Annotated in this window: 57 protein-coding genes, 7 tRNA genes, 2 riboswitches and 1 other annotated feature (2 of these 67 cut by a window edge); of the genes, 13 read left to right on the top strand and 51 right to left on the bottom strand. The window is 39.3% G+C overall.

The genetic code is table 11. The annotated features are described in order from the left end of the window. Nucleotides 1-811 carry the 5' portion of a M42 family metallopeptidase gene (locus ABVF21_RS12120; protein ID WP_303530627.1) on the bottom strand. Its footprint begins 242 nt before the window's first position, so the window shows 811 of its 1,053 coding nt (coding positions 1-811); it begins with the start codon at nucleotides 809-811; its stop codon lies beyond the left edge, outside the window. A 113-nt stretch (nucleotides 812-924) separates the two neighbouring features. On the opposite strand from ABVF21_RS12120, the gene ABVF21_RS12115 reads away from it, so the two are divergent. Continuing rightward, nucleotides 925-1,830: a hypothetical protein gene (locus ABVF21_RS12115; RefSeq protein ID WP_303530626.1), complete on the top strand. Its 906-nt coding sequence runs from the start codon at nucleotides 925-927 to the stop codon at nucleotides 1,828-1,830. An 8-nt stretch (nucleotides 1,831-1,838) separates the two neighbouring features. On the opposite strand, the gene ABVF21_RS12110 is transcribed toward ABVF21_RS12115, so the two are convergent. The 16 genes from ABVF21_RS12110 to ABVF21_RS12035 all read right to left on the bottom strand — a co-directional run bounded on the left by ABVF21_RS12110 (nucleotide 1,839) and on the right by ABVF21_RS12035 (nucleotide 18,192). Continuing rightward, the gene (locus ABVF21_RS12110) at nucleotides 1,839-2,546 is read right to left on the bottom strand and encodes an HAD family hydrolase (protein WP_303530625.1); all 708 of its coding nucleotides are present in this window, start codon (nucleotides 2,544-2,546) and stop codon (nucleotides 1,839-1,841) included. Nucleotides 2,547-2,767: 221 nt separating this feature from the next. After that, nucleotides 2,768-2,941: a hypothetical protein gene (locus tag ABVF21_RS12105; RefSeq protein ID WP_194222167.1), complete on the bottom strand. Its 174-nt coding sequence runs from the start codon at nucleotides 2,939-2,941 to the stop codon at nucleotides 2,768-2,770. Between the two features lie 54 nt (nucleotides 2,942-2,995). Beyond that, nucleotides 2,996-4,381, bottom strand: a complete 1,386-nt coding sequence (nhaC, locus tag ABVF21_RS12100; RefSeq protein WP_303530624.1) for a Na+/H+ antiporter NhaC — start codon at nucleotides 4,379-4,381, stop codon at nucleotides 2,996-2,998. An 86-nt stretch (nucleotides 4,382-4,467) separates the two neighbouring features. Further along, nucleotides 4,468-4,667 (bottom strand) — a binding site (T-box leader). A gap of 112 nt (nucleotides 4,668-4,779) precedes the next feature. Further along, a complete protein-coding gene (locus ABVF21_RS12095; RefSeq protein WP_303530622.1) occupies nucleotides 4,780-5,799 on the bottom strand; it encodes a ThiF family adenylyltransferase in 1,020 nt (339 codons plus the stop codon). Then, nucleotides 5,800-6,396 (bottom strand): molybdenum cofactor guanylyltransferase, encoded by a 597-nt coding sequence (gene mobA, locus ABVF21_RS12090; RefSeq protein ID WP_371018281.1) that lies wholly within the window; start codon nucleotides 6,394-6,396, stop codon nucleotides 5,800-5,802. After that, nucleotides 6,393-7,163, bottom strand: coding sequence for a DUF92 domain-containing protein (locus ABVF21_RS12085; protein ID WP_303530620.1), 771 nt, complete (start codon nucleotides 7,161-7,163; stop codon nucleotides 6,393-6,395). The genes mobA and ABVF21_RS12085 overlap by 4 nt, the downstream gene beginning before the upstream one ends. Continuing rightward, entirely contained in the window at nucleotides 7,160-7,726 is a 567-nt protein-coding gene (locus ABVF21_RS12080; protein ID WP_194222172.1) for a 5-formyltetrahydrofolate cyclo-ligase, read from the bottom strand. Before ABVF21_RS12080 ends, ABVF21_RS12085 begins: the two co-directional genes overlap by 4 nt. Nucleotides 7,727-7,804: 78 nt before the next feature. After that, nucleotides 7,805-7,954, bottom strand: a complete 150-nt coding sequence (gene rpmG / locus ABVF21_RS12075) for a 50S ribosomal protein L33 (RefSeq protein WP_048308894.1) — start codon at nucleotides 7,952-7,954, stop codon at nucleotides 7,805-7,807. 76 nt (nucleotides 7,955-8,030) lie between these two features. After that, nucleotides 8,031-10,013: a glycoside hydrolase family 15 protein gene (locus ABVF21_RS12070; protein WP_371018255.1), complete on the bottom strand. Its 1,983-nt coding sequence runs from the start codon at nucleotides 10,011-10,013 to the stop codon at nucleotides 8,031-8,033. A 118-nt stretch (nucleotides 10,014-10,131) separates the two neighbouring features. After that, nucleotides 10,132-10,791: a phosphate signaling complex protein PhoU gene (gene phoU / locus ABVF21_RS12065; protein ID WP_194222174.1), complete on the bottom strand. Its 660-nt coding sequence runs from the start codon at nucleotides 10,789-10,791 to the stop codon at nucleotides 10,132-10,134. A gap of 21 nt (nucleotides 10,792-10,812) precedes the next feature. After that, nucleotides 10,813-11,622, bottom strand: a complete 810-nt coding sequence (gene pstB, locus ABVF21_RS12060; protein ID WP_194222175.1) for a phosphate ABC transporter ATP-binding protein PstB — start codon at nucleotides 11,620-11,622, stop codon at nucleotides 10,813-10,815. A gap of 54 nt (nucleotides 11,623-11,676) precedes the next feature. Beyond that, the gene (pstA, locus tag ABVF21_RS12055; RefSeq protein ID WP_303530613.1) at nucleotides 11,677-12,555 is read right to left on the bottom strand and encodes a phosphate ABC transporter permease PstA; all 879 of its coding nucleotides are present in this window, start codon (nucleotides 12,553-12,555) and stop codon (nucleotides 11,677-11,679) included. Further along, nucleotides 12,555-13,487 carry a phosphate ABC transporter permease subunit PstC gene (gene pstC / locus ABVF21_RS12050; RefSeq protein ID WP_303530611.1) on the bottom strand — a complete coding sequence of 311 codons (933 nt, stop codon included), beginning with the start codon at nucleotides 13,485-13,487 and terminating at the stop codon, nucleotides 12,555-12,557. Before pstC ends, pstA begins: the two co-directional genes overlap by 1 nt. Nucleotides 13,488-13,566: 79 nt before the next feature. Next, the gene (locus tag ABVF21_RS12045; protein ID WP_303530610.1) at nucleotides 13,567-14,529 is read right to left on the bottom strand and encodes a PstS family phosphate ABC transporter substrate-binding protein; all 963 of its coding nucleotides are present in this window, start codon (nucleotides 14,527-14,529) and stop codon (nucleotides 13,567-13,569) included. Between the two features lie 284 nt (nucleotides 14,530-14,813). Further along, on the bottom strand, nucleotides 14,814-16,835 hold the full coding sequence (locus ABVF21_RS12040; protein WP_371018254.1) for a peptidoglycan D,D-transpeptidase FtsI family protein: 2,022 nt from the start codon (nucleotides 16,833-16,835) through the stop codon (nucleotides 14,814-14,816). A gap of 112 nt (nucleotides 16,836-16,947) precedes the next feature. Further along, complete coding sequence (locus ABVF21_RS12035) at nucleotides 16,948-18,192, bottom strand: MFS transporter (RefSeq protein WP_303530608.1); 1,245 nt, start codon at nucleotides 18,190-18,192, stop codon at nucleotides 16,948-16,950. Nucleotides 18,193-18,293: 101 nt separating this feature from the next. Here ABVF21_RS12035 and ABVF21_RS12030 point away from each other — a divergent pair, with 101 nt between their 5' ends. Further along, complete coding sequence (locus tag ABVF21_RS12030) at nucleotides 18,294-18,584, top strand: hypothetical protein (protein ID WP_371018253.1); 291 nt, start codon at nucleotides 18,294-18,296, stop codon at nucleotides 18,582-18,584. 48 nt (nucleotides 18,585-18,632) lie between these two features. On the opposite strand, the gene ABVF21_RS12025 is transcribed toward ABVF21_RS12030, so the two are convergent. The 10 genes from ABVF21_RS12025 to ABVF21_RS11980 all read right to left on the bottom strand — a co-directional run bounded on the left by ABVF21_RS12025 (nucleotide 18,633) and on the right by ABVF21_RS11980 (nucleotide 22,664). After that, nucleotides 18,633-19,244: a superoxide dismutase gene (locus ABVF21_RS12025; RefSeq protein WP_194222182.1), complete on the bottom strand. Its 612-nt coding sequence runs from the start codon at nucleotides 19,242-19,244 to the stop codon at nucleotides 18,633-18,635. A gap of 270 nt (nucleotides 19,245-19,514) precedes the next feature. Continuing rightward, nucleotides 19,515-19,590 (bottom strand) — tRNA-Phe (locus tag ABVF21_RS12020). A gap of 150 nt (nucleotides 19,591-19,740) precedes the next feature. Then, nucleotides 19,741-19,817 (bottom strand) — tRNA-Met (locus ABVF21_RS12015). A 56-nt stretch (nucleotides 19,818-19,873) separates the two neighbouring features. Continuing rightward, nucleotides 19,874-19,966: transfer RNA gene (locus tag ABVF21_RS12010), tRNA-Ser, on the bottom strand. A gap of 10 nt (nucleotides 19,967-19,976) precedes the next feature. After that, nucleotides 19,977-20,053, bottom strand: a tRNA-Ile gene (locus ABVF21_RS12005). Between the two features lie 12 nt (nucleotides 20,054-20,065). Then, nucleotides 20,066-20,141: transfer RNA gene (locus ABVF21_RS12000), tRNA-His, on the bottom strand. A gap of 21 nt (nucleotides 20,142-20,162) precedes the next feature. Beyond that, a tRNA-Met gene (locus tag ABVF21_RS11995) sits at nucleotides 20,163-20,239 on the bottom strand. 3 nt (nucleotides 20,240-20,242) lie between these two features. Then, a tRNA-Asn gene (locus tag ABVF21_RS11990) sits at nucleotides 20,243-20,317 on the bottom strand. 134 nt (nucleotides 20,318-20,451) lie between these two features. Further along, complete coding sequence (locus ABVF21_RS11985) at nucleotides 20,452-20,934, bottom strand: DUF456 domain-containing protein (RefSeq protein ID WP_371018252.1); 483 nt, start codon at nucleotides 20,932-20,934, stop codon at nucleotides 20,452-20,454. 101 nt (nucleotides 20,935-21,035) lie between these two features. Then, the gene (locus ABVF21_RS11980) at nucleotides 21,036-22,664 is read right to left on the bottom strand and encodes a Na/Pi cotransporter family protein (RefSeq protein WP_303530605.1); all 1,629 of its coding nucleotides are present in this window, start codon (nucleotides 22,662-22,664) and stop codon (nucleotides 21,036-21,038) included. A gap of 237 nt (nucleotides 22,665-22,901) precedes the next feature. Between ABVF21_RS11980 and ABVF21_RS11975 the strand changes: the two genes are divergently transcribed. The 5 genes from ABVF21_RS11975 to metH all read left to right on the top strand — a co-directional run bounded on the left by ABVF21_RS11975 (nucleotide 22,902) and on the right by metH (nucleotide 31,572). Then, a complete protein-coding gene (locus ABVF21_RS11975) occupies nucleotides 22,902-23,711 on the top strand; it encodes a DUF1189 domain-containing protein (protein ID WP_371018251.1) in 810 nt (269 codons plus the stop codon). A gap of 85 nt (nucleotides 23,712-23,796) precedes the next feature. Next, a riboswitch (SAM riboswitch) is annotated at nucleotides 23,797-23,907 on the top strand. A 74-nt stretch (nucleotides 23,908-23,981) separates the two neighbouring features. Then, entirely contained in the window at nucleotides 23,982-25,112 is a 1,131-nt protein-coding gene (locus ABVF21_RS11970; RefSeq protein WP_371018250.1) for a methionine biosynthesis PLP-dependent protein, read from the top strand. Further along, entirely contained in the window at nucleotides 25,099-26,292 is a 1,194-nt protein-coding gene (metC, locus tag ABVF21_RS11965) for a cystathionine beta-lyase (RefSeq protein WP_371018249.1), read from the top strand. The genes ABVF21_RS11970 and metC overlap by 14 nt, the downstream gene beginning before the upstream one ends. Beyond that, on the top strand, nucleotides 26,289-28,145 hold the full coding sequence (locus ABVF21_RS11960) for a bifunctional homocysteine S-methyltransferase/methylenetetrahydrofolate reductase (RefSeq protein ID WP_303530597.1): 1,857 nt from the start codon (nucleotides 26,289-26,291) through the stop codon (nucleotides 28,143-28,145). The genes metC and ABVF21_RS11960 overlap by 4 nt, the downstream gene beginning before the upstream one ends. Before the next feature lie 40 nt (nucleotides 28,146-28,185). Next, entirely contained in the window at nucleotides 28,186-31,572 is a 3,387-nt protein-coding gene (gene metH, locus ABVF21_RS11955) for a methionine synthase (protein WP_371018280.1), read from the top strand. A gap of 122 nt (nucleotides 31,573-31,694) precedes the next feature. Here metH and ABVF21_RS11950 read toward each other — a convergent pair whose 3' ends face one another. The 10 genes from ABVF21_RS11950 to ABVF21_RS11905 form a co-directional block, all read right to left on the bottom strand. Further along, nucleotides 31,695-32,258: an NAD(P)-dependent oxidoreductase gene (locus ABVF21_RS11950; protein ID WP_303530595.1), complete on the bottom strand. Its 564-nt coding sequence runs from the start codon at nucleotides 32,256-32,258 to the stop codon at nucleotides 31,695-31,697. Then, a complete protein-coding gene (locus ABVF21_RS11945; RefSeq protein ID WP_371018248.1) occupies nucleotides 32,255-33,001 on the bottom strand; it encodes a sirohydrochlorin chelatase in 747 nt (248 codons plus the stop codon). Before ABVF21_RS11945 ends, ABVF21_RS11950 begins: the two co-directional genes overlap by 4 nt. A gap of 13 nt (nucleotides 33,002-33,014) precedes the next feature. After that, complete coding sequence (gene cobA, locus ABVF21_RS11940; protein ID WP_371018247.1) at nucleotides 33,015-33,800, bottom strand: uroporphyrinogen-III C-methyltransferase; 786 nt, start codon at nucleotides 33,798-33,800, stop codon at nucleotides 33,015-33,017. Between the two features lie 56 nt (nucleotides 33,801-33,856). Beyond that, the gene (cysC, locus tag ABVF21_RS11935) at nucleotides 33,857-34,465 is read right to left on the bottom strand and encodes an adenylyl-sulfate kinase (RefSeq protein WP_306558356.1); all 609 of its coding nucleotides are present in this window, start codon (nucleotides 34,463-34,465) and stop codon (nucleotides 33,857-33,859) included. Nucleotides 34,466-34,479: 14 nt separating this feature from the next. Beyond that, nucleotides 34,480-35,628 (bottom strand): sulfate adenylyltransferase, encoded by a 1,149-nt coding sequence (gene sat / locus ABVF21_RS11930; RefSeq protein ID WP_303530592.1) that lies wholly within the window; start codon nucleotides 35,626-35,628, stop codon nucleotides 34,480-34,482. Nucleotides 35,629-35,652: 24 nt separating this feature from the next. Next, nucleotides 35,653-36,717, bottom strand: a complete 1,065-nt coding sequence (locus ABVF21_RS11925; protein ID WP_371018246.1) for an inorganic phosphate transporter — start codon at nucleotides 36,715-36,717, stop codon at nucleotides 35,653-35,655. Nucleotides 36,718-36,722: 5 nt separating this feature from the next. Further along, nucleotides 36,723-37,445 carry a phosphoadenylyl-sulfate reductase gene (locus ABVF21_RS11920; protein WP_303530588.1) on the bottom strand — a complete coding sequence of 241 codons (723 nt, stop codon included), beginning with the start codon at nucleotides 37,443-37,445 and terminating at the stop codon, nucleotides 36,723-36,725. A gap of 111 nt (nucleotides 37,446-37,556) precedes the next feature. Continuing rightward, nucleotides 37,557-37,700, bottom strand: coding sequence for a YezD family protein (locus ABVF21_RS11915; RefSeq protein WP_194222197.1), 144 nt, complete (start codon nucleotides 37,698-37,700; stop codon nucleotides 37,557-37,559). A 96-nt stretch (nucleotides 37,701-37,796) separates the two neighbouring features. Further along, nucleotides 37,797-37,902, bottom strand: a riboswitch (SAM riboswitch). Between the two features lie 115 nt (nucleotides 37,903-38,017). After that, nucleotides 38,018-38,674, bottom strand: coding sequence for an NfeD family protein (locus ABVF21_RS11910; RefSeq protein WP_303530586.1), 657 nt, complete (start codon nucleotides 38,672-38,674; stop codon nucleotides 38,018-38,020). A gap of 69 nt (nucleotides 38,675-38,743) precedes the next feature. After that, nucleotides 38,744-39,619, bottom strand: a complete 876-nt coding sequence (locus ABVF21_RS11905; protein WP_371018244.1) for a DUF1002 domain-containing protein — start codon at nucleotides 39,617-39,619, stop codon at nucleotides 38,744-38,746. Nucleotides 39,620-39,801: 182 nt separating this feature from the next. Between ABVF21_RS11905 and ABVF21_RS11900 the strand changes: the two genes are divergently transcribed. Together ABVF21_RS11900 and ispG are read left to right on the top strand one after the other, a co-directional pair. Then, nucleotides 39,802-40,137 carry a hypothetical protein gene (locus ABVF21_RS11900; RefSeq protein ID WP_303530582.1) on the top strand — a complete coding sequence of 112 codons (336 nt, stop codon included), beginning with the start codon at nucleotides 39,802-39,804 and terminating at the stop codon, nucleotides 40,135-40,137. A gap of 139 nt (nucleotides 40,138-40,276) precedes the next feature. Beyond that, complete coding sequence (gene ispG, locus ABVF21_RS11895) at nucleotides 40,277-41,395, top strand: flavodoxin-dependent (E)-4-hydroxy-3-methylbut-2-enyl-diphosphate synthase (RefSeq protein ID WP_194219537.1); 1,119 nt, start codon at nucleotides 40,277-40,279, stop codon at nucleotides 41,393-41,395. A 71-nt stretch (nucleotides 41,396-41,466) separates the two neighbouring features. Here the strand turns inward: ispG and ABVF21_RS11890 are convergent, their stop codons facing one another. Continuing rightward, a complete protein-coding gene (locus ABVF21_RS11890; protein ID WP_226614328.1) occupies nucleotides 41,467-41,874 on the bottom strand; it encodes a hypothetical protein in 408 nt (135 codons plus the stop codon). Nucleotides 41,875-42,033: 159 nt separating this feature from the next. Between ABVF21_RS11890 and ABVF21_RS11885 the strand changes: the two genes are divergently transcribed. Continuing rightward, nucleotides 42,034-42,612 carry a hypothetical protein gene (locus ABVF21_RS11885; protein WP_303530578.1) on the top strand — a complete coding sequence of 193 codons (579 nt, stop codon included), beginning with the start codon at nucleotides 42,034-42,036 and terminating at the stop codon, nucleotides 42,610-42,612. 16 nt (nucleotides 42,613-42,628) lie between these two features. On the opposite strand, the gene ABVF21_RS11880 is transcribed toward ABVF21_RS11885, so the two are convergent. From ABVF21_RS11880 to ABVF21_RS11860, 5 genes are all read right to left on the bottom strand, one after another. Next, complete coding sequence (locus ABVF21_RS11880) at nucleotides 42,629-43,048, bottom strand: Fur family transcriptional regulator (protein ID WP_303530577.1); 420 nt, start codon at nucleotides 43,046-43,048, stop codon at nucleotides 42,629-42,631. A gap of 17 nt (nucleotides 43,049-43,065) precedes the next feature. Then, entirely contained in the window at nucleotides 43,066-43,905 is an 840-nt protein-coding gene (locus tag ABVF21_RS11875) for a metal ABC transporter permease (protein WP_371018243.1), read from the bottom strand. 3 nt (nucleotides 43,906-43,908) lie between these two features. Beyond that, complete coding sequence (locus ABVF21_RS11870; protein ID WP_194219533.1) at nucleotides 43,909-44,685, bottom strand: metal ABC transporter ATP-binding protein; 777 nt, start codon at nucleotides 44,683-44,685, stop codon at nucleotides 43,909-43,911. Nucleotides 44,686-44,922: 237 nt separating this feature from the next. Beyond that, nucleotides 44,923-45,723, bottom strand: a complete 801-nt coding sequence (locus ABVF21_RS11865) for a lytic transglycosylase domain-containing protein (RefSeq protein WP_303530574.1) — start codon at nucleotides 45,721-45,723, stop codon at nucleotides 44,923-44,925. Between the two features lie 79 nt (nucleotides 45,724-45,802). Then, nucleotides 45,803-46,669, bottom strand: coding sequence for a YitT family protein (locus ABVF21_RS11860; RefSeq protein WP_371018242.1), 867 nt, complete (start codon nucleotides 46,667-46,669; stop codon nucleotides 45,803-45,805). 204 nt (nucleotides 46,670-46,873) lie between these two features. Between ABVF21_RS11860 and ABVF21_RS11855 the strand changes: the two genes are divergently transcribed. Continuing rightward, nucleotides 46,874-47,134, top strand: a complete 261-nt coding sequence (locus tag ABVF21_RS11855) for a DUF2624 family protein (protein WP_194219531.1) — start codon at nucleotides 46,874-46,876, stop codon at nucleotides 47,132-47,134. A gap of 26 nt (nucleotides 47,135-47,160) precedes the next feature. Here ABVF21_RS11855 and ABVF21_RS11850 read toward each other — a convergent pair whose 3' ends face one another. Both ABVF21_RS11850 and ABVF21_RS11845 read right to left on the bottom strand, forming a co-directional pair. Then, a complete protein-coding gene (locus tag ABVF21_RS11850; protein WP_371018241.1) occupies nucleotides 47,161-48,054 on the bottom strand; it encodes a deoxyribonuclease IV in 894 nt (297 codons plus the stop codon). A gap of 152 nt (nucleotides 48,055-48,206) precedes the next feature. Next, the gene (locus ABVF21_RS11845; RefSeq protein WP_194219529.1) at nucleotides 48,207-49,484 is read right to left on the bottom strand and encodes a DEAD/DEAH box helicase; all 1,278 of its coding nucleotides are present in this window, start codon (nucleotides 49,482-49,484) and stop codon (nucleotides 48,207-48,209) included. A 367-nt stretch (nucleotides 49,485-49,851) separates the two neighbouring features. On the opposite strand from ABVF21_RS11845, the gene vrrA reads away from it, so the two are divergent. Together vrrA and ABVF21_RS11835 are read left to right on the top strand one after the other, a co-directional pair. Beyond that, nucleotides 49,852-50,460, top strand: coding sequence for a VrrA/YqfQ family protein (gene vrrA, locus ABVF21_RS11840; RefSeq protein WP_303530571.1), 609 nt, complete (start codon nucleotides 49,852-49,854; stop codon nucleotides 50,458-50,460). Between the two features lie 93 nt (nucleotides 50,461-50,553). Beyond that, entirely contained in the window at nucleotides 50,554-51,498 is a 945-nt protein-coding gene (locus ABVF21_RS11835; RefSeq protein ID WP_303530570.1) for a 4-hydroxy-3-methylbut-2-enyl diphosphate reductase, read from the top strand. Nucleotides 51,499-51,533: 35 nt separating this feature from the next. Here the strand turns inward: ABVF21_RS11835 and ABVF21_RS11830 are convergent, their stop codons facing one another. From ABVF21_RS11830 to rpoD, 6 genes are all read right to left on the bottom strand, one after another. Beyond that, on the bottom strand, nucleotides 51,534-52,655 hold the full coding sequence (locus ABVF21_RS11830; protein ID WP_303530568.1) for a Nif3-like dinuclear metal center hexameric protein: 1,122 nt from the start codon (nucleotides 52,653-52,655) through the stop codon (nucleotides 51,534-51,536). After that, on the bottom strand, nucleotides 52,652-53,362 hold the full coding sequence (locus tag ABVF21_RS11825; RefSeq protein ID WP_371018279.1) for a tRNA (adenine(22)-N(1))-methyltransferase: 711 nt from the start codon (nucleotides 53,360-53,362) through the stop codon (nucleotides 52,652-52,654). The genes ABVF21_RS11830 and ABVF21_RS11825 overlap by 4 nt, the downstream gene beginning before the upstream one ends. A gap of 141 nt (nucleotides 53,363-53,503) precedes the next feature. Next, on the bottom strand, nucleotides 53,504-53,866 hold the full coding sequence (cccA, locus tag ABVF21_RS11820; RefSeq protein WP_194219525.1) for a cytochrome c550: 363 nt from the start codon (nucleotides 53,864-53,866) through the stop codon (nucleotides 53,504-53,506). 215 nt (nucleotides 53,867-54,081) lie between these two features. Then, nucleotides 54,082-55,737 carry an AMP-binding protein gene (locus tag ABVF21_RS11815; RefSeq protein ID WP_371018239.1) on the bottom strand — a complete coding sequence of 552 codons (1,656 nt, stop codon included), beginning with the start codon at nucleotides 55,735-55,737 and terminating at the stop codon, nucleotides 54,082-54,084. Between the two features lie 225 nt (nucleotides 55,738-55,962). Beyond that, the gene (locus ABVF21_RS11810) at nucleotides 55,963-57,102 is read right to left on the bottom strand and encodes an acyl-CoA dehydrogenase family protein (protein WP_303530565.1); all 1,140 of its coding nucleotides are present in this window, start codon (nucleotides 57,100-57,102) and stop codon (nucleotides 55,963-55,965) included. Between the two features lie 367 nt (nucleotides 57,103-57,469). After that, nucleotides 57,470-57,671: the final stretch of an RNA polymerase sigma factor RpoD gene (rpoD, locus tag ABVF21_RS11805; RefSeq protein ID WP_194219522.1), read on the bottom strand. The gene runs 914 nt beyond the window's last position; 202 of the gene's 1,116 nt are visible here — the last part of the coding sequence; its start codon lies beyond the right edge, outside the window — the gene reads right to left on this strand; it ends in the stop codon at nucleotides 57,470-57,472.

Here is a 57,671-nt window from a genome sequence, read left to right as displayed (position 1 = left end):
AATGATATGGACCGCTTGAATCTTTGGCACAGATCGAAACCGTATATTCATCAGAAGTTTGTCCATCTCCAAGTGCTCCCATATCCACAGCTATGTATTCGATGGTTTGATCAGGGATATTGGAATTACCACCATAACCAATTTCTTCATTATTCGAAATTAGAAAATGCGTCGTATGTGGAAGCCTGATGTTGTTTTCTTTTAGTTTCTTAATGTTTGCAAGAAGAAGAGCTACACTAGCTTTATCATCCAAATGGCGTGATTTGATAAATCCAGAATCGGTAATTTGGACACGAGGGTCAAAAGAAATAAAGTCACCAACACTCACTCCCAATTTCATGACATCTTCAGGATTAGAGACACGCTCATCAAGACGCACTTCCATGTTCTGTTCGTCTCGTTTGACCTCCCCGTTGTTTTTATAAACATGAACAGAGGTTTGGTGTAAAAGAATCGTTCCAGTAAAACGCTTGCCATCTCCGGTGATAATCTCACAGTACTCACCTTCAATTGCATTAAATCGAAAACCACCAATTAAAGATAAGCGCAGGCGACCATCACTCTTAATTTCTTTCACCATCGCTCCCAATGTATCAACATGAGCTGTTAACATCCGTTGACGCGACGAATCTGACCCTTCAATAGTAGCAATGAGTCCACCCTTATTATTTCGTTTAGTCTCTACTCCAAGCTCTTGCATTCTCCCCTCAACCCAACTAATGACTTCATCAGTGTAACCAGATGGGCTTGGAATACTAACTAATTCTTTCGTAGTTTGTAGAAGTTCTTCTGCATGAAATAAATCACTCATTGATTTCATCCTCTCAAATTGAATTAATTGGAAAAGCAAACGAATCCTTCTTCATATTTCAGTTAACTATCACATACATATGATGACAAGCTTACTCATTTGGAGGTATCGGGATGATCAAAAGAATTCACTACGTTATCATGCTAGGTATGATTGGTTTTTTTGCGCTCATCCTTGTTAACACTAGTAGTAATCCTGTTAGGGAATCATTTACGTATTTCCCACCTGATCCAGACGTCACATTTGATTCAGCAAGTACATCTCTTACTATTCTAACGCAGGACGATGAAGATGAATACACATTGGATTGGAAGACAGAATCAAGTCTTTCTGAAGTGGCTTACCTTCGTCAAGATTTATCATTTCTCTATGAAGAAGGTCGCCTGATTGATTCAATGTCAATTTGGAAAGAAAATACGGCTACACTTCGTCAAAAAAAAGAATCTACAAGTGAAGATAGCGGACATTATGAAGCGATTACCTACCATTATGGAGAAATCCATTACCCTAATGATGTCATTAAAAGTGCCCAGCAATTGAGTTATGACCAACTTTACGTCATTGACTCTCCGATGACACCACTTGAATCTTTTAAAGAGGCTTCAAGTGAAGAAGAAAAAGAGTGGCAATACATTCTCGATCATGCCATGGATCAACAAGCCCAGTTGGTTTTCAAAGCTATGGTAACAGAATATAATCTTCATCCTGAAGACTATTATATTTTCCCGCTAACCTCGTTAGATCAATATCAACAGCGAACGCTCCCAGGACTATCTCAGAAACAGACTGCTGATACGATCGGAGGTATTTGGGAAGGTCTATACAAAAACTATTTCCTTGGCATAATTCCTCCAAATGGCCCGACAGAATCACCTATTGGCAGTACAATTCCAATCATATTGCTTCATAAACATTCACCATATTTACTCATCCTATTCCAAACGAAAAGTGGAAAGAACATTGAGCTTATTCAATACCTTAACGAGCCTATATTAGAGCCACAAGATACTGAAGAATAAAGAAAGTATTAATTGATTAATACTTTCTTCAGTTCCTCATAAGTCAATATTTCTGGAATATCTTTCCGAATTGAGTGGTCAACAGCTTCATTCCTGGAATTAAAATATATTGCATCAAAGCCTGCTTCTATAGCAGGCTTAATGTCATGATCCCATGTATCCCCTATGTAAAGATAATGCCCCATACTTCCAAGAACATATTGAAATATGTCAACGTCTGGCTTTTCAATCCCTACAGTTTCTGAAATGTAAATATTCTCACGAGGGATCCATTGAAGCAATTGAAGAGCTTTAATTTTTGCTAGCTGTGTTTCCTGCCCACCATTTGTAATAATGCCTAGCTCTATTCCACTATCCCTCAAAGTAGATAGAATAGAGGAAACCCCGTCATATAATTCAGCGAAGGAGGCAACTTTAGATTGATATTCTCTTTGGAACTCTAACGCTTCCTCCTCAGAGCAAGTTAAGTTAAAATAGTCATTCGTTTTACAAAATCGCTTCACCTGGTACCGTTCTCTTGACCATCTACCTTCTTCATAGGCATTCCAATATTGATCGCAATTAGATTTGAATACATTAAACCACTGCTCAACTGAAACAGATGTACTTTTATTTAGCAACATTTTTTCTGCACAATACAAAATGGTTTTTTTAAAGGCCTTTTCATGATCATAAAGAGTGTTATCTAAATCAAAGTAGATGTGTGTCCACTTCATATAAAGCTCCCCCAGTCTCCGGTTAATCAAACGATTCCTGATTGTCTTCCCCCCTATTCTAACCTTTTCAATTTTTAGAAGAAAGCTTTGTTAACTTATATTGTTGATTCTCGACTTTTGCCTCATTCGAGTGGTCATCACAGAACATAAATGAGCCAAAATCAACTGCGCGCATTAACATACCCTAGAACAAAGAAAAACCTCCACCGGTGAGGTAGAGGTTAAGATAGAAAAGAGCTAAAAAGTTTGTTACGTAAACCTGGAAATTTCAACGAATTTCCGACGACAAAGCGCCTTATCACCGCGACGCCTAGCAGCCCATTTAATAATCGGTATCGGTATTCATACAACACGACTACTAAAGATAATAGAACAAGAACCTTCGTTATTTTCATCATTCTCCTCCTGAAACTGTACTATATCTCTACTGTTTGCAGGTAATGACGTTTTTATCCATGATTCACAGAGGTGTCTTCACCTAATTTCTTATTATTCCAATAGCCCAAAATCACAGTAAATAATGGTGATAGCCATAGAAAGACTGCAAACGGAAGATAGCTTAACACCGATACCCCTAACGTTTCTGCAAAAAAGGCTCCCGATACTCCCCATGGAATTAATGGATTAATGAGCGTCCCAGCGTCTTCTAATGTACGGGAAAGATATTTCCGATCCACGCCTGCTTTATCATAAAACGGCTCAAACGTTTGACCAGGAAGAAGAATTGACAAATACTGCTCACCTGTTAACAAATTCACTCCAATTGCAGATGTGGCTGTTGCAGAAATTAAATGACCTCGCTTATTTAGAAGCTTTGTTAATCCACTCATGAGGGATTGAATGATTCCCATCACTTGCAGAACGCCACCAAGTGCTAATGCTAAAATAATCAGTGAGACGCTCCACATCATTGATTGAAGGCCACCTCTATTTACGATTCCATTTACAAGTTCACTTGATGTATCACTCGCAAAACCATTCTGCATTGTTCCAAGAATTGAACCAGCTGAATACACGCCTTGCGTTAACATTGATACGATAATTCCCGCAAGAAGCCCAGCAAACAAAGTGACTAGGACAGGTACTCTTCTTACAGCAAGAACGAGCACGATAACAGGAGGAATTAATGTCCAGAACGATATATTAAACTCACTTTGCAAAACCGACATAGCTTTGTTCAAATCCTCCGGGTTAACGGAAGTAGATAAATTTTTACTCATCATAAAAAAGAAGATCACTGCTACGACAATGGCTGGAATCGTAGTCTGTGTCATATGTCGAATATGAGTGAACAGATCTACTTTTGCAACAGCAGGAGCAAAGTTGGTCGTATCAGAGAGAGGAGACATTTTGTCTCCGAAGCATGCACCTGAAATAACAGCTCCAGCCGCCAAAGCCGGGTTAACACCCATTGCTGCTCCTATTCCCATCATCGCTACGCCAATGGTACCGATTGTAGTAAATGAACTGCCTGTAAAGCTTGAAACGATAATGGTCACGATCAATGCACTGATGAGAAACCACTCAGGCTGGATGAACTGAAGCCCTCCATATAACAATGTTGGCACCGTACCACTCTGCATCCATACGGCGATCATCATTCCTACTACAAAAAGAATGAGAATTGGCTTTAAGCCCGTAGTTATACTCTGCAGTAAAGCCTTCTCTATTTCTTCCCACTTCATACCAAGAATTAATCCCAAAATCCCCATTCCTACTACGCCACCAAGAAGAGGAATATGTGGTTCTACCTTTAAGCCAATAATACTAAACAACATCCAGCTCATTAATAGCGCAATCACAACAAGCGCTATTGGAAATGATATTTTTTTCATTTTCTCTCTCTCCCTTGATCTATGTTCTCTCACCGATTAGTTTTGCTCTATCTGTATTTTTCCATTAAAAAAAGCCCTTCAATAATTGAAGGGACGAAATTTTTTTCGCGATACCACCCTTATTGACAGTAATAACTGCCCACTTATATCCTCAATATCGGGAGGATCACCCGTACCTAGCTCCTCAAATGTAATTTCACTCCTAGACGCCCTAGTTTTCACCAACCACCAGGTCTCTTCGACTGCTTATCTAGAGAAGCTACTTTTTCTGAATCTTCGCTTTTGTACTTTTATGCTTTTGTGCGTTTAAGTAACATCGTTATTCTATAATTGAATATGAGCTATGTCAAGGATAAGAGTTAAGATGTCAAAAAGCACCAGCCTAAGGCTGATGCTTTTTACATGCCAATATATCTTGAATAGAGTGCTTTTGCTCTTCCACTATCTTCTGTTCCTTGAATAAGTACCCGCCCATCTGGAAATAACACTAGTCTTTCCCCTTCCTCAAGTTGCGCTTTAAGTAAGAAAGGAGTTTTCTTTACTGTTGTTGTTTTTTCTAGCTTTGATGCCCATTCTTTTAAATCAAAATGACTTTCAAGGTGTATCTGAATCGTTTCTCTTCCACATAGAGAGGTGATATCCTGCTTAGCTCCCGCTTTTAATGATGGATATTCGTTTGTTTGGCATGTTGGACAACCCTCTTTAGGCGAAGAAAATTTCATCGCATAACTATGATTATGCCAAATATCCATTGTCATTAGGCTGCGATGAAGCTTCTCATGGTCCCCCGCTATATATTTCATAATCTCCGTCACTTGATACGATGCTATAATATCAACGATAGGAGAAATAACCCCGATCGTGTCACACGTTTCACCAGTCGTTCCTTCGCCCCCCTGAATAAAGCAACGAAGGCAAGGCGTTTCACCAGGAACAAACAATGCTGTCATTCCCCTTGAACTTACCGCCCCACCATATACAAAAGGAATATTCATTTTAAAACAAGCATCATTTAAAAGAAAACGTGTGGAAAAGTTATCGGTCCCGTCCATAACAAAGTCCACTTCTTTCATAAGGTCACTTACGTTACTTGCATTAACATCCGCTATGATCGCTTCGATTTCAACTAAGGAATTCATTTTTTCTAGTTTCTTTTTGGCTGCAATTGTTTTTGGTAACGCTGCAGAAACATCCTCTTCGTCAAATAGCATTTGTCTTTGAAGATTGCTCTTCTCAACATAATCACGATCGACAATTCTTACATGACCGAAGCCCGCTCGCACAAGATGATTGGCAATCGCTGTCCCTAGTGCACCCATTCCTACAATAAGAGCCCTTGATTGACTGAAATTCTTTTGGCCTTCTTCGCCTATAGGAGAAAACAGCATTTGTCTTGAATACCTTTTAAAGTCATCCATTTAATCTCTCTCCTTTTGAACAATTTTATATTCTTCTTTTGTATTTACATTTAAAAACTGCTTTCTCAGTTCTTCAACTGTTATATATTGGGCATTAATTAATTCAAAAAGATCATTCATTTTTCTTTTTCCTGATAAAAGAAGCTCTTCGATAATGGATTTACAGGAAGAATGATAGATAGCACAGAGTGGCTGACTTCTTCCTGAGCTCACCGGTATGACGGCCATTGCTTCTGGATGTTTGATCATTTCTTCAATTAGTGTAGAAAATAGACCATCTGTTACGAACGGCATATCACAAGCGACCGTTAGATAAAGATCACCATTCGTTTGAGTCATCCCAGAATAAAGACCTGCTAGCGGTCCCATCCCTACAAATTTTTCCTCATCTCTTATCACTCTTATCTCTTCTGATGTGCTCATGCTAAACTGCTCTAATAAATCTCTATTTGTTACGATAATGGATTCATTTACAACAGGGTGAAGTTGATTCAGTACCACTTCATAAAAAGGCTTGCCGTGATAAGTGGCAAATGCTTTTGGGGATCCAAACCTTCTGGACTCCCCTCCTGCTAGCAATGTACCTATTATTTTCATAACCACCATGCCCCTCCCACAAGAGCGCCAATCATAGACGAGGCGAAATTGACCACGTCATTATTAAATCCTTTTATACCGCTGATTTTGACTGTCTTATTTCCACAATGCATATGGCGTTCGGTTTTTGAACCACATTTCTGACATTTTAATTCTTCTTGCAAGGTTGCTCCAATCAGCGTATCGCTTAAACAGCCGACAAATCCTGCGACCGTAACAATAACTAACCCTAGATAAGATAAGTCAAAAACAAGTGAACCAACTCCTCCAATTAAACCAGCTCCGAGCAAAGACGCCAATATACCTGGCATACTAATAGCTCCAGAAGTGCCTGCCGGAACGAATTTCATCGTTATTATATGAAGGGGGCGTCGCTTTGAGAGAACGCCAAGTTCAGATGCCCAGGTATCAGAATTAGAAGTGGCAATCGCACTTAGAAAAATAAACAGCCATACATCCCCAGGGAATAAAAGCATCATTATTCCAGCGAAAGCAGCAACCCCACCATTTGCAAGAACTTGATACTGATCTCTCGAAGCGCCCTTTTCAACAATTTGTTCCACGCCATCTTTTAACTGCGCTTTATACTTACTCCATATAGTAGAAGTTAAAAAAAAGATACCAAGAAGCAAGAGCCCTTTCCAGCCAAAACCTAGTGCGATCGCGCACCCAACACCTGTGGCGGCTATTGCTCCATTTCTCGAAAGTGCATGAACTTTATATCCTAAAACACCTGTTATAGCACTTAAAAAAGCGTAAATGATCATTTTACGTTAACAAGCTGTTCATTAGTAATGATGGCTTCCACAGGTACGTCAAAAGATTCGGTTGGCACCTTTTCAACGACTTGAAATTGATAGGCAAGGGATACGGTTGAGTTTGAATAGTGTTGCAAATATCGATCATAGAAACCGCCACCAAATCCAATCCTAAAGCCATTAAGATCAAAAATGAGACCAGGAACAAGCAAAAGATTTATTTCTTCTGGGGGACATACTACTGTTTTATCGGGGCGAGGTTCTTCCAACCCAAAATAAACGCTTTCTAGCTGATCCCACTCTGTTAAGTAGCGAAAAGTCATCTGCTTCGTCTTCGGATTACACTTCGGGACTGCTACTCTCTTTCCATCAGTCCAAGCTTTTTCTATAATTTTCTTCGTATTTATTTCACCTTTCATTGCCACGGTTAATCCGATCGTTTCAGCCTTTTTGAATGGTTCATATGTATAAAGACGTTCACGTATTTGTTCATCAAGCAATATTTTCTCATCAGCACTAATTTCTTTTAATTTCACTTTCATGTTTGTTCGCCATTCATGTTTTGATTGCATCATCATTCCTCCTACTTTTCTCTTCTATTAGTTTACGAGAAAATGTGCAAATAAAAAAGCAGTAGGATATCCTACTGCTTACTTTGTTTCGCGATGTAACGTCTGCTTTTTAAGTCTTGGGCTGTATTTTTTAAGTTCAAGACGATCAGGGTTAGTACGTTTGTTCTTCGTCGTGATGTAGTTACGATCGCCTGTTTCAGTGCAAGCCAATGTAATTTGTACGCGCATGAATATCCCTCCAAATCCTATCAAACTGTTCATTTAACAACATACTTCATTATGATAACAAACATATCTCATTCAATCAAGTTGTTTTTGTTGAAGAAAGTGACTCATATTTCTCAAGATAATCCTTCACCACATCTACGTACGTTGCATGCGACCAGGTTAAGGGTGCTACAGATAGTGGTTTACCCGTGTAAGGATGAACCTGTTCAGGTAGTATACCACTTGTGAGGGCTTGCTTAAATACCCAATCAATATGATTCTTCGCATCGCGAAGTTGTTCAATCGTTTGAGCACTAGAAATTTTCCATTTAGCGATCCATAGAGTACAAATAACCCACGGATTGCCTGGTACTTCTTCTACATTTTGTGATTGTTGAAAATAATAATCACTAACATAACGTGCTACCCCGCCTATACTTGTTTTGACAGACAGGCGTTTTTCAATTTCTTCCATTGTACGAACAACCCTTGGATCATCTGCAGGGAATACTCCAAAAGCAAATAGACCAAACAAACTGCTTTCTATTGTATAATCCTTCGTTATCTCTCCAGACTCGCCATTGCGGTACAACCCCCGGATAAAGCAGGAACGGGTCTTATCATATAAATGTGTCTCAATTCCTTTTTTGATCCGCTGTGCCCCTTCAAAATAGCTATCAGCGCGGTCATCTTCACCAAATAGCCTTGCAAACGAATGAGCTGCCATCAAACCTCCATAGCAAGCGGAAGCTGTAAAGCTAAAAATTCCAAATCGCTCTTCCCAAAGATCGTAAGAAGGAAGTGGCAAATCTAGCGCTTCATCCATAAATTGCAACAAGAACTTAGCTCCTGGCCGTACTAAGAACTTATAGAGCGATTGAGCAAATTCAATATCTCCTGTCGATTGATAATGCTCCCAAAAAGCCCAGAGAACAAGAGCAGTTTCATCTTCTTGTATTGGAAGCTGAGATTGCTTTAAGCGATCCACATAGGGATGCCAGCTCGATCCTACAGAGCCATCAGGATTGTATTTGTGATGTAAATACCCTTCTTTTGAAAGAAGCTCTGCACAGCAGCGATAGAAGTTCGCCACCATTCCATGGTAACCTGCTTTTGACATCGCTGAAGCAATGAGAGCGCCATCTCTTGGCCACATATAACTATAATGGTCTCGATTGTAATGCAAAATGTCTGAATCATTCGCCGCAATAATCGTTCCATTTTGGTTGGTTTGCGTTCGAACAATTAATAAGCTTCTTTTATAAAGTGAAAGAATGTCCGCCCCTAAGTCTGTCTTAGGTAACACCGACTTATTCACCCATCGGTTCCAATACATCCGAATTTTTTCTACAGTCAATTGTGTTCCAATCTCACTTACATACTCATGAATACTACTAACTTCTTCCTTCGTTCTTCCAACTGTCATCCAATAATAGGCTACTTTCTCACTGTTAGGTTCCAACTTCGTTTCCAAAGAAAATGTGCTATCTACTGATCCCTGCGCGATGGGGTTCACATGTAAGTGGCCGTCTTCAGCATCGCGCCACGTACCTTCTGCAGCCTGGAATCGTTTCACACCAGAAGTATACTGTTTAATCCCTGCCCCATCTATTTCACCATTAAAAAGAAAATATCGATATCGTTTGTAATGAATCATCGACTTAGTATCCGGACAATAATAAGCTGTATCGCCTACTTCAGTTTCATAAATATTCAGATCTTGGTGAAAAAAAATCCTAACGTCACGTCTTTGACCTTCAAGGTTATGAATGGTAATCTTACGAATCATCAGCATCTCACGCTGATGGACTCCCTCTTCAAACACAAGCTTAAGTCCGAGATGAGGATGGACAGCTGTACTATATGTTACCAGTGTGTCTTGATCATAATTAGGCTGAATCTCCCATTCAGATGAATGTAACCATGAAAATTTCCCATCTACCCAAACCCCTATACGATTTGCATGACCTTGAACGTGATTTTGCTGCCCAACATACGGATAATAAATATCTCGTATTTGAAGAAACTGATCCATATTTATAAGCAGTTGTCCATTTCCTATTACTAAGTGTCTTGGCATTTTTGCTACCTCCTATCCATCTCCTACACTAGTTTATTGCACGAGTGGACAGGTCATTACATAAGCTTTCTAATTATATAAAAAAAACCACACTCTCATTTAGAGTATGGTTCGATCACTATGCATTAAGGTCGTATCGTTTCCCCTTCACAACATAAATCACGCTTTCGGAAATGTTCGTACAGTGATCACCAATACGTTCAACATAGCGGCATATAAATGAAAGCTGTTGAATTTGACTAACACTTTCAGGATGTTCGGTCATTAACTCAAGTAGCTCCTTTACAAGACGACCATACATGTTGTCAATTTCATCATCTGCATCAGCAACAGCCATAGCCTTATTCACATCTTCGTCATAGAAAGACGCAAGAACTTCTCTCAACATGTTATTTGCTTTCTCAGCTAGTGCTGGAATTTCTTCGATTGGCTTTACGAATGGCTTGTCGCCAATCCGGATAATCGACTTTGCAATGTTGACCGCAAGATCTCCAACACGCTCAACATCTGTTGTAATTTTAAGTGCTGAGATGAGTCTTCTCAAATCTGTTGCAAGCGGCTGCTCTTTGGCAATTAACCAGATCGCTCTTTCATTAATTTCTTCCTCAAGTCTGTTTATTTTATGATCATTTTCAATGATCTCAAGAGCTTTGTTAACATCCTGAGCTTTTAATGCTGTAATCGCATCATCAACTGCTATTTGTGCTAGTGATCCGAGTTCAAGTAGTTGTGACTTTATCTCATCTAACTGTTCCTGGAAATTCTCTCTTACTACCATGGTTGCTCACCCCCGAATTTATTAACCGAAACGGCCTGTAATATAATCTTCTGTACGCTTGTCAGTTGGATTAGAAAACAGCTGATTCGTATCAGAAAACTCAACAACTTCACCGTTTAAGAAAAAGGCGGTTTTATCAGAGATACGAGCTGCTTGTTGCATATTGTGTGTCACAATAATAATACTGAAATCCTTCTTCAATTCCTGAACAAGCTCTTCTACTTTAAGGGTAGAAATTGGGTCAAGAGCAGAAGTTGGTTCATCCATTAGAATCACGTCAGGCTCAATAGCAAGACAACGCGCAATGCAAAGACGCTGCTGCTGCCCACCGGATAAACCGTAGGCATTCTCGTTAAGACGATCTTTAACTTCTTCCCAAAGCGCCGCCCCTTTTAAGCTTTTTTCTACGATTTCATCTAAAACCTTTTTATTTTTAATTCCATGAATTTTAGGCCCATAAACAACATTTTCATAGATTGACTTTGGAAATGGATTCGGTTTCTGAAAAACCATACCTACCTTTGTGCGCAAGTCTTCTACTTTATATTTGTTTTCAAAAATATTTTTCCCTCGATAATTAATATCACCAGACATTTTAACAATCGGCACCATTTCTACCATTCTGTTAAGTGCTTTAATAAAGGTTGATTTCCCACATCCAGATGGCCCGATGATGGCTGTTACCTGATTTTCTGGAATTTCAAATTTGATATCTTTAAGTGCTTGATCTTTACCGTACCAAAGATTAAAATTTTGAATGCTATAAACTGATTTCTCCTCTTTATTCTGTTTTTCTGAACGAGGAGCTTTCACAACTTTTTTTTCATCCATGATTGTTTTCAATTTCAAAATCCCCTTTTCACATTGATGAGAGTTTTATTCAATCTACAGTCTCTTTGAGAATTTATTTCGTATTAATACAGCAATTGAATTCATAATGAGCAACATTGCGAGAAGTACAATAATACCAGCTGCTGCTACATCGTGGAATTCGGTTTGTGGACGACTTGTCCAGTTGAAAATTTGAATAGGCATTACTGTAAATCCAGACAGTAAATTCTCGGGTAAATAGGCTACAAACGTTAGTGCACCAATCATTAGAAGTGGAGCTGTTTCCCCAATTGCTCGAGAAAGGGCAAGAATTCCTCCTGTAAGGATTCCAGGAATAGCAGCAGGAAGTACTACTTTCTTGATGGTTTGCCATTTTGTAGCACCCATTGCATAAGAAGCTTCACGTAATTCTTTTGGAACAGAGCGAACGGCTTCTTGAGCTGCTACTACAATAATTGGTAGAATAAGCAAGCTCATCGTCAGTCCACCTGCAAGAACACTACGCCCCATTTCTAACATACGAACAAATACAGTTAGTCCGAGCAAACCAAAAACGATTGAAGGTACGCCTGCCAAATTGGATATATTGATTTGAATAAAAGTTGTAAACTTATTTTTCTTTGCGTACTCTTCGAGATATATCGCAGTTCCTACACCAAGAATGAGTGAAACTGGAGCAATCACAGTCATTAACCAAAGTGAACCAAAGAAGGCTGCTTTGATCCCTGCTTTCTCAGGGAAACGAGATGCGAAATTTTGAAAGAACTGAAGGTCGAGATAACCAATTCCTTGAGTGAATATCCGATATAACAAGATAACAAGTACAACAAGGGCAAACATCGTTGCACCAAAAAAGATTCCTTTAAGAATTTTATTTTGTGTTAATCTGGTTTGCATTCTACTTTTAACTTTTGCCTGATCTACTAATTGCATTAGTATTCCTCCCTGAATCTACGAGAAATATATTGCGCGATAAGGTTCATGATAAGCGTGAATAGGAAGAGCGTCATACCGACAGCATAAATGCTGTAATAGATTGTCGTTCCAAATCCGGCATCACCAAGACTTACCTGGACAATATAAGATGTCATCGTTTGGATCGATTCCGTAACATCTAATGTAAGCTTAGGTGTCGCACCACCCGCTACTGTGACAATCATCGTTTCACCAATTGCTCGAGAAATCGCAAGCACAAAGGATGCGATAATTCCTGATAAAGCTGCTGGCAACACAACTTTCACAGCTACTTCAAAACGAGTTGCCCCAACACCAAGCGCACCTTCTCTAATTGCATTCGGAACAGAACTCATCGCATCCTCAGAAAGCGATGCAATCATAGGGATAATCATGATTCCAATAACTATACCAGGACTTAACGCATTAAAGATCGGTAAGCTCGGAATAATGTTCTGTAGTACAGGTGTGACAAAGGTTAAAGCAAAAAAACCATACACAATTGTTGGAATACCTGCTAATACTTCTAGAATCGGTTTGATAAATCTTCTTACACGATCACTTGCATATTCACTCAAATAAATGGCTGCTGCAAGACCAAACGGGATAGCAACCAGCATGGCAATTCCAGTAATCATAAGTGTTCCTGAAATAAGTGGCCAAATACCGTAATCAGGATCACTTTCAAAGAATGGATACCAATCTTTGTTTGTAAAAAACTCAACAATAGACACATGGTTAAAAAAGGTGATTGTTTCGACAATCAGTGTAAACACAATTCCGAGCGTTGTTAATACAGAAATAATTGCACATAAAAGCAATAAGCCCGGTACAAGTTTCTCCATAAACTTTGCTCGTGTTTGATTTTTCTCTTTTTTGTCTTTAATCATTTGACGAACTGAGCTTTGCATTTATTACTCCCCCTCACAAAGAGCAAAACAGGATTAAGTGAGGAGTATGAACTCCTCACCAATCTGCTTTAATTTATTCTTATTTACCAGCGATTTCGTTTAGCTTATCCATATCTTCTGTATACTTTTCTTCTGGAAGAGCTACGTAACCTACTGCTTCAGCCATATCTCCAGCGTTCTCAAGTGCATATTTAGTGAAATCATAAACAGCTGGATTGTCAGTTACTGCAGAATGCTTCACATAAGTGAATAGTGGACGGGAAAGTGGTTCATAAGATCCGTCTTGAATTGTCTCTGCATTCGGCTCTATTGCTTCGCCCTCACCGTTAACAATTGGAATAACATTTAATCTATCTTTATTTTCAAGATAGTAAGCATATCCGAAGAATGCCATACCGTTTTTAGAACCAGTTACACCATTCACAAGTACATTATCGTCTTCAGAAAGTGTTGCTTCTTTTACCATTTGCTCATCTTCTAGAACAACTTCATTAAAGTAATCATACGTACCAGAGTCCGTACCCGGGCTAAATAATTCGATTTTTTCTTCAGGCCATTCAGAGTTAACGTCACTCCACATTGTTGCTTTGCCAGTCCAGATCATATTAAGCTCGTCGATTGTAAGTTGATCTATCCAGTCATTTTCAGAGTTAACAACGATAGAAAGACCGTCTTTTGCGATTTCAAATTCAGTGAATTCAATACCAGCTTCTTCAAGCGCCGAAACTTCTTCTTCTTTAATCGGACGAGAAGCGTTACTCATGTCTGTTTCTCCAGCTGCAAACTTTTCGAATCCACCACCAGATCCCGAAACACCTACACTTACTTTTACGTCAGGTTGTGCAGAAGCATATTCTTCAGCGACAGCTTCCATGATTGGAAATACTGTAGAAGATCCGTCCATTAGTACGTCTCCAGAAACTTCACCATCGCTGTTTGTGCTACCAGAGTTTTCTGTATTACCAGAGTTGTTTCCGCAAGCTGATGCGAAAACCATTACTAGCGACATAACTACCATGAGCATAATACCTTTGAACTTCATGTAATTTCCCCCTAAATGGATGTTTGTACTTGTGACCAACCAGGTTGTTTGTGTACTGGTCTCTCAATCACAATTCTTAGAATACAGGCTAGATATTAATGTCATATAAACCGTATGTAAAGAGATTGTAAATGCGTGTCGGAAAACGTTTAAATAAGTCTTTTTGGGGCATACCTTACTTTTGCTATGCATTCAGCCTATCACTTCACCTCAATCTGACAAATATTATTCATTCATTTGTCCTTAAACAAAAAAACCGCTTTTCAGCGGTTTTTCATGAAATGCTATTCTGTTTCTTTTTGGTTAGCCTCAATAGGTTTCTTCGCTTCATCTTTTAAATCAAAATAAGCATCTAGAACGCGTCCACCTATTTTTTTATTAACATATCCTGAAGAAGAGTCATTCACTTCTGGAACTACTACAGAAAAGGCTACTTCGGGATTATCATAGGGCGCATAGCCAACAAGGGTTAAATTATATCCATCTCCGATTTGCGCTGTTCCAGTCTTTCCAGCAGCTTGATAATCATCACTTTGGAAGTAAGGATAATGTGTACCTGCAGTTCCATTTGCCGTATTCATAACCATCCACATCCCTTTTTGGACATGTGTCACTTCTTCTTCACTCATTTTAATTTTGTTTAACACCTCTGGAGTATTTTGAAAAAGAATGGTATTTGAAAGACCATCTTTTTCAGAAGGTTCATGAACCTCTTTTAAAATGTGTGGCTCAATACGATAGCCACCATTTGCGATGGTAGAAGTATACTGAGCCATTTGCATTGGTGTATACGTATCATACTGTCCAATTGCAAAATCGAGGATTTTTCCGAATTCATTCACACCTCCGTTTAATCCTGCACTTTCACCAGGGAGATCAACCCCGGTTTTAACACCTAGACCAAACTGAGAGAATGACTCTTTTAGCTCATCGTAAGCTGACGGGTCATAACTACTGCTTTCGTAAGGAGCATAGTCATAGCCAGCCATCTTCATCGCGATTTTCCACATATATACGTTTGAAGATCTTTGTAGAGCAACTAAGTCTGAAATAGGTCCCATAGCATTAGCCGTATAAGAAGATTTTTTACCTTCGTCCTTAAAGTATAAAACTTCATCCACAAGTGTCGTATTCGGGTTAATAGCATCATACTGATAACCGGTTAACACTGTTGCTCCTTTAACAGTCGATCCCATTGCGTAGGAGTCACCGATCACTCCAAACGTCCGGTCTTTAAACTCTCCGTTGCTATATTCCTTACCAGCAAGAGAAAGGACTTCACCTGTTTTGGGATCCATCATGACTACATAGCCTCGTGTTGCCCCATATTGTCTTGCATCACGAAGCTCTTCATCCAAAATTTTCTCGACTTCCTTTTGAAGATCGATGTCTAGTGAGAGGACCAAATCGTTTCCTCTTTGACCTTCAATTACTTTTGGTTCACCAATTGGCTCTCCCGATTTGTCGGTCACGTAGGTTTGCTTTTCTTTTTGACCTTTTAAGTACTCTTCGTACTCTTTCTCGAGATAGCTAATACCTACTTTGTCATTTCTTTCATAATCTCTCAAACCATAATAATCTAACTCATCTTTAGGGATAGGTCCGACCCTTCCGAAAATCGTTTGCAGAGTATTTCCATAAGGATATTCTCGAGTGGCGTCTGCTTGAATTTCTATTCCAGGTAGCGAACCAAGGTTTTCACTTACTTTAGCAATTTCATCTTCAGTTAAACCTACCTTAATTGTTTGAGAGGATAAGGCATAACCAGTATCCATCGCCCTTTTGATAGCAGCTACCTCAAGTTCTTTTGGATCGTTCTTAATCTCTGCTAAATCCTCATCATTAATCCGTTCAATTTGGAGTTGGTAAGCTTCACTCGACTCAAGTGCTTCCCACTCTTTTTCCGTTAGCTTCGCCTTCGCTTTTTCCGGATTCGTCACAATCCAATAATCTTTAAGATCTCGGTCAATGACATCATCTGTATCTTTTTCAATATACCCTGCTAATTTCTGAGCTAATTCAAGTCTCTCAGCTTGCTTAGTATTCTGCGTTCGGATATATGTAAGTGCAAATTCCGGGTTATTATCAACCAGAACTCGCCCATAACGATCATACATTTTTCCACGAGGTGCTGTTGATTCTGCTGTAACATTCTCAGTTTGCTCAGAAACACGTTCGTATTCTTCACCGTTTACAATCTGTATAACGCCCAGTCGAAGAATTAATGTAGAAAACAGAAGGAATACAGATAAAAATAATATATTGAGCCTTAAAGGCACATGATTTTTCTTTTTTTTCGTTTTCACGATTGACTCCCTTCCTTTAAACAAATATAGACACCTGTTCCAGACAGGTGTCTCTGCTCTCTCTTCTACTTACTATACTTAGTGATATAAAAAAAGTAAAGAGTCTAATGAGCTATTGTACGGTGTCAGGAGAAGGGTTTGAGGGATGGGGAGCTTGAAGTTTTCTTACAAACAGGTAAATAAACGAATGGCCAGCACCAACAATTAATAACAAAATCGGAATGCTCGTTACATCATCGAATAACGCTACTGTTAATAAGAATAAAAGAACGGAAACAATTCGTCCTAAGTTTAAGTACACCTCTCGAACGACAATGTACTCAATCCGCATTTCTGCTGCATTCCAAGCCTTACCGATCACATCGTAAGTGAGCGAAATGTAGGGGACAAGTAAAAGTGGATAAGCAAGAGAAATACAAACACCATACATTAACAACCGGGCAAACGTTAGGTCGGATACAAGCAAGAAAACCGAAGCGTAAAGAATAAGCCCGCCATATAAAATAGCCTTCTTACGATATCGCGGTTTAATCAATCTCGTCGCCAAATAATAAGCTAAAAATGACACACCTGAATTAACAAGTCCAAATGTACCAATTGCAAGCTCACTTTCCGTCGTAATAAAAACAAGGACAACGATAATGAAAATAAAAGTACCTTCTCTTATACCTTGAAAAAAATGCGCGTGTAAAATGTTAAGCCAATCTGCATTCGCTTTTCTTTCTTGAAGAACACGTTTAAATGAAAAGGTCCCTTTGGCAGACCGACGTTCGAGAAAGAAACTTAAGATTACAGCTGCGAAAAATAAAGCAAGTGAGACGGCAAATATTACTTTGTATCCCGTGAATGCTTCTAGACTTGAAATAATAACACCAGCAAATATTGGCCCAATCATCCCTGCGAAAGATGTAAGTAAACCAAGGAATCCATTAAAAAAATCCCTTGTGTCCGGTTCTGTAATTTCGAATGTTAGCACATTAAATGCAAGCCAATAAAAGCCAAACCCTATTCCAAGTAAAGCGCCCAGTAAGATAAGCAAATGACTAGCGTTCTGACCAAGAAAAAGCACTGTTATATAGAAAAGAGCGAGAAAAATCACTCCAATCCGCAGTACAATAACTCTATCCATTTTCTTAGCCCATCTACCAGCGAGAATAAAGGTAAGCGGCTGACTTATAACCGCAGCAAGGTTGTATATACCTATATCCGCAAACTCACCAGACTGCTTCCACAAGTAAACATTTACGAACGTATTTGAGAGCGCAATACTCAGCGCGTATAAACCACCGATTGTAAGTAATAACAACAAATCTTTTGTTACCTCTATCTCACCAATCATATGTTTTATAACTTTCATAACAAACTCCCCTTTTTTCATCCACCCTTATTTTGACTTAAATTCTGTTCGTTATGCGGATGAAACAAAAAGGATAAACTGTTTTTGAAAGGGGACTAGGTATGTATTACTTTCTATATCGGACAGACTACATTACTAAAGACAGTCGAATCCAACTACTTCAAAGAGTTCAACATCATATAAAAGTTGATGAACACTCGTTCTTTATTAATAGGATGAGGCACTATCTTCAAATCCAATATCGAAATGACCTCATCTCATTGACAATCACAGATCATCAAGTTCTGATTTGTACACCTCATGATTTTGAAACTGGCTGTGATTTTACAGATTTTTTAATAAATTTCACACTACACCATTTAGGAACAATTTATACCTTAATCGAACCATAATAGAAAAACCCCCAACATAAATGTTGGGGGTTTTGAAAGCTTGGTAAATTATTTAGCTGCTTCGTAACGCTTTGCAACTTCATCCCAGTTAACTACATTCCAGAATGCAGCGATATAATCAGGACGTTTGTTTTGATACTTAAGATAATAAGCATGCTCCCAAACATCTAGCCCAAGAATTGGTGTAACACCTTCCATTACTGGAGTATCTTGGTTTGGAGTGCTTGTTACTTCAAGTTCTCCACCTTTTACTACTAGCCAAGCCCAGCCTGATCCAAAACGACCAGCTGCAGCATTAGCAAATTCTTCTTTAAAGCTTTCAAAGCTACCAAATTTCTTTTTAAGTGCTTCGCTTAGATCACCTGATGGTTCGCCGCCACCGTTAGGGCTTAGCAATTGCCAGAAAAGTGAGTGGTTAGCGTGTCCGCCACCATTGTTTCGAACAGCAGTTCGAATGCCTTCAGGAAGTGCGTCAAGGTTGCCAAGAAGATCTTCAAGGCTCTTAGATGCATGCTCCTCATGACCTTCTAGTGCACCATTTAACTTTGTTACATATGCGTTATGGTGCTTGTCGTGGTGGATCTTCATTGTTTCTTCATCGATGTGTGGTTCTAGTGCATTGTAGTCGTAAGGTAGTTCTGGTAGTTCAAATTTAGCCATTGTGAATCTCCTCCTTAAATATAGTATGTAACTTGCTGTTAGGGTAGCGTTAGCCACCACTTGAACATGATGTCGTCACATGTTTACACTAGCAGAATTGTCATGCGTTTTCAAATAATAAACCTTTGAATTTCCGCAACACAGATAAAGTTTCCCCTCAGTATATAGAATTAAACATCTTAACGAATAAAATCGAGAATTAACACCGTAATAACATGCATAAAACATAAAAAAACTCGTCATTAATTGACGAGTGGGATCTTTATTGAGTGGTGGCTCCGGACGGAATCGAACCGCCGACACGAGGATTTTCAGTCCTCTGCTCTACCGACTGAGCTACAGAGCCAAATCATGTTATCAGTATTAACTTTAATTAGTATGTAGTTTGCATTTACATTAAAAGTAATTTGGCCTTGCTATGAGCTTAGGTTGCCCCTGGAGCACTCCAATTAAATTCTAACAAAGAAGTATGTTCGACGTAGTAAGAATTTTATTTTGGTTGCGGGGGCAGGATTTGAACCTGCGACCTTTGGGTTATGAGCCCAACGAGCTACCGAACTGCTCCACCCCGCGATAATGTAAAAGAAATTAATTTGCATCCATTTTTTAGAAAGCTAACTTTTAAAGAATGGAGGAGGAAGAGGGATTCGAACCCCCGCGGGCGACTAAGCCCCTGTCGGTTTTCAAGACCGATCCCTTCAGCCAGACTTGGGTATTCCTCCGATATGCATTTGGTGGACCCTGCAGGACTCGAACCTGCGACCGGACGGTTATGAGCCGTCAGCTCTAACCAGCTGAGCTAAGGGTCCTTATGTAATAAGTGGGGCGGCTGATGGGAATTGAACCCACGAATGCCGGAATCACAATCCGGTGCGTTAACCACTTCGCCACAACCGCCATGTTTTATCGTTAAAATTATGGTAGCGGCGGAGGGGATCGAACCCCCGACCTCACGGGTATGAACCGTACGCTCTAGCCAGCTGAGCTACACCGCCATATGGCTCCACAGGTAGGATTCGAACCTACGACCGATCGGTTAACAGCCGATAGCTCTACCACTGAGCTACTGTGGAATATTTCTTAACGACAAGAACTAATATATCATATGGATTAAGAAAGCGTCAATAAGTTTTTCAAATTTAATTGAATTAATCTTAATTTCAATTATGAAAATACTATATCACGCTTTCATTTTGTCATCAAGAACTTATAGGACATACACTAGGAACACAACAACCATGACCATTTGGAGTAAACCTTTCATAACAGCTCCACCAAGAAAACCAAGCAATGAACCTACACCTACTTGAACAGATTCTTTAAAAGCTTTTCGATGAATAATTAATTCAGCTAAGATAGCACCGATAAATGGTCCAAGGATGATTCCTGCAAATGGAATAACAAACGGGCCAACAAGTAAACCAATTGTACTCCCCCATATCGCCGCCTTTGACCCTCCATACTTCTTCACGCCAAATAAGTTACTAGCATAGTCCGCAATAAATAATAACATCGTCAGCAGAACTTCAACAATCCAAAAGGAAATAGTCATTGAACCAAACTCAAAAAACCCCCCATACAGGATAAACCCAACATAAATAAATAGTACGGCTGGAATAATCGGATAAATCAATCCCACAAATGCAATGATGAATGACGCAATGATCAGGCACCATAATAGAATATCCACGCTTTTAACCTCCCTTCAACTTGACTCTATTTTAGCGGAGATGTCACTTTTCTTCTATATAATGATAAAAAGAAGCAGAGGCATCCCTCTGCTTCCCAAATTTATTCTTCTCCAATGACGGCTTCTGCAATATTCACCGCATGGTCACCAATACGCTCAAGGTTACTGATGATATCAACAAAAACAATTCCAGCACTTCCAGTACATTCACCCTCATTTAGACGAAGGATATGCTGTTTACGAAGCGTTCTTTCCATTTTGTCGATCTTATCTTCCAATTGCACAACATCCTGGGCCTTTGCTACGTCCCATTTATCGAGTGAATCAAAGGCTTCTTGTAGTGCAGAAAGGGTTAAATTAAACATTTCATCAAGATCTTTCATTGCAACGTCAGTCATTTTAACTTTATTACTAATCTGATAATCAACCAATTCAACAATATTTTCCATATGATCCCCAATACGCTCAATATCCCGAACAGAGTCCATTAACATACCATGTCGTGTTGACTCATCACCGGACAAAGAAGTGGCTGATAGCTGAATAAGGTAGTCTGTAATTTTAGTATCTAGGTTGTTAATAGCTTCCTCATACTGAGCGGTTTTTTCTGCGCTTTTCTGACTTTTAGAAGTCAGATAGTTAGAAGCCTCTTGAACACCTTTATAAGCAAAACCGCTCATACGAATAACTTCTTCTTTCGCTTGTCCAAGTGCCACTGAAGTAGATTGTTCAATGAACACAGGATCTAAATGTTTAGGTTTATATTCAATTGTTGAATCATCACCAGGAATAATTTTCGTAACTATAACGGCTAGTAAAGCAATGAAAGGAAACTGAATTATTGTATTAGACACATTGAAAATTCCATGCGCAAATGCGATTGTCATTTCTGAATTAAGATTTAATACACCTTGAAGATAGGAAATAAAAGGGGTGTATAGGGACAAAATAATTAAAAAGATCGTTGTTCCAATTAAGTTAAAAATCACATGGGTAAGGGCTGCTCTTCTAGCTGCTACTGATGCACCAATTGATGCTAGAACAGCAGTTACAGTTGTACCAATGTTATCTCCAAATAATACTGGCATAGCTGCTTGAAGATTCATTGCATCTTGGGAAAACAAACTTTGAAGTACCCCAATGGTAGCGCTAGAACTCTGAACGATTACAGTAAATACAGTACCAATTACTACCCCTAATATTGGATTGTCACTCATACTAAGTGTGAGATCATGGAAAGCCTGAAGACTTCTTAAAGGTTTCATACCATTACTCATAAGTTCTAAGCCATAGAACAATCCACCAAAACCAAATATTATCTGCCCAAGATAAGTAATCTTTTTGTTTTTAACAAAGAAGATTAATGCTGCACCGAGGAAAATTATTGGTAAGGCGTAATCTTTAATAGGTATACCAATAATGAATGCAGTTACTGTAGTTCCTATATTAGCACCCATTATAACTCCGATAGCTTGCCTTAGGGTCATAAATCCTGCATTTACCAATCCCACTGTAAGAACTGTAGTACCTGAGCTAGTTTGTAATAAGATAGTAACTACAATCCCCGCAAGCACACCCATAAACGGGTTAGTGGTAAAACGATCGAGAATATCTCTTAATCGATCACCTGCTGATCGTTGAAGGCCATCTCCCATATACTTTAGTCCAAACAGGAAAATACCAAGACCTCCCACAAACTGAAAGATCATCTCCTGAACGTTGAGTTCCATCATTTCAACCCCTTGCACTTATGTTTTATTTTTTTCGACAATACTCAACAAAGTCCCTTGTCTATTATCTACATCGCTCCCTCCTTTGTAAAGAGTTAATCTAGAATTGTAAATATATTATGCCGAAAACAAACATGTTTCAATAAAGTTTCATTAAGAATACTGTTCCCACCTCTCTATATAAGATAAACTGATTGGGTGGAGAAATACTCCACATTTAGAAAGGAGATTATTAATTTGAACGTTTTTAAACAACTTTACTACAGCTTATTTTCCCCAAATATGATGGCCCGGTTCCGTTTTCAAAAGCTAGGTAAGCCAATATTGTACGTATTTTTACTTATGTTCCTTTCTTCTGTGCCAGTTGGAATTATGACGGCTTTATCCTTTACAAACGCTTATGAGGATCTCAAAACACATATATCAGATTTACCAGAATTCACTTTAGAGGATGGATCTTTAACAAGTGAGCAGTCTGAACCGCTTATTCGACAAAATGATGGAAATACTTTTATTTTTGATGCGACAGACCAGACAAATCCTGATGATGTTGATCAATATGATTCCGTTATCGCTTTCCTAAAAGATCGTATAATCGTTGTAGATAGCGGCGCTAGACAAGAGTTTAATTACAGTAACTTTAGTTCGATGACGTTCACGAAGCAAGATGTTAATGAGTTAAGTAATAACCTAGACAACTTGCTCCCTATCTTTATTCCGTTACTGATATTCGTTATCTATTTGTTTCAAACCGGCCTTAAGTTTATAGGAGTTACCGTACTAGCTACAATTGGACTACTATTGAGAAGTATTACCGGAAGAAAAGCTTCTTATAAACAACTTTGGGTCTTATCTGTTTATTCAGTAACAATTCCAACGCTCTTCTTTGCGATTATGGCCCTCATTAAAACAGCAGTCCCTTTAGGATTCCTACTCTATTGGATGGTGGCCATCATGCTACTTTATCTTACGATTAAAGAAATCCCGTTACCAAAAAAACGGGTAACGAACGAGCGAGCAAATGATCCAACAGAAGAAAAATTTTGATAATTTACTCAAATCCCTTGCTTTTCACTTTAAAGTGATGTAGATTATGAAAAAAGCGACACAATAAAATTCCATATATTTTCAATTCTTATCAAGAGAAGCAGAGGGACTGGCCCTATGAAGCTTCAGCAACCACCGGATAATTTCCGGTAAGGTGCTAACTCCAGCAAGTTGATTTCAACTTGGAAGATAAGAAGAAGAGCAACCAAAGTCTTCTTCTTATAGAGGGCTTTTTTTTATTGCCCTTATTCAATGAAAAGGAGATTGATTATGTCGAATAAACAGTTAGAAACACTACTTGTCCAATTAGGTAATCATTCAGATACTAAAACCGGTGCGGTAAATCCTCCAGTGTACTTCTCCACATCGTATAGCCATGAAGGCATCGGTCAATCCACCGGATTCGATTATTCAAGAACCAAAAACCCGACACGATCCATTTTAGAATCCGCTATATCAGAACTCGAACATGGGGATCAGGGATTTGCTTTTAGTTCCGGAATGGCTGCGATTCAAGCAATCCTTGCCATATTCAAAAGCGGCGACCATATTCTCGTCTCAGATGATTTGTATGGTGGGACTTATCGATTATTTGCCCATGCTGAAAAACATTATGGTATCTCCTTCACATATTTTGATACACAAAGCAATGTACAACTTTCATCACTCCTAACTCACCGTACAAAAGCCATTTTTGTTGAGAATCCATCTAATCCATTAATGAAATTAACAGATCTTGAAAAAGTTGCACGGATAGCAGAAAACAGGGACCTATTATTTATTGTAGACAATACTTTGTTCACCCCTCTTCTACAAAACCCACTACTGCTTGGGGCGGATATCGTCGTGCATAGTGCCACTAAGTATTTAGGCGGTCATAATGATATTCTCGCAGGGCTTGTGGTTGCAAAAGGTGAGAATATTTGCGCTGAAATCCAACAATACCAAAACGGTGCAGGCGCTGTGCTTTCTCCTTTTGATTCCTGGTTATTAATGAGAGGCATGAAAACCTTGCCACTCAGAATGAAGCAGCATGAAGAGAATGCCAGAAAGGTAACTGAATTTTTAACGAATCATGAAGCAATAACAGACGTTTTTTATCCAGATAAAGGTGGGATTCTTTCTTTCAGATTGCGGTCCGAAGAATGGGTAGATCTCTTTCTTAGAAAATTAACACTTGTCACATTTGCTGAAAGTCTTGGAGGGGTAGAAAGCTTTATCACATATCCTTCAACGCAAACTCATGCTGAAATACCAGAAGACATCAGACTTGAAAAAGGGGTGTGCAATCGACTGCTACGTTTCTCTGTTGGGATTGAAAACATTGATGACTTAATACAGGACCTGAATCAAGCATTGTCCATTTTTAAAGAGGAGGTTGTACAAATTGACAAATACTGATTATACATTTCAAACAAAACTTCTTCATAACGATCACAAATTTAATAAAGCTACGGGAGCTGTTAGCGTCCCTATCCAACAGGCTTCTACATTTCATCAGGTGGATTTTGACCAACCAGGAAAATACGATTACAGTCGTTCAGGCAACCCCACTCGCGAAGCGCTTGAAGAAACAATTGCCAATCTTGAAGGTGGGGTTAAGGGATTTGCGTTTGCTTCTGGGATGGCCGCTATCGCCACCTCTTTTATGCTTCTTTCACAAAACGATCACGTTCTTATATCTGAAGACGTCTACGGTGGGACGTATCGCATGATTCACGACGTTCTCGGTAGATTTGGAATTAAACATACTTTTGTAGACATGACAGATTTAAATGAAGTGGCGAGAGGTATTCAATCCAATACTAAAGTAATCTATATCGAAACGCCTTCTAATCCTTTGCTGAAGGTAACTGACATTCAAGCCGTTGTTAAATTAGCTAAAGCGAATAATTGTTTAACATTTGTCGATAACACCTTTATGACACCTGCTCTACAACGTCCGTTAGACTTCGGAGCCGATATCGTATTGCATAGTGCTACGAAATTCATTTCAGGACATAGCGATGTCGTCGCTGGTCTTGCTGCCGTAAAAAGTGAGGAATTAGCGGAACAGCTTGCATTCCTGCAAAACTCGTTTGGATCGATCTTAAGCGCTCACGATTCCTGGTTAGTTCTCCGTGGCTTAAAAACATTGCATTGTCGACTAGATCAATCGTCTAGATCTGCGTTTCGTCTTGCGCATGCTCTTACTAAAGAAAAGATGGTAGAAGAAGTCTTTTATCCAGGGCTTTCTTATCACCCTGGTCACTCCACTCATATTTATCAAGCCGCTGGTCCTGGTGCAGTTTTGTCCTTTCGGTTACCTGATGAAAATGCCGTGCGTCTATTCACAAAGCATGTTCAAATTCCTGTTTTCGCGGTAAGTCTTGGTGCCGTAGAATCAATTCTCTCCTATCCAGCTAGAATGTCACATGCTTCTATGCCTCCTATAGAACGCAGAAAACGAGGCATCACAGATGGATTATTGCGATTGTCTGTGGGACTTGAAAATCCTGATGATTTATTAAAAGATTTCAAAAATGGATTTGCAGCTATTAGAAAGCAATACTCCGCTTCTGAAGCGAGTGGTCAACTATGAGTTTCCTTAATAAATTAAAAAACAATATTCTAATCGGTGATGGCGCGATGGGAACACTTCTCTATTCATATGGGGTAGATCAATGTTTTGAAGAGTTAAATCTATCGCAACCAGAGCAAGTCTTAAACATACACCGCGCATATATAGAAGCAGGTTCAGACGTGATACAAACGAACACCTATGGAGCAAACTACAGTAAATTAGCGAGATATGGTCTTGAAGATCATGTAAAAGAAATGAACACTGAAGCTGTTAAATTAGCTCGACAAGCAGCAAACAAAGCGACTTATGTATTTGGAACTATCGGTGGCATACGAGGAATCAATACTCAAAAGACTTCTCTTGATGAAATTAAACGTAGCTTTAGAGAACAGTTATACTGTCTTCTACTGGAGGGTGTTGACGGGATCTTACTCGAAACTTATTACGATCTTGAAGAGATTTCATCAGTCCTTGCGATTGCTCGAAAACAAACGAACCTCCCCATAATAGCTCAAGTTTCTATGCATGAACCCGGGGTTTTACAAAACGGGACCTCCCTTCCATCTGCTCTTAAACATTTAGAAGAGTCTGGAGCAGATGTGACAGGTGTTAATTGTAGACTAGGGCCATATCACATGATTCAAGCTTTTGAAGAGGTCCCCCTTTCAACTAGTTATCTCTCTGCTTATCCAAATGCAAGTTTACCCGACTATGAGGAGGGACGATTGGTTTATCCCACTGCCCCTGATTATTTTAAACAAAGTGCTGAATCTCTCCACAAACAAGGTGTTCGATTAATTGGAGGATGTTGTGGTACAACACCCGAACATATCGCTGCTGCTTCAAAAGCTTTAAAGGGAACAAAACCTATTACTCATAAAAAAATAGAAGTAATAGCTAAAGAAATGACACAAACCGAAAACAACATAGAACGTTTGCCCCACTTGCATGAAATTGCTCAAAAGCAACGTTCTGTTATCGTAGAGCTTGATCCGCCTAAGAAACTAAATACAAAGAAGTATCTCCAGGGTACGAAGGCTTTACAAGAAGTCGGAGTAGATGCTATTACACTAGCCGATAATTCCCTTGCCTCACCTCGTATTTGCAATACAGCTATGGCATCAACTATTCAGTCACAATTTAATGTTCGCCCTCTCGTGCACATAGCTTGTAGAGACCGAAATATTATCGGATTACAATCGCATATAATGGGGCTTCATACACTGGGAATTAATCAAGTACTCGCTGTTACTGGAGACCCTACAAAAATAGGAGATTTTCCAGGTGCAACTTCTGTATATGACGTCTCATCTTTCGATCTTATACGGTTAATCAAACAATTCAACAGCGGGTTGTCTTACTCCGGTAAATCACTTGGGATGAAGACTTCCTTTTCGATCGCAGCAGCTTTTAACCCTAATGTTCGCCATCTTGACCGAGCTGTCGCAAGACTTGAGAAAAAACAACAGTATGGAGCGGATTATTTTATTAGTCAGCCTATCTATAGCGAAGAACAATTAATAGAAGTACATGAAGCTACAAAACATTTAACTTGCCCAATTTACATCGGAATCATGCCGTTAACAAGCTATCGAAATGCCGAATTCCTGCATAATGAAGTACCAGGAATAAAATTATCTGATTCAATACGTAAGCGAATGTCCACAGCCACCGATGCCAGTGAGTCACAAAATGAAGGACTCGCCATCGCAAAGTCCTTAATTGATACAGCATTCGATTTATTCAATGGCATTTATTTAATAACACCGTTCTTGCGCTACGAATTAACAGTAGAATTAACTCGTTACATTAAAGAAAAAACTCGTATTGAAGAAGAAAGGAAGATTCATAGTGGTCTACCCCTCATTTGAAGATCTACTTAAGAAGAGAATTCTTGTTCTTGATGGAGCCATGGGAACAATGATTCAACAGGCTAATCTTAAGCCCGCTGATTTTGGTGGTGAAGATTACGAAGGCTGTAACGAATACTTATCTTTAACAAGACCAGATCTTATCTCCTCAATTCATGATGATTACTTAGCTTGTGGTGCTGATATTATTGAAACGAACACTTTCGGAGCGACCGATCTCGTTCTCGACGAATATAATCTTGGCCATCTTGCTGAAAAGCTTAACTACACATCTGCCATTCTAGCAAAAGAAGCAGTTTCAAAAGTGACGACATTTGATAAGCCCCGTTTTGTAGCTGGTTCAATGGGGCCAACAACAAAAACATTATCTGTTACAGGTGGCACTACATTTGAAGCTCTATGCCGATCCTATCAATTACAAGCAAAAGGATTACTAGAAGGTGGCGTAGATCTCCTCCTTGTTGAAACAAGTCAGGATATGCTAAATGTTAAAGCTGCTTTTATTGGAATTTCAAAATCTTTTAAAGAAAGCAAACGTTCTGTTCCCCTTATCATTTCTGGTACTATCGAACCGATGGGAACAACTCTCGCAGGTCAAAGCATTGAAGCTTTTTATTTATCACTCGAACACATGAACCCAGCTGTTGTTGGTCTAAATTGTGCAACAGGACCAGAATTTATGAGAGATCACCTTCGCTCTCTATCAGACCTTGCCACAACTTCTGTGAGTTGCTATCCAAATGCGGGTCTTCCAGATGAAGAGGGGCAATATCATGAAACGCCAGAAAGTTTGGCATCAAAAATTAGAGGATTTGCGGAAAAAGGCTGGCTAAATGTAGTTGGCGGTTGTTGTGGAACGACACCTGCTCATATCAAAGCGATATCAGATTCTGTGAAAAATGTTCAGCCTAGAAAAGCACCTCACTCCCACCCGCACGCAATTTCAGGGATTGAGCCATTTATCTATGATGAAAATACAAGACCTGTTCTTGTCGGAGAGCGGACAAATGTGATTGGTTCGCGGAAATTCAAACGTCTTATAGCTGAGGAGAAATTTGAAGAGGCTTCTGAAATAGCTCGCTCACAAGTAAAAAAAGGAGCGCAGGTTATCGATATTTGCCTAGCAAATCCTGATAGTGACGAACTTGCAGATATTGAGAATTTCATGAAATATGTTGTAAATAAAGTAAAAACTCCTCTTATCATTGACTCAACAGATGACGCGGTGATTGAAAAAGCCCTTTCTTATTCACAAGGAAAAGCGATCATCAACTCAATTAACCTCGAGGATGGAGAAGAACGATTTGAAGCTGTCACTCCTCTTATTCATAAATATGGCGCCGCCGTTGTAGTTGGCACTATTGATGAGATAGGGATGGCGATAACAGCTGAACGTAAGCTTGAAGTTGCTAAACGCTCACATGAGCTACTCATTTCTAAATACGGTCTCAAATCTTCGGATATCATTTTTGATCCGCTTGTTTTTCCGATCGGAACAGGCGATGAACAATACATCGGCTCAGCTTCTGAAACAATTGAAGGGATAAAGCTTATTAAAGAAGCCCTCCCGGACTGTCAGACTATACTCGGAATTAGCAATGTATCATTCGGGCTTCCTCCTGTAGGGAGAGAAGTACTAAACGCTGCCTATTTATACCACTGTACAAAAGCAGGATTAGATTACGCAATTGTAAACACTGAGAAATTAGAACGATACGCTTCCATTTCTGATAAAGAAGTTCGGCTTGCAGATGAACTTCTTTTCGAAACAAACGACATGACTCTTGCTGATTTTACAGCTTATTATCGTGGTAAAAAGAAAGAAAGCAAAGTACAAACGTCGAACCTCACGCTTCAAGAACGACTTAGTTTATATGTAGTAGAAGGAACAAAAGAAGGTTTGCTGCAAGATTTAGAAAAAGCCCTTAATGAATACAGTTCTCCACTTCAAATTATCAATGGACCTCTAATGAATGGGATGGCAGAGGTGGGTAAATTATTTAATGATAACCAATTAATTGTTGCTGAGGTACTCCAAAGTGCAGAGGTGATGAAAGCTTCCGTCGCTTTCCTCGAACCTCACATGGAAAAAGAAGATGCCTCCCATACTAAAGGGAAAGTATTATTAGCAACCGTTAAAGGCGATGTTCATGATATTGGTAAGAACCTAGTTGAAATAATATTAAGTAATAATGGTTTTGAGGTGGTTGACCTTGGAATCAAGGTTACCCCTACCGATCTTATTCATCAGATTCAGGAGCAACAGCCAGATTTTGTTGGACTTTCAGGACTATTAGTGAAATCTGCCCAACAAATGGTTCTGACCGCTCAAGATATGAAGCAAGCTAAAATATCTATACCAATTATGGTAGGCGGTGCGGCTCTATCACGTAAATTTACCGATAATAAAATTTCAGCTGAGTACGATGGACCTGTTTTTTATGCAAAGGACGCAATGGAAGGACTATCGCTTTCCAATCGGCTAAGTAATGAAGAAGAAAAAAGAACTCTTATGGAAGAGCATTCTAAAAAAAGAGCTACTCAACCTGTCATAGAAAGGAAAACTAGCTCTAATAACAGAACGGCAGTTGCTGTTAAACCTGTTTCTAATGTAACGACTGATGTGCAGGTTTATCAGCCGTACGACCTTGAGCCACATATTTTAAGGAATCACTCTGTTGCACATATTGAGCCATATATAAATATGCAGATGTTAATTGGACATCACCTGGGTCTTAAAGGGAAGGTATCAAGACTATTAGAGGAAAAAAACGAGAAGGCTGTTCATTTAAAAGAAGTGGTTGATCAGCTGTTAACTCGAGCGAAAAAAGAAAATTGGATACAGCCCTCAGCGAAGTATCAGTTCTTCCCAGCACAGTCCAATGGGAATGAAGTGATCATTTACTCTCCACATGATCATCAAACAGTTATTGAACGGTTTTCATTTCCTCGTCAGCAAAAAGAACCTTTCTTATGTCTTGCTGACTACCTTCGTTCGGTATCAAGTGGTGAAATGGATTATGTTGGATTCTTTGCTGTTACAGCGGGAAGAGGAATTCGTGAACGTTCTCTAGAGTTAAAAAATAAAGGTGATTATCTGGAAAGTCATGCACTACAAGCATTAGCTCTAGAGACTGCTGAAGGTCTTGCTGAACACATTCATCAGTTGATGAGAGATAAATGGGGATTCCCAGATCCCACAGATTTCACTATGCAGAATCGATTTTCAGCAAAATATCAGGGACAACGCTTTTCTTTTGGATACCCTGCTTGCCCCGAACTCGAAGATCAAAACAAGTTATTTGCACTCATTCATCCCCAAGACATTGGGATTGAATTAACAGATGGATGTATGATGGAGCCCGAAGCCTCTGTCACTGCAATGGTTTTCGCTCACCCAGAAGGAAGATACTTTAACGTTTTATAAGAAACAAAAGGAGGAGCTAGGGCTCCTCCTTTTGTTTCTTATGGTAATTTTAAGATCGCTTCAAACGTATCATTGATGATCTTGAAATAGAAAAATAGTTTAAGCGAATCAATAGCATGTGATTAAAGAAATGTCTTATTCATAGCTTTTTCTAAAATGTCCTTCTTTTCACTTTCACACATGTGATTGTTCTTTATTTCCAGCCTTTTCTTATATAAACTCTCTACATACTGTCCATATGACTGGTCATATTGCAACGAAAGGTCATCTCGAATTTTCTTCGCGAGCAACGGACTTGCTCCACCTGTGACAACAGATATCACTAGTCTTCCTCGCCTCAACGTTGCAGGTAGAGACACGTTACCTCTGTCAGCCTGATGTGATGCATTAACTAGCTGATTATCTTCGGCATGTTTGACAACAAATTCATTCACATCATACAAATTGGTCGCCACAATAATTAAAAACGCATTATGTAGATCACACTCCCTAACTGCGCGTTCCATCAGGGTAATATTGTCAGAATCCACATATTTCTTAATGTCAATGTGAATATCAGGGCTTACTACTTTTAGATTCGCGCCGCAACCAAGTAGACCTTTGAGCTTCCTAAGTGCGATACGCCCCCCTCCAACAATGACAACTTTTTTTCCTACCAGGTTAAGGGTAACCGGATATTCCCTCATACCTTTACCTCCATCTCATATGCTTCTATTACTCTTTCTTTCAATACATCTTTCAAAAATTCATGGTAGCCAAGGTAATGACAAAGATAGAAATCTGGACCATCTCCATCTAACTTACTTATTTTATGTTCCATTTCTCTCATTAGAACACCTGTAAATAAAAGATAAGGAATGACAAAGATCTGACTATTAGTGCCGTTTTTAGCGTGTTTAATTCCTTCATCAAAGGTTGGAGTTGCAGCTGCAAGATAGCACACAGAGACCTTTTTAAATCTCATCTTTTCAAGGATTCGCCTTGCGATTCGATCTAAATCTCTTATTGTATCAGGATCACTACTTCCTCTCCCTACAAGTAGAGCACTTGCATCTTGTTGAATGGAAACTCCTGTCTCCCTTACTCTTTCTTCTATAATAGAGATCAACTTATCGTGAACTCCGAAAGGACATCCCATGTGAAAAGTTATGGATGGAAATTCTTTAGAAACGCGCTCTACTTCATTCGGAATGTCCTTCTTTACATGAGTTGCTGCAAGTAATAAGACGGGTACTACCACGATTTCTTTCGCACCTTGTTGTACACATGTTGATATACCTTGATAAATATCGGGCTTCGATAGCTCAAGAAAACATGTCTCTTGGATTGGATACCCAAGTTCTTTTTTACACTTCTCAACAAATTCTACCGCTTGATTTTTTCCTTCTTTCACGCGACTACCGTGACATATATATAGAACGGCTTTCACTATCCACCACCTCCTATAAGGCGCTAACGACCGACCTAGTGCTTTGTTCATCTCGTGACATTTTCTCAAACCAATTCAGTTTCGACCTTAAGTTTACCACTTCACCCACGATAATCATGCTTGGGTTTTGCACTCCTGCTTTCTTTACATCTTCTGTTATTGTCTCAAGGGTACCCGTTACCGTTTGTTGCGTTTGTGTTGTTCCCCAGTGAACAAGCGCAACAGGAGTTTCTTTATTCCTTCCATATTTTCGAAGCATCGAGCAAATATAAGGTAAATTTTTCACTCCCATATAAATGGCGAGTGTATCTATACCTTTCGCAAGACTCTCCCAGCGCAATTCTTCTTCTTCGCCTTCTTTACGGTGACCAGTTACAAATGCAAATGTTGAACTTAGTTCACGATGTGTTACTGGAATGCCTGCATACATAGGAGCAGCAATACCAGAAGTAATTCCTGGAACGATTTCAAAGGGGATTCCATGGTTTGAAAGGACTTCGGCTTCTTCACCACCTCGACCATAAACAAAAGGGTCTCCTCCTTTTAACCTTGTGACCACTTTCCCTTTAAGGGCATGCTTTACGAGAAAACGATTTATGGTTTCCTGTTTTAGTGTGTGGTAATCAGGTAACTTACCGCAGTAAATTAACTCGACCCCTTCTTTTGCGTAATCCAGAAGGTCTTTATTGATTAAGCGATCATAGAGGATCACATCAGCCTGCTCAATACACTTTACGCCTTTCACTGTAATTAAGTCGATGTCTCCTGGTCCTGCGCCAACTAGATAAACTTTCCCCATCTGATTTCCTCCTCCACGAGATGATTTTATTCTTTAAAATCACTTAAGCTCAAAAGTTATTGATTTATAATCAACCCTTGCTTTACTAAATAGGACATCACTTTATTAGCACATTCTTCTCTGGAGTGGTTGTCCGTATCAATGGTGATTTCGGGATTGATCGGTACTTCGTAAGGAGATGATACGCCTGTGAAGTGAGGAATCTCGCCACTACGAGCTTTTTTGTATAATCCTTTAGGATCTCGACTCTCACACTCATTTATTGGACATTTCACATATACCTCAATAAATTCACCTTGTTGCAGAAGTTCACGTACTACTTGTCTATCACTATGGAACGGGGAAATAAATGCAGTGATTGCGAATTGACCGCTATCAACTAGTAGTTTAGACACCTCCCCAATACGTCTAATATTTTCCTTGCGATCTTCTTCTCGAAAACCAAGATCCTTATTTAAACCCTGACGGATATTATCACCGTCTAGAACATAGCTTTGGACGTTTAATTCATGAAGCTTCCTTGAAACATCATTTGCCAGTGTTGATTTCCCGGAACCAGACAAACCTGTAAAGAAGAGTACTGCACTTTTATGCTGATTTCTCTGCTGCCTCATTTCTTTTGTTACCACTGTATCGTGCCAGGTTAAATTATTGTTCACTGTCATCTCAAATCTCCCCCTTATGCGTTCACTGTCTTCTCACTCATTCCTTTAATTAGTACCTCCACAACCTCAGGACGACTAAATGTTGCCGGAGGCTGCTCCCCATTTCGTAAAAGGGCACGTACTTTAGTACCTGATAAAATGACGTGATGCTCATTCCCATGCGGGCACGTTTTGGCCGAAGCCATGCTATCGCACTTCTCACAGTAGAAACTGTGTTCAAAGAAGAGTGGTGTAATTCCTAATTCCTCGCTTGTAAATTGACTAAAGATTCTCTGGGCATCATAAGTGCCATAGTAATCACCTACTCCGGCATGATCTCTCCCCACAATAAAATGTGTGCATCCAAAGTTTTTTCGAACAAGCGCATGAAAGATTGCCTCTCTTGGCCCTGCATACCGCATAGCAGCAGGGAAGACACCAAGATGCACACGATCTTCAGGGTAATAGTTCTTAAGTAGAACTTCATAGCTTTCCATTCGAATTTCTGCTGGTATATCATCTGATTTGGTTTCACCTACAAGAGGATTCAAGAACAAGCCATCCACTGTTTCAAGTGCGGTCTTTTGAATATACTCATGCGCTCGATGAACTGGATTTCTTGTTTGAAATCCTACAACTTTCTTCCAGCCCTGACGTTCAAAATAATCTCTTGTTTCAGATGGATCATAATGATAGCGGTCAAACTTGCCTTTTTCGGTTCTTTTAATAAGTGTAATTGGTCCACCAATGTAAACATCTGGTCTATCGTAAAATTTTTTCACTCCTGGATGTTCACTGTCCTCTGTTAAATACACGTGGCGCGCCTCCACTCCCTTATCAGGAGTATATTTGGATTCCACTTCTATTGTGCCGTACACAGTCCCATTATTAGTTAACTTCACTTTATCACCAATTACGATCTCAGCAGCTCGTTCGTGCGTAACTGGCAACGTAATAGGAATGCTCCATGGCAACCCGCTTTCTAATTTGAGGTGATGAACGACTGACGTATACTCATTTTCATTAAGAAAACCAGTTAACGGACTATACGCTCCAGTTCCGATTAATTCCAGATCACTTAACGCAGTAGTGTCTAGCTCAATTTCTTGAATAATCCCATCAATTTCAGTATTAGGTTTGTAACGGTTAATCAATGTTCCTCCATGCGCGTTAATTGTTGCCATCTTAATCCCTCCAAATTGAATTTATTATAAGCTTCCTTCGTCTTGTAATGTCCCCTTTTGAGAGCGAATCGATCGAATTAAACTTCCTGACCCAAGCGTCGCTAGAATAACGCTGCCAATTGCAATTAATGTATATAAATCACTTTCTAAAAAAAGTTTGATCATACTATAAGAAATAACTAAAGAAAAAACCGGTGAAACTGCCCAAACTTTAATCATTCGCGTAATGACATCTTTCTGCCAAAGCTGAAATCCATCTTTAGCCGTTCCAATACCAATGATCGATGAGGTGGTAATCTGGGTAAGCGGCACCGGAATCCCAAATAAGGAAGCTCCAATCACAAGTCCAGCGCTCGTACCTGATATAGCACAACCTTCACCAAGTGAAAACTTTGTGATGCGATAACCATTCGTTTCAATAACACGTTTACCAAATACTAAAGCACCTAAAGCAACAAAAGCTCCCCCAAGAAATGCCCCGTGAGAAAGGGATAAAACACCCGCTCCAACTAGCGGTCCAATCGCATTTGCGACGTTATTCATTCCTGCTGAAAAAGCTTCTAGAAAACCGGCTACAATTAAAAAAATGGTGAGTGGCTTTTGCCAATTTGAAGTAAGTTTGATTCTTTGTTTTAAAAGACCTAAAAATTTCCCCACACTGAGAGCTGTAGCAAAAGCAATAACTGGTATAACGATCCACAACAACATAATGAACATCACATTCTGAAAGTACAAAGCACGGTAAGCAATACCAACTCCTACCACTGCGCCCACAGTAACTTCACTTGTTGATAATGGAATCCCCATCATATTTGCTAGAAAGAGCGCTGTTGTAGCTGAAATGAAAATAATCAAGATAACCTTTAGACTGAGTACGGAAGAAGGTATAATGCCACTCCCCATTGTTTTAATAACATTACCTCCACCTAATGTGGCACCACCAACAATCCCAATCGCACAAACACTCAGTGCTACACTTCTTCTTTTAATCGCTCCAGCCCCGTAAGCCACTCCCATCGATGCCGCAGCTCCACTAGCGCCAATATTCATAGCAAAAAAGAGAGCCACCGTAATAACTAAGGTTGTCATGACCGTCACCGATTTGGTGCTGAATCAAGATGCAAGCCGCATTCCGTTTTTTCCTGATTTGCCCATCTCCCAGCTCTAGAATCACTACCTTCCAATACGCTTTCAGTGCATACCGCACATCCTATACTTGGGTAGCCTTTATTATGCAGGGGATTGTATGGTAAATCCTTTTCGTACACGTACCTCCAAACATCTTTCCATGTCCAATGAATAAGTGGACAAACCTTAATCGCCTGAAACTTATCATCTCTATTGAAATAATTTGTCTTTTGTCTGAGTGGCGACTGCTCTCTCCTTAACCCTGAGATCCAGGCACTTACATGATCTAATTCTTCATGCAATGGTATGATCTTTCTCAAATTGCAGCACTGTCCCGGGTCTCGCTCCCATAGAGCATCTCCTTTACTTAATGCCTGTTCCTCGACCGACTCCTTTGGTTGCTTTAACTTAATATTTAGAGATGGATATTTGGCTTTTACTTTATTAATTAGCTCATAAGTCTCATCAAAATGGAGACCTGTATCCAGAAAAACAATTTTCGCGTTCTGGTTTATTCGGGAAATCAAATCAATTAGAACGACACCCTCAACACCGAAACTACAAGCATATACAATATCATCTTGGTAAATTTGATACGCCCGCTTCAGAACTTCAAGAGCCCCTTTCGTTTCTGATTCAACGTTGAATTCAGGTTCCTTTCCCGACCAATTATCATAGAACCAATTCATTTCTAACCCTCCCAATTCCGATCAAGGAAATATATTTTAAAGTTTAAAAAAAGAGGCGATTCTAACCTTTAGGGTTAGAATCGCCTCTAGTTTCTCTAGTCAGCGCCAATATTAAAGTCGTTCTTTTTCTTTTCTTTCAAGTTGAACAACTTTCCCATCTTGAACAACAAGCGTAATTGATCCAAATTTCAACGAACTTAGCATTCGTTCTATGCGTACAGCAACGTCTGAAAAATTCTGGTCTTTCGTTCCCATCATGCAACCTCCCTTTGTCGTAATAATCATGAGGAGAAGCTTATAAATGAAAAAAGCCTTCCCAAATTGGAAAGACAGATCAGGTTACCTTAATTCACCTTATCTTCCAAAATGGACTCCATTTTGCTGGAAGTAGCACCTTGCCAATCAGGCAGGTTGCTGGACGTCAACGGGCCAGTCCCTCGGTCTCTCTTGATAAGTTATTTTCTAAATCTTAACTATTATCTAACAACATGTCAACCCTAGTTTAGAGATCGGGATAAAGGGATTAGAAAAGAATATGAAAAAATCCCCGAATCTATGACTCGGGGACCATTTTAAATTGGATGGCGTTTACTTTCTTCTTTTTTCTCTTCTATTAATATACGCGTACCATCTACAGACGTAATAACTACTGCCGTATCCTTATCGATCCAACTTCCAACAGAAATGGCGCTATACTTTTTCTCATTGACTTGTATTGTTCCACTTGGTCGAAATGGAGTAATTGTCATAGCCGATTCTCCAACTAAACTCTTATACTCAGAGTTCATGGAATTATACCCCATTTCACTGCTTAACCGATCCTTTAACGTCATTTTCGTCCACATAGAGCGTGCGGGGAAAACACGCAAAAACAGGAATGAAGCAGCTGTACCAATTAAAAAACCACTTGAAACGAGAAGTCCATAAAGGAAAGTTGGAGAAGGAATGGCCACGGCTGTAACCATCATAATTAATCCAATCAAACCAAATGTACCATCGTTGAGTAATTTCCCATCAAGAATAACTAAGCCTAAACCAACAGCAAACACAAGTCCCATCCAGAGAATTGATGATAAAGAAGTAAGATGGAAACTAAAATAAAATGTGAGCAATAGTATTCCGATCAATCCAAAAATACCTTTTACACGAACAAGTAACTCAGCAAACAAGAATAGCACGCTAAGTAAGACGATAAGAAAGCCAACTGCTGGCAAAGATAGAATTTCCATCCTCGCTCCCTCCTTTTCCTTCTTCTCTTATACGTTCAAAAGGGAAGAAAGTTTCAGTCACTTGTCACTTTACGATTGAAATACCCCTTTTATTCCATCAATAATCGCAATAAAGAAATCAATGATTTTTTGAATAAATGACTGTGTCTCGTCTTTATTTAAAAAATCGTCTAGATTTTCTCTCGCGTTCTGCAACTGACTTTTCATTTGATCCCAATCAATATCAAGATTTTTCATTCGATTAAACAGTTCAACAAGACCATCCAACTCATCTTGAGTCAATTCAATGCCTGAATCGTTAGCAATTTGCTTGATAACTGTTCTTAAGTCATCTTCCGTCTCGGGTGGGTTTGTAGCAATTTCATCCTTAATCTTAGTCATTAGCTCCGTTGCTTTATCTGCGCCAATACTATCGCTCAATTTTGCAGTAGTGACGAGCTCTTCATTTGCTACTTGTTTTTGCTCCTCAGGTATCACTTCATCTGTGCTTAATTCATAAGCTTTGATTAAACCAGTTAATGCGGCCGTACCTGAAACCTCCATTGGTGCTGTCACATAAACATCAGCATCTTTTACTCCAGCTGTTATTAAAGCATTTGCGTACATTTCATCTGTTACCCAATTAATATTTTTTGTGTCAACGCTTAAACCAGCATCTTTTTCACCAATGGTTATGGAAGAAGAAGATAAGGCGCGGGTACCGATTAGCGCTTTACTTATATAATTCCCAAGATATTTATGCTCTTCTTCATTTGATACCGTTACCGTCATTGCATTTTCCGGAGCTTCCATTTCATCAACTAGCTTCTGTTTTTGCTCTTCAGATAGATCTTCACCAAGTGTAACGATAACATCTCCGACGCTCGCATCCGCTTGTACCACCATAGGAATAATAGACATCATTAACACCATCGACAATAAAAACGGCAATCCTTTTTTAAGCATGTTTTTGGTCTCCTTTTAACGTGAGGCTCTAATGAAGAGTAACTCAGTTAATCTCCCCATCTCTTAGTATTCTACTCGACACTCGATCGAAAGAAAAGATAATTCACTAGGAAATCTGTCATATCATGGAAGGACAAGCATATCGTAGTACAAAGGAAATCATTCTGAAGGAGTTGCGAGAGATGCGAAAACTATTGTTAAGTTCCCTATTTCTGCTTGTCCTTCATACAACTTATTATGATTTAACAACAGGAACCCTTACAAATAACAGAGCTATTTCAGAAGTATCAGAAGCAGTCGAAGTAGTGTCACCTGAAAAAAACTCTCCCTATGTGGTTTATAAAATAAATGCTGGCGATACTGTTCTTTCTTTAGTAGAAAAAGCGAACGGCTCAATACCGGTTCCGATTGAAACGGTCGTTCACGATTTTGAAACATTAAATAAAATTCATCCAACTCTTATACAAATTGGGAAAGAATATAGGATACCTACTTATGACCAAACATCTGCTCAATGATTATTTCTTGTCAATAGCTCTCTAAAGTTGCTACAATGGGATAGTATTACAGATGAGTCTTATTCCCTACAAGGGAGTATATAAAAGCGATCTAAATCATGAGGTAAGCAATCCTACATGTAAAAGGAGCGATTTTCGCATGAATGAAATTACCCACCGTAGTCAAACTAGACCTGTTAAAGTAGGTCCTTTAACAATAGGCGGTAACGATGAAGTTATTATTCAAAGTATGACAACAACCAAAACTCACGATGTGGAAGCAACAGTTGCTGAAATCAATCGTCTTGAAGAAGCTGGTTGTCAGATTGTACGAGTAGCTTGTCCAGATGACAGGGCAGCAGATGCAATCCCTGAAATCAAAAAGAGGATTAATATCCCTCTTGTCGTTGATATTCACTTTAACTATAAGCTAGCACTAAAAGCTATTGAAGGTGGAGCAGACAAGATACGTATTAACCCTGGTAATATTGGACGTCGCGAAAAAGTGGAAGCTGTCGTAAAAGCAGCCAAAGCAAAAGGCATTCCGATTCGCATTGGCGTTAATGCTGGTTCACTTGAGCGAAAAATCCTTGAAAAATACGGCTATCCTACAGCTGAGGGAATGCTAGAAAGTGCCCTCCACCATATTAAAATTCTTGAAGACCTTGATTTCTACGATATCATCGTCTCCATGAAAGCTTCCGATGTTAACCTTGCAACTGAAGCATATGAACTGGCAGCACGTTCTTTTAATTACCCACTGCATCTCGGAATTACAGAGTCAGGGACTCTATTTGCAGGTACAGTTAAAAGCGCAGCCGGTCTTGGTGTTATTCTTTCAAAAGGAATCGGAAATACGGCGCGTATTTCTCTTAGTGCGGATCCGGTTGAAGAAGTAAAAGTAGCTAGAGAGCTTCTTAAATCATTTGGACTTGCAGCGAATGCAGCCACATTAATTTCTTGTCCAACTTGTGGGCGTATCGAAATTGACCTTATTTCAATCGCAAATGAAGTCGAAGAGTACATTTCAACAATCAAAGCACCTATTAAAGTAGCCGTGCTTGGATGTGCAGTGAATGGTCCAGGTGAAGCGCGTGAAGCTGATATCGGTATTGCAGGTGCACGTGGTGAAGGTCTCCTCTTCCGACATGGTGAAATTATCCGTAAAGTTCCTGAGGAAACCATGGTAGAAGAGTTGAAAAAAGAAGTCGACAAAATAGCAGAAGAACATTACAAGAAAATGGCAGAAGAAAAAGAGAAAGCTGAAGCTAACTCTTAATTCTTTTTCTTGATCAAAGAAGAAAAGCCAGGCACTTTTAAAGTGCCTGGCTTTTCTATTAAGGTTTTCAACTAAAAGAACGGTGCGAAGAATAAGCTGATGATCATTGAAGCGGCACCAACACCAATCGCCCATGATCCGAGCGTTGTTAGTCCCTTTCTCCTAGCAACAAATCCTACGACGATTCCCGCTGCTCCAAGAATGACGGGAAGTATGAACAAGGAAATAACCGATAAAGCAAGAGCAGCTACACCCACTCCCACTCCTGTTCGATCCTGTTCCTGTCTTTTAGCTTCAAAGTGTTCATGATGCTCCTCAGCAGTTGGACGTTCATTTTCAGGCGACTGTAAATAAGGACGGTCTAATACACCAGGGGCTACTTCAGCTGCAGCTTCCTCAAGATATTCCTCTTCCGATTCGCTGCGAACTTCGCGCTCCTCGATAAAGTCCAGATCGTCATCATGTCTGTCTTCTGTCATATACATCCCTCACTTTACCTTGTTGTGGAGCATGATTAGTATTTGTCAGTGAGTGTAAGAATATGTTCGTTCAATCAGTAAGATAATCCCAATTCCTTCTTATTGCCTTTCTTTTCTATGATATGATGAAAAGAGAGCAAATCAAAAAGGAGTTTTATTATGACGATCAAAAGACTCGGACTTGATATTGATGGAACTGTAACAAGTCCTAAAACCTTTCTTCCTTATTTAAATTCTTCATTTAATAAACAATTATCATTACATGATATCACTCAGTACAATCTCGCTAACCTTCTCGGCATTCCTCAAAAAAAGTTTTTTGAGTGGTTAAAAACAAATGAAGAAAAAATTTACGCAAATGCCCTTATCGCGGATCAAGCTCATCCTATCCTAGAAGAATGGAAATTGGATTATGAACTTTTCTACATTAGTGCAAGAGGGGATCATTTACTCAACACAACAAAAGACTGGTTTACATCAAATGGCGTCCCTTATCATCATATCGAACTTATTGGAAAACATGATAAAATTGATTCCATTAAAGAACATAGCGTTGACGTTTTTTTTGAGGATAAATACGATAATGCATGTGCGATTGCAGAGGAATGTGAGATCCCAGTGATCCTTTTTGACACTCCATACAACCAAGGAACAGTGCCTTCTAATGTATCTCGATTGGAAACATGGCCAGAAGCTCAACAGTGGCTTAAGCACCATAATAAAAGCGGAAGAGCATAATTATGCTCTTCCGCTTTTAGGCATACGCCTGACATGCAACACAACGACCGTACACTTCAAATTTATGTCCTGTTACTTCAAACTCAGAGTCTCCTACTGGAATGTTCTCCATTGGACAGGATTCTATTTGGCGAGTTTTACCGCAATCCAGACAAATGAGATGATGATGATGCGTATTGGTTGAACAGCTAAGACGATAGCGCTTTTCACCGTTCCATTCTGTCTCCTCTAATATCGTTAAATCCGCAAACAGAGTTAAATTTCTGTAAATCGTATCAACACTCATCCCGGGATAGCTTTCTTGCATATGGTTCAGCACATCTCTTGCTGAAAGATACCTCTTTTCTTTGGCGAAAAGAGTGACGAGATCCTCCCGTTTTTCAGTGTATTTATAACCTTCATCCTTTAAAATACGCAATGCTGTAGAGACATTCATATATCCACCTCATTATGTTAAGATTTCCACTGTTTTAATCTTTTGAATAGAAGCACGAACAACAAAATCAACGCTGATAGAATAACAATTGTTCCACCCGGAGCAATATCTAGATAATATGCCAGAACAAGTCCACCAAGCACCGCAATTTCTCCCAAAATAATGGAGTATGCGATTGTTTGCTTAAATCCTCTAGCAATTCGAATACTTGCAGCAACAGGAAGCGTCATAAGCGCCGAAACGAGTAGTACTCCTACAATCTGCATCGAAACGGCAATCACAAACGCGACAAGTAAAATAAAAATGAAATGAATCCACTTTCCTCTAACGCCTGATACGATTGCTTGCTCTTCATCGAATGAGAGAAAAAATAGTTCTTTGTATAATAAAATCACAACAAGTACGACAATAATCGTTATCACTGCCACAGCCATTAAGTCACTTCGACTAATGGCAATGACGCTTCCGAATAAATAATTAAATAGATCAGAATTGAATCCATCTGCTAATGATAAGAATACGACCCCAAGTCCAATCCCCCCAGATAAAGTAATGGGGATCGCTAGCTCTTCAAAATGCTTGTACACTTTTCGCAGTTGCTCAATAAATAACGAACCCGCTGCAGAAAATCCCATTCCCATATAAACAGGATTAACGCCCTGCCAGAATGTAAAATACTTACCTAGAAGTAAACTAGCAGCTATTCCTGCCAAAGTAATATGTGATAAAGCATCCGCTATTAATGCCTGTCTTCTAACAACAATAAACACTCCAAGTAGCGGCGCAATAATTCCAATTAATATGCCCGCCAAAAAAGCGTTTTGCAAAAACTCAAATTTCCATAAAGCTTCTATCATTTTCTAAATGCCTCCGTGATCATGGTCGTGACTTAGAACGTGAACATGATGGCCATAAAATCCAGATAGTTCACGATCATTAAATTGTTCAAATTCATTTGTTTCACCATGAAAGTGAAGGGTTTTATTCAAACATGCCACATGCGTTACTTTATCCGTAATCGTTCCGATATCATGTGTGACAAGAAGCAAGGTAATGCCATTCTCCTGATTAAGCTTACCAAGAAGTTCATAGAAATCACTCGTTGAATTAGCATCTACCCCCACCGTAGGTTCATCAAGAATAAGAATTTCTGGTTTACTGACAAGCGCTCTTGCAATAAACACTCTCTGCTGCTGTCCACCAGAAAGTTCTCCAATATTACTTGATGCATAATCACTCATTCCTACTTGTTTGAGAGCCTCCATAACTGCTTTTCGATGTGTTGCTTTCATAAATTTGAATAACCCAAGTTTACTCGCTAATCCCATTGAAACGACTTCAAATACAGAAGCAGGAAATCCTGAATTAAAACTATTTGCTTTCTGAGAGACATAACCGATTTTACTCCACTCATGAAACTTATTCATCTTCTTGCCGAATATATTCACTTGGCCCTTTTGAGGCTTCAATAGTCCAAATATGATTTTAATTAAAGTTGATTTACCTGAACCATTCGGACCTACAAGTCCTACAAATGCTCCACTAGGAATAGAAAAAGTAATGTCTTCAAGAACATATCCATCCCCATAATGAAAAGAGATATTCTGAAGATCAATGATATTTTGAGAAGTTGCCATAAATAAAACCTTCCATCTATAAGAATCATTACGATTTACATTATGTAGTATACCTTATATGATAAACATTTGTAAATTTCCTTGATGAGATTCTATCAGCCAGCCGTAATTTGATTGGTCATAAATCGGATAAAAAGTTCCTCCATAACACTAAATGGCCACAGCTTTCAGACTTGAAAGCTGTGGCCATCTTTACGCTTCTTCGGAGAAAGAAACGAAGGTGCTTTTTAGCTGTGTTTACATTTCATGAAGGGTAGCCATCTCCTGAATCTCTTCTGAATAGCTGCTTTTCGGTGTTCCTTTTTCTGCTACATAAGCCTTCAATCCGCCGATACCTCGGTTATAAGCTGTCAGAGCTTCATCCCAATTCTCATATTTTTCATAAAGATAATCAAGATAGGTGACGGAAAGTGTTATTGAAAAATAAGGGTCAAATAGCTTGTCTTCTGAATAATCAATCTCCGCCATATCTGCAATCCACGGAGCCGTATTTGTCATGAATTGAGCCATCCCATAAGCATGCCCATACTTTGTTTCTGGCCCAATGAGTTCAGGGTCAAACGTATTTCCGGTCTCAACTTTCAGAAGCTCATAAACGATTGTAGGATCAATATCTTCTTTCATAGCCTGATACGTTAAGAACAATCCCCACTTCTTACTAAACTTCCCCTCACTATCTTGATAGAACTGTTCAGAGTAAGCTTTTGCCTGCTTCCACTCTTCTACACTTACTGTGTCTGGGTCAAGTGAGTAACCCGTTTCTTTTTCTAATTTACTAATAGCTGTCTGTGTTTTCATCTGATCATTCTGGGATGATTTCTGATCCAATTCACCGACAGTTGTTTCAGCATCGGCCACCTGCTCATTAAATAGATGAGATTGTACAAGGACTAATGCTAGAACAAGTGTTAGAACAATTACAGTGATCATAGACAGAGGTTTTTTGATGTTGTTTTGAATAAAATTAATAGTGTTGCACTCCTTTTCAACTGGTATTAATAAAGCTGAAGAGCACCAGTTAAGGTAATACCCTATCATCTTTTTCTCAAACCTTTCTACTATTTTGCTCATAAATCATTACAATTCCATAAGAAAAAAGACCCCCGGTATAGGAAGTCTAATGAATTGGAGATTTGAATTTCGCCCCTCTTGTTTCTTGAGTATTCATAATTGTAATAAATGCATGAGGGTCAATGTCGTAGATCACACTTTTTAGTTTCGTTACCTCTAACCTTGTTATAACTACATATATTACTTCTTTCTCCTCGTCAGTATAACCACCTTTACCAACGAGTTTTGTCGTTCCTCTACCAAGTCGATCTAAAATAGCATTCGAAATTTCCTCGTATAAATCCGAGACAATCAATACAGCTTTCGTTTCATCAAGACCTTGAATCACCGTATCAATTGTCTTAAAAGCGATATAATACGCCATTACAGAATACATCGCATTCTCCCAACTGAAAACAAATCCAGCCCACGTAAAAATAAATATGTTTGTAAACATAACAAACTCGCCAATTGAAAAAGGAATTTTTTTCGTTAACAAAATCCCTAATATTTCAGTACCATCCATTGAACCGCCATGTCTAATCACCAATCCAACGCCTAGTCCCAATGTCAATCCGCCGAAAACCGTACCAAGAATAGGTTCCGTTGTAAATGGATCTGTATGATGAAGAAAGGTTTCGAATGTAGCAAGCCCGATAATCCCAAATAATGTTGAAAAGGCAAACGTCTTACCAATTTGCTTATAACCATAATACATAAATGGAAGATTTAACACGACAACCAGAATAGCAAAATTAAATGCTGTGAGGTGATCTAAAATAAGGGATATCCCTATAATTCCACCGTCAATCAACTGATTTGGAACTAAAAATAATTCAATGGCTGCGGCAGCGAGAAAAGCGCCAATCATAATCATAAAAAGTCTATAAATTAAATGCGTTTTACTTTCTTTCCTATGCTGTTTTTTTTCCATGGGACCCTCCAAAGTATGTCTCTTATTTCTTTGAAGCTTATGTTAAAGAGCATAATTGTCTATTGGCTCATTCACGATATGTCATGAGTCAAAACTCAAGAAAACGATAATAAAATAACCTGATCCTAAAAGTTTAGAATGTTCTTTTGCGAACACCATCGTGGACTGTGTGCATAGTATGAGATAGGCAAAGGGGGCATCGTGATGAATCCAATACAGCTTCAACTTGTAAATTTTAAATTGAATCGAATTACAACAGAGGAATTGCTTCAACTATCTAACCAATATGGTATTACACTTTCAGCAACTGATGCAAAGAAAATTGTGCAAATTTTAAAACAAGAAAATATTGATATCGCTAACCAAACGCAACGAAAACGTATATTAATGAAAATTAGTCGTGAAGTTAGTCCTTCGGTGGCGTCACGCGTAAACAAGTTAATTCTCTCTTTTCTTACCCAATAACAAAAAACCGCTTAAGCGGTTTTTTGTTAGACAGACATTACTTTACTTTTTAAATCTTCATCAAAATTTTGATTTCGAAGCATTTCAATCTCTAATTTATAAGGCGCCTTCTTATTTTTCTTGTCTTCTCCTACATAAGGCGTTTCTAAGATCTTAGGAACATCTTTCAATTGAGGATGATGAATCACTTTATTAAGTGCATCAAAGCCAATGTGACCAAACCCAATATTTTCATGACGGTCTTTAGACGCACCACGCTCATTTTTACTATCATTCACGTGAAGCACCTTTAACCGATCCACTCCGATCATTCGGTCGAATTCATTTAGAACTCCGTCAAAGTCATGAACAATATCATAACCTGCATCGTGCGTATGGCAAGTATCAAAACAAACGGATAACTTTTCATTATGTGTAACACCCTCAATGATTTGAGCTAGTTCTTCGAAGCTCCTTCCGCACTCAGAACCCTTACCAGCCATTGTTTCAAGAGCGATTTGAACTTCTTGATCGGCTGTTAACACCTCATTTAATCCTTCGATAATTTTCTGAATTCCTTTATCTGCCCCAGCACCTACATGAGCACCAGGATGGAGCACGATTTGGCGAGCACCAAGAGCATGTGTACGCTCTATTTCAGATCTGAGAAAATCGACTCCGAGCTGAAAGGTTTCAGGTTTTGTAGTGTTTCCAATATTAATAATGTATGGCGCATGGACAACGATGTCACTGATACCATGCTCTTTCATATGGGCCGCACCTTTATCAATATTAAGCTTTTCAATCGCTTTCCGCCTCGTATTCTGAGGTGCACCCGTGTAAATCATAAAAGTTGTAGCGCCATATGAAACAGCTTCTTCGCTTGCTCCGAGAAGCATTTTATCACCGCTCATTGAAACGTGTGAGCCTATTTTCAACATTATCTTCAATCCTTCCCTTTTCACTTCATCATTTTATTATATCTTTTTGCTAACCTGCCATCTAATGATGTCGATTGAAAAAGTATATTTAACACATGCTCTCTCATAATGATTAAGCAGACAAAAACCCTCTGTCATAAGAGGGTTTTAAATTATTTCCGACCGCGCTTTTGCTGAATCCGATCTCTTTCCTGCTGCATTTTCTTTTTATAGCCTGGCTTTACTTTCTTAGGCTTAGGTACAAAAACCTCAGGTTTTGATGAGGTAGGCTTTTTTCTTGGAGTTACGGGCTTAGCTTCTACCCACTCACCATTTTTAATTTCTTTGTATTCGATGCTAATGCCTTTTGAAGATAGCTTTTGTATAGCTTGTTGATCAGATGGTTCTGCCAGTGTATACGCTATTCCATCGTGACCCGCTCTTGCTGTACGTCCTACTCGGTGAATATAGAAATCCAGATCTTTTGGTAGTTCGAAGTTAATCACGTGTGAAACGCCCTTAATGTCGATCCCTCTTGAAGCAAGGTCAGTTGCGACTACATACTGACATTCAGCTTCCTGGATTTTCTTCATAATTTGTTTACGCTGACGTGCTTGAACACCTCCATGAAGTCTTTCAACGTTATGGCCATTTTCGATAAGGAAGTCAGCCACTTCATCTGCCGTTTGTTTAGTGTTAGTAAAGACAAGAGCAAGATAAGGATTAATTGCCTTAGTCACATTCAAAAGTAGCTCTTTCTTCTCCTTATATCGCGCAGGAATAAAAATGTTCTCTACTTTATCAGCCGTCACCTGTTCTGCATTCACTTCTACAAATTTAGGATTGTCCATGTACTTTTTCAAAAATGGCTGCAAGCTCTTTGGAATAGTTGCAGAGAACACAAGCATTTGTAGTTGTTTAGCCATTCGAGATGCGATATAGTCTACATCTTCAATGAATCCCATGTCCAACATTTGGTCCGCTTCATCAACAACAAGCATCGTTGCAGGAAAAACGCTTAGCGCCTGCTCTTCAACAAGATCCTTAATACGCCCCGGCGTTCCAATGACAATATGTGGTGTGTTTTTCATACGACTAATCATACGTTTACGATCAGTTCCACCTACAGCCTTTTTAATAGAAATTGCCTCTTCTTCAGGAAGCGTAGAGATCAATTTTAACGATTCGTTGTAAATTTGATCGGCCAATTCTCTCGTAGGCGCTGTAATAACAGCCTGACATTCATTTAATCCACTATCAATTCGATGAATAAGTGGGAGTAAGAAAGCAAGCGTTTTGCCTGATCCTGTTTGCGATTGTCCGATCGCACTGTCACCATTGCGTATCGCTGGGACCAGTCTCTCCTGTATTTCGGTTGGTCTGTTGAATTTCTGAGCTTCTAGAGCATCAACTAAAAAAGGCTTAAGCCCTAATCTATCAAAGTGTTTCATTATTATTGTTCCTCCATCCATTAATCCAACTTGTATTATAGAACATTTTTGCTCAAAGCGCCATACGTTAAGGAAAGAGCGATCATCTTATTTATTTTAGAAAGCCATAAATTCGGTGAAAGTGATCGTTTTTCAATTTCGCAACACGTTTACAATAGTCGCCGAACAAGAACAACAGAAACTTTAAGGTTGAATCGTAGAACACCATTATAAAAAGTAAAGCGATTCCCTAACTAATTTCACTTCATAAAACTTCTCATTACTTGTATTGCCCATTAATCTCTATTCTCACACCTTCTATTTTTGCGGCATACCTTATTAATACCAAGAGCTTATTATGGTCAAGTTATCATAAGGAGGGTAAGACATGAATCAATTTCCTCCCTCCCCTCAAAGTGGTCCGGGTCCAGGTATGGGCTTTCCATTTTCCGGAGGAGGGTTTCAAGGTCCTGGGCCAGGATTTGCACAGCCTCAGCAAACAGGAGGTGGCGGCGGTCTGCTATCCAGGTTTTTAGGAGGAGGCGCCCCTCAAGGAAGTCAGGGACTCCCGACTCCTCCAGGAGCATTTCCAGCCATGCAACGAGGTGCCATCCCAGGTTTACCCCAACAAGCCGGCATGCTCTCTAGAATCCTTCCGGGTGCCGGACAGGGTGGCATGGATATGATGGGAATGATCCAAAATGTTCAAAAAGTGATGCAGGCTGCTGATACAATTAAACCAATGGTGCAACAATACGGTCCAATGGTTAAGCAGCTCCCAGAAATGATTGCTTTGTTTAAGGAATATCAGAAGTCTTCAGGGTCAAGTGAAGAGGATGAAACAGAGGATGAAGTCGAAGAAAAACCGAAAAAGCAGAAAAAAACTCCAAAGAAAAAACCAACTAAGAAGCCCACAGGGGTAAAAGCCAAGAAAAAAACAAAAACGACAAGCTCAAATGAAATCAGTATCAAGTCTAAACCGAAACTCTATGTATGAACATCGTGATTCATTGAGTTATCTCGGAATCTCCTTTATAATTAAGTAAGATCAGTTATACAACAATCCGTATTTGGGTTGAGGAGGTACTCGATGAAAGTAACTAAAATTTCGCCAAGAGGTTATTGCTATGGTGTTGTCGATGCTATGGTAATTGCACGAAATGCCGCATTAGATAAAACATTACCGCGCCCGATCTTTATACTCGGGATGATCGTTCATAATAAACACGTGACAGATGCATTTGAAGATGATGGTATCATTACACTTGATGGACCAAATCGGATGGAGATTCTCGAAAAAGTAGAATCAGGAACTGTCATTTTCACTGCACATGGTGTTTCACCTCAAGTTCGAGAGTTAGCGGAGAAAAAAGGCCTTACTGTACTTGACGCTACCTGTCCAGATGTAACAGTGACACATGATTTAATTCGCGAAAAACAAAAAGAGGGCTATCACGTCATTTATATTGGCAAAAAAGGCCACCCTGAGCCTGAAGGTGCGATGGGGATTGCTCCTGATATTGTGCATCTTGTTGAAAAGCCTGAAGAAGTTGACGAACTTGAAATCGATTCTGATAACATCATTATTACAAATCAGACGACCATGAGTCAGTGGGATGTTCAAGAAATTATAGAAAAAGCAATGGAACGTTATCCACACGCGGTTATTCATAATGAAATTTGTAATGCCACTCAAGTTCGTCAGGAAGCCGTAGCCCAACAAGCTGGTGATACTGACTTAGTTCTTGTGGTTGGAGATCCTAAGAGTAACAACTCTAATAGACTTGCCCAAGTATCCATTGAAGTTGCTGGCACACCAGCCTATCGGATTGCGGATATTTCTGAATTAAAGCTTGAATGGCTTGAAGGTGTTGAAACAGTTGGAGTAACTGCAGGTGCTTCTACACCAACTCCGATTACAAAAGAAGTGATACGTTTTCTTGATCAATATGATCCTGACAACGAAGAAACGTGGACTCGTGAGCTAAACGTTCCTTCTTCTAAAATTCTCCCTAAAGTGAAAGTGAAAAAATAACAAAAATCCCGCCTACTTTTAGGCGGGATTTTTGTTTATCTAAACTGAAAGGGGTCCGTTATTTCTTGTGAAGACATAATAACCGTATCAAAATTTTTCTCTTCTACAAAAGCCTGCAATTTTTCCCGTACACCCTCAATCATAATCTTTTCAATATTATGGCCTGCATCAATAATTTGGAGCCCCTCCATCATAGCATCGTGAGCTACATGGTAATAAATATCACCTGATACAAATACATCTGCTCCACTAAATCGAGCTGCACTAATAAATTTATTACCGTCTCCACCTAACACAGCAACTTTTTTTATTTTAGAAGTAAGATCTCCTACAATTCTAACACCACTTGCGCCAAGCTTTTCTTTCACATAATCAGCAAAATCTTCTAATGTCATTTCTGCATCAAGATGACCTATTCTTCCCAGCCCAAGATTTTCTGGTTCATTTTCTAAAGGATAAATATCGTAAGCTACTTCTTCATAAGGATGCGCCTTTTTAACAGCATTTAAAACCTTCGCTTGTTGATCTCCATGAAAAATGCTTTCAATTTTCACCTCTTGAACAGCTTCTAACTCTCCTGATTCACCAATAAATGGCTGCGCTTGAACTGTGGGCTTGAATCGGCCAGTTCCTTGAGAAGTAAATGTACAATCACTATATTCGCCTATAAACCCTGCTCCTGATTTCGAAAGAGCTGTTCTAATTTGTTCCTGATGTGTAATTGGAACGAATATAGCTATTTTCTTTAGTTCTCGTTGAAATGTTTCAACAAGAACGCTCGTTTCTTGTAGTCCTAATGCATCCGCGAGCATATCATTTACACCGCCAGGGGCAACATCTAAATTTGTATGTGCCGCGTAAACAGTGATGTCATTTTTAATTAGCTTCTCCACCATTTTCCCCTGTTCTGTATCCAAATTGATTTTCTTAAGAGGACGGAAAAGGAGGGGGTGATGGGCAATAATTAAATCTACCCCTTCTCGAACTGCTTCGTCTACCACGTTGGGAAGAACATCAAGCGCGGTCATTACCTTTTTAACCTTTTTGTTTAAGCTTCCGATTTGCAAACCAATTGGATCTCCATTTTCGGCATACTTCTTTTTTGACCAGGACTCAAATTCTTGAATAAGCGCCTGAGCTGAAGCTATCTTGCTCATGAGATTACCTCCTTAATAATGTCACGTTCATTCGTTACCTGCGCTTCTTTGTCAGAAACACCTTCTGTATTTGTAAGAGACTGTAAGATTCGTTCTCTTTTCTTTAATTCAACCTGCCATTTTTTCATAAACGCTTCATTTCTATCCTTTAGGAGAAAGGGGCCTGCAAGTAAATTCTTTTGAAGTTCTTTGCCGTCCATTCCAGCGTAGGGTTGCTTTCCATTGCCAGCATCAAATACAAGGACTTCGTAAATTTTATCATCTTCTTCAAGAATCCGTTCATCGACAAGTTCCCAGTTCAAATCCGCAAGCCGTTCACGTAAAAGATGTGCCGCAACATTAGGTTGTAAGATTAGCCGCTTCACATCTTCTAGCTTCTCTACTCCGCCTAGCAAGATATCCCGTATGAGTTGTCCTCCCATTCCTGCGATTGTAATCACATCCACTTCTCCAGGCGAGATGACTTCAAGGCCGTTTCCCTTACGTACTGTTATCTCATTGGTGAATCCGCTTCGCTTAACTTGCTTGATAGCCGATTGGTATGGACCCTCGTTCACTTCTCCGGCAATTGCCATAGTAATACGTTGATGATTCATCAAATAACATGGCAAATAGGCATGATCAGATCCAATATCAGCCACTTTGCTTCCCTCTGGAACAAAATTCGCAACCATTTTCAAACGTTCAGATAATAATTTATCGTTCATTTTTTCACCACTACTTATCCAGTTTTCTTTTCTATAGTTTACCCTCTCTGCATGCAAGCTAACAAGAATTTGCATTCTAGAAAGGTTAATTGACATACAAATAGAAAAGCCTCCTGTTCTCACAGAAAGCTTTTTTCCTTCTTATTTTTTCTCAGATAACCACTGAGCTACTGCTTCAGCTTGTTCTCCCTGAATAACTCCAGCTGGCATTCCCGACCCTTTACCATTATTAATAATGTCGAGAATTTCATCTTTGGAGTACTTTCCGCCAACAGCATTTAGAGCTGGTCCAACCTGGCCGCCTAGATCACCGCCATGACAGGAAGCACAGTTCTGAGCGTAAATATCTTCTGGTGCTGCTGCTTCAGCTTGTTCTTGCTTCTCGCCTTCACCTTCAGCACTTTCTTCGCCGCCCTGTTGCAATGCCCAGAAAGAAACACCAATAATGAGAATTAATCCGATAACTGCCGTCCATGCAAATGGAATAAGCGGATTCTTTTTCATTTCTTTTCCTCCTTGTACCGATTCGCTGATATCGTTTTCCCCAATTATGTAAGAGTAAACAAATCATAACTTATTTTACTTGAAAACGCTATGAAAGAAAAGGGGAAGCGAGGCAAATCACATATTTGTCATTGATTTCACTCTATACTTATCATAGCAAATTTTTTTAATAAAACAAACGGCATCAGCACAATCACTGATGCCAACAATTATTTTTATTTGGATATTTCTGAATTAAGGTTTGCCCATTCAACTGCTGATTCACGTAACTTGTATTTTTGTATTTTCCCCGAAGCTGTCATTGGATACTCATCTACAAAGAAGACGTGTGCAGGTACTTTATATCTTGCAATTTTACCTTTGCAGTATAAAAGAATATCGGCAGCATTAACTGCTCCTTTTTCTTTTAATTGAATGCATGCTACTACCTTTTCACCGTATTTCTCATCTGGTACTCCAATAACCTGAACGTCCTGAACAGACGAATGGGTATACAGAAATTCTTCAATCTCTCTGGGATAAACATTCTCTCCCCCACGTATAATCATATCTTTCAAACGTCCTGTAATCTCTACATACCCCTCTGAGTCCATTTTAGCGATATCTCCAGTATGAAGCCATCCTTCTTCATCAATCACTTGACTCGTAGCCTCAGGCATGTTGTAGTACCCTCTCATCACGTGATACCCTCTCGTGCATAGCTCACCCGCTTCGTCAGATGGAACCTCGAGGCCTGATACGGGATCAACTATCTTCACTTCGACACCTGGTAAGGCTCTTCCCACTGTATTTACTCTATACTCGAGCGGATCATTGGTTCTTGTTTGGGTAATTACTGGTGAAGCTTCAGTCTGTCCATAAGCTATTGTTATTTCTACCATATTCATTCTTTTCATGACGTTTTTCATCACTTCTATCGGACATGGGCTTCCAGCCATTATGCCGGTCCTTAACGAGCTTAGATTATAGGATTCAAATTCAGCAAGACTGAGTTCGGAGATGAACATCGTTGGTACACCATGAAGTGCTGTACATCTTTCTTTCTCCACAGTTCTTAGTACCAGTTCTGGTTCAAATTCAATGATCGGAAAGATTGTCGCTCCTACAGAAAAAGCCGCTAAAGTTCCGAGCACACAACCAAAACAGTGGAAAAATGGAACAGGAATACAAAGTCGGTCATTATGAGTGAGCTCCATACATTGGCCAATCTGGTAGCCATTATTGAGAATATTATTATGAGTGAGCATCACTCCTTTCGGAAAGCCGGTCGTTCCTGACGTATACTGCATATTAATGACATCGTCTGGATCAAGTTCTCCATTTCTCATTTCTAATGCTTTATCTGTCACCGATACGCTTCCCTTGAGAAAATCTCGCCAATTCATGAACGAAGAACGTTCTTCTGATCCAATATAAATAACATCTTTCAAATATGGAAGGCCAGCTATCACACATTTCCCACCAGTCAGTTGATCATTGCTTTTTTGAAGTTGCAAGAAAACCTCAGGATAAGAAGTGCCTTTGAAGCCATCAATTAAAAAGAGACGAGTGGATTCTGACTGCTTTAGGACATATTCTAACTCTGATGATTGGTAATTCGTATTAATCGTGACAAGGACCGCCCCCACTTTTGCAGTGGCAAATTGCAAAAGTAACCATTCCGGCACATTCGTAGCCCAAACTGCTACGTTCTCTCCTTTAGTAACACCCAACCCTAGCAACGCTTTAGCAACTCTGTTCACTTCATTATTGAACTCTTCAAATGTGAATCGAATTTTTTCTTTTGAGTAGACGACAGCTTCTTTTTTCCCAAACTGATCCACTTGTCTTTCGAGCATCGATCCGATCGTCTCATGAAGCAAATTCGTCATAGTAACACTCCTATCATCATTAAGAACCCAGAAGAGATAAAGAGATCATCTTCTTCTCTTCTGGACCATGGTATTTACTTAGTTAATAATCAGTGTTGGTTTTGGCTCCTTTACGACTTGAACCAAAATTAACTAGTTAATGGGGTTCACTAATAAATTCATGTTATGAAAAAGACAATAATAGAGAAACTTCAAGAGTAACAACTAATCGAGCGCTCGTTCAGTTTAACAACCAATTTCTCGAGCAATAACCATTCTTTGGATTTCTGAAGTACCTTCTCCAATTTCAAGTAGTTTTGCATCTCTAAAATAACGCTCAACGTGATAATCGCGCATATATCCATTTCCTCCATGAATCTGAACAGCTTGATCACAAACTTCCATACAAATTTCTGAAGCATAAAGCTTACAAATAGAAGCTTCTTTTGTAAATTTCTTCCCTTGATCTTTCAACCAGGCTGCTTTATATACCATCGTTCTCGCTAATTCAATTTTCATCGCCATATCCGCTAGCTTAAATTGAATCGCCTGGAAGCGTGAGATAGCACGACCAAACTGCTTACGCTCATTAGCATACTGTAACGCCTTCTCATAAGCTGCCTGAGCAATCCCTACTCCCATAGCACCTATTCCAATTCGACCACCATCAAGAGTAATAAGAAATTGTCTAAAGCCATCTCCGCGTTTCCCCAGCAGATTTTCTTCCGGGACTCTCACGTCTTCCATTACAAGTTCCGTTGTGTTTGAAGAATGAAGTCCAAGCTTCTCATAGTTATCAACTACTCTAAATCCTGGTGCAGAAGTAGGCGCAATGATTGCACTAATTTCTTTATTACCATCCTTACGATCAGTAATAGCCGTTAATGCAAGATGATCAGCATATGAAGCATTCGTTATATAACATTTGCTTCCATTAATTACCCATTCTCCATTTTTCAGTACTGCTTCAGTCTCGGTCCCACCTGCGTCAGAACCAGCATTAGGTTCTGTTAAACCAAAGGCTCCTAATGACTCACCGGAACAGATTGGGGCAAGATATTTCTGCTTCTGTTCTTCAGTACCAAATAAGTTCAGCGGTGCCCCTCCTAGTGATACGTGCGCCGAGTATGTAATTCCAGTTGAACCACACGCACGACTCAATTCCTCTACTACGATTGCAAAGCTGACGGTATCTGCACCGCCTCCTCCATATTCTTCTGGAAATGGAAGCCCCATAATCCCCAAGTCACCAAGCTGTTGAAATATCTCTTTTGGAAACCTTTTCTCTTTATCGCGTTGTTCGGCACCTGGCGCCACTTTTTCGTCAGCAAATTCTCGAATCATTTTCTGAATCATTTTTTGTTCTTTCGTTAAGTCAAAGTTCATGAACAAATAACCTCCTGTAAATAAAAATCCAATAATGTGAATGCGCTTACATTTCATTATCTCCTTTGATTGCTACTTTTTCAACATTTTAGAATATAAAAATAATTTTATATATTATTTTTTTGCCAAACTATTTTCAGAAGCCTACTACAACGGGGGTTAACGCTTTTTATACAAAAAGGGGCATTTGCAAAACGAAAGAAAAATCAGTAAAATAAATGACAGGAATTGTATTCTTTATTGATCCGTTCCACTAACGATAAAAAAAGAGTTTTTAACTAAACCGTTTCCACATATGGTAAGAATGTAATTCATTAAGCTATAAAAAAACTCCCTGACTGCATGAGCAGACAGAGAGTGATCCATTCTATTCAAGAAAATCCTTAAGTCGTTTGCTTCTACTTGGATGACGTAGCTTGCGAAGTGCTTTCGCTTCGATCTGGCGAATTCGCTCACGTGTAACTCCAAAGACGCGACCTACTTCTTCTAGGGTTCTTGTACGTCCATCATCAAGTCCGAAACGCAGTCTAAGAACATTTTCCTCTCGATCAGTCAGCGTATCTAGTACG

This window comes from Pseudalkalibacillus sp. JSM 102089, from assembly GCF_041366475.1.
GTDB lineage: Bacteria > Bacillota > Bacilli > Bacillales > Guptibacillaceae > Guptibacillus > Guptibacillus hwajinpoensis_B.
This window is presented reverse-complemented; position numbering and strand designations above follow the sequence as displayed.

Bases quoted from the DNA above. Each gene is read 5' to 3' on its own strand.
- ABVF21_RS12070 (WP_371018255.1), bottom strand. From the start codon at position 10,013: ATGCCAAGACACTTAGTAATAGGAAATGGACAACTGCTTATAAATATG.
- ABVF21_RS12035 (WP_303530608.1), bottom strand. From the start codon at position 18,192: ATGAAAGTTATAAAACATATGATTGGTGAGATAGAGGTAACAAAAGAT.
- mobA (WP_371018281.1), bottom strand. From the start codon at position 6,396: ATGAAAATAATAGGTACATTGCTAGCAGGAGGGGAGTCCAGAAGGTTT.
- ABVF21_RS11835 (WP_303530570.1), top strand. From the start codon at position 50,554: ATGAAAGTAACTAAAATTTCGCCAAGAGGTTATTGCTATGGTGTTGTC.
- ispG (WP_194219537.1), top strand. From the start codon at position 40,277: ATGAATGAAATTACCCACCGTAGTCAAACTAGACCTGTTAAAGTAGGT.
- cobA (WP_371018247.1), bottom strand. From the start codon at position 33,800: ATGGGGAAAGTTTATCTAGTTGGCGCAGGACCAGGAGACATCGACTTA.
- ABVF21_RS12110 (WP_303530625.1), bottom strand. From the start codon at position 2,546: ATGAAGTGGACACACATCTACTTTGATTTAGATAACACTCTTTATGAT.
- ABVF21_RS11850 (WP_371018241.1), bottom strand. From the start codon at position 48,054: ATGTTGAAAATAGGCTCACACGTTTCAATGAGCGGTGATAAAATGCTT.
- ABVF21_RS12095 (WP_303530622.1), bottom strand. From the start codon at position 5,799: ATGGATGACTTTAAAAGGTATTCAAGACAAATGCTGTTTTCTCCTATA.
- sat (WP_303530592.1), bottom strand. From the start codon at position 35,628: ATGGCAACAATTAACGCGCATGGAGGAACATTGATTAACCGTTACAAA.
- ABVF21_RS11860 (WP_371018242.1), bottom strand. From the start codon at position 46,669: ATGGAAAAAAAACAGCATAGGAAAGAAAGTAAAACGCATTTAATTTAT.
- cysC (WP_306558356.1), bottom strand. From the start codon at position 34,465: ATGACAGTGAACAATAATTTAACCTGGCACGATACAGTGGTAACAAAA.
- ABVF21_RS11810 (WP_303530565.1), bottom strand. From the start codon at position 57,102: ATGAACTTTGACTTAACGAAAGAACAAAAAATGATTCAGAAAATGATT.
- ABVF21_RS11900 (WP_303530582.1), top strand. From the start codon at position 39,802: ATGCGAAAACTATTGTTAAGTTCCCTATTTCTGCTTGTCCTTCATACA.
- ABVF21_RS12080 (WP_194222172.1), bottom strand. From the start codon at position 7,726: ATGCAATCAAAACATGAATGGCGAACAAACATGAAAGTGAAATTAAAA.
- ABVF21_RS11845 (WP_194219529.1), bottom strand. From the start codon at position 49,484: ATGAAACACTTTGATAGATTAGGGCTTAAGCCTTTTTTAGTTGATGCT.
- phoU (WP_194222174.1), bottom strand. From the start codon at position 10,791: ATGGTAGTAAGAGAGAATTTCCAGGAACAGTTAGATGAGATAAAGTCA.
- ABVF21_RS12115 (WP_303530626.1), top strand. From the start codon at position 925: ATGATCAAAAGAATTCACTACGTTATCATGCTAGGTATGATTGGTTTT.
- ABVF21_RS11960 (WP_303530597.1), top strand. From the start codon at position 26,289: ATGAGTTTCCTTAATAAATTAAAAAACAATATTCTAATCGGTGATGGC.
- ABVF21_RS12030 (WP_371018253.1), top strand. From the start codon at position 18,294: ATGTATTACTTTCTATATCGGACAGACTACATTACTAAAGACAGTCGA.
- ABVF21_RS11910 (WP_303530586.1), bottom strand. From the start codon at position 38,674: ATGGAAATTCTATCTTTGCCAGCAGTTGGCTTTCTTATCGTCTTACTT.
- cccA (WP_194219525.1), bottom strand. From the start codon at position 53,866: ATGAAAAAGAATCCGCTTATTCCATTTGCATGGACGGCAGTTATCGGA.
- ABVF21_RS11815 (WP_371018239.1), bottom strand. From the start codon at position 55,737: ATGACGAATTTGCTTCATGAGACGATCGGATCGATGCTCGAAAGACAA.
- pstC (WP_303530611.1), bottom strand. From the start codon at position 13,487: ATGCAAAGCTCAGTTCGTCAAATGATTAAAGACAAAAAAGAGAAAAAT.
- ABVF21_RS11905 (WP_371018244.1), bottom strand. From the start codon at position 39,619: ATGCTTAAAAAAGGATTGCCGTTTTTATTGTCGATGGTGTTAATGATG.
- ABVF21_RS11825 (WP_371018279.1), bottom strand. From the start codon at position 53,362: ATGAACGATAAATTATTATCTGAACGTTTGAAAATGGTTGCGAATTTT.
- ABVF21_RS11870 (WP_194219533.1), bottom strand. From the start codon at position 44,685: ATGGCAACTTCTCAAAATATCATTGATCTTCAGAATATCTCTTTTCAT.
- ABVF21_RS11875 (WP_371018243.1), bottom strand. From the start codon at position 43,905: ATGATAGAAGCTTTATGGAAATTTGAGTTTTTGCAAAACGCTTTTTTG.
- ABVF21_RS11885 (WP_303530578.1), top strand. From the start codon at position 42,034: ATGACGATCAAAAGACTCGGACTTGATATTGATGGAACTGTAACAAGT.
- ABVF21_RS12105 (WP_194222167.1), bottom strand. From the start codon at position 2,941: ATGAAAATAACGAAGGTTCTTGTTCTATTATCTTTAGTAGTCGTGTTG.
- pstA (WP_303530613.1), bottom strand. From the start codon at position 12,555: ATGCAATTAGTAGATCAGGCAAAAGTTAAAAGTAGAATGCAAACCAGA.
- ABVF21_RS11970 (WP_371018250.1), top strand. From the start codon at position 23,982: ATGTCGAATAAACAGTTAGAAACACTACTTGTCCAATTAGGTAATCAT.
- ABVF21_RS11830 (WP_303530568.1), bottom strand. From the start codon at position 52,655: ATGAGCAAGATAGCTTCAGCTCAGGCGCTTATTCAAGAATTTGAGTCC.
- ABVF21_RS12045 (WP_303530610.1), bottom strand. From the start codon at position 14,529: ATGAAGTTCAAAGGTATTATGCTCATGGTAGTTATGTCGCTAGTAATG.
- rpmG (WP_048308894.1), bottom strand. From the start codon at position 7,954: ATGCGCGTACAAATTACATTGGCTTGCACTGAAACAGGCGATCGTAAC.
- ABVF21_RS11925 (WP_371018246.1), bottom strand. From the start codon at position 36,717: ATGACAACCTTAGTTATTACGGTGGCTCTCTTTTTTGCTATGAATATT.
- metH (WP_371018280.1), top strand. From the start codon at position 28,186: ATGGGAACAATGATTCAACAGGCTAATCTTAAGCCCGCTGATTTTGGT.
- ABVF21_RS11880 (WP_303530577.1), bottom strand. From the start codon at position 43,048: ATGAATGTCTCTACAGCATTGCGTATTTTAAAGGATGAAGGTTATAAA.
- pstB (WP_194222175.1), bottom strand. From the start codon at position 11,622: ATGGATGAAAAAAAAGTTGTGAAAGCTCCTCGTTCAGAAAAACAGAAT.
- ABVF21_RS11855 (WP_194219531.1), top strand. From the start codon at position 46,874: ATGAATCCAATACAGCTTCAACTTGTAAATTTTAAATTGAATCGAATT.
- nhaC (WP_303530624.1), bottom strand. From the start codon at position 4,381: ATGAAAAAAATATCATTTCCAATAGCGCTTGTTGTGATTGCGCTATTA.
- vrrA (WP_303530571.1), top strand. From the start codon at position 49,852: ATGAATCAATTTCCTCCCTCCCCTCAAAGTGGTCCGGGTCCAGGTATG.
- ABVF21_RS11920 (WP_303530588.1), bottom strand. From the start codon at position 37,445: ATGAATTGGTTCTATGATAATTGGTCGGGAAAGGAACCTGAATTCAAC.
- ABVF21_RS11890 (WP_226614328.1), bottom strand. From the start codon at position 41,874: ATGACAGAAGACAGACATGATGACGATCTGGACTTTATCGAGGAGCGC.
- ABVF21_RS12025 (WP_194222182.1), bottom strand. From the start codon at position 19,244: ATGGCTAAATTTGAACTACCAGAACTACCTTACGACTACAATGCACTA.
- ABVF21_RS11950 (WP_303530595.1), bottom strand. From the start codon at position 32,258: ATGAGGGAATATCCGGTTACCCTTAACCTGGTAGGAAAAAAAGTTGTC.
- ABVF21_RS11915 (WP_194222197.1), bottom strand. From the start codon at position 37,700: ATGGGAACGAAAGACCAGAATTTTTCAGACGTTGCTGTACGCATAGAA.
- ABVF21_RS12085 (WP_303530620.1), bottom strand. From the start codon at position 7,163: ATGATCATTTACGCTTTTTTAAGTGCTATAACAGGTGTTTTAGGATAT.
- ABVF21_RS11865 (WP_303530574.1), bottom strand. From the start codon at position 45,723: ATGATAGGGTATTACCTTAACTGGTGCTCTTCAGCTTTATTAATACCA.
- ABVF21_RS11980 (WP_303530605.1), bottom strand. From the start codon at position 22,664: ATGGAACTCAACGTTCAGGAGATGATCTTTCAGTTTGTGGGAGGTCTT.